Genomic DNA, 57,671 nt, shown 5'->3' with positions numbered 1-57,671 from the left:
GAGCCGCTTCACCGCCCCCACACCCATGATGGCGCTGGTCTTGGTGTGGGTGGTGGACACTGGGATACCGAACAGGCTGGAGAGCAGCAGGCAGGCCGCCGCCGCCAGGTCTGCGGCGAACCCCTGGTACTTCTCCAGGCGCACCATATCCATTCCCACCGACTTGATGATCTTTTCGCCCCCCACACTGGTGCCCAGGCCCATCACGGTGCTGCACATCAGCATCAGCCAGGCGGGGATGACCATCCCGGTGACGCTCTCCTGCCCACCGCAGAAGGCCATGCCCAGAAAGAGCACGCCGATGAATTTCTGCCCGTCCTGGGCCCCGTGCATGAAGCTCATGGCGGCGGCAGCAAAGATCTGTGCCCCCTGGAAGAAGCCGTTGGTCTTCCTTCGGTCCATCCCGGCGCACACCAGGATGACCAGGCGGCAGATGCCCCACCCGGCCAGGAAGCCCAGCGCCAGGCTCAGCACCAGGCCGTAGAGCACCTTGACCCACTCGCCCATGTTGATGCCGCCAATGCCGTTCTGGATGGCGATAGCCGCCCCTGTGAGGCCCGCGATCAGGCTGTGGCTCTCGCTGGTGGGGATGCCGAAGCGGGCCGCCCCCACGCTGTACACCACGATGGAGAACAGAGCCGCGCACAGGGCGATCAGGGCCTCATGGGTGTTGCCGCCGAAGTCCACCATATTGCTGATGGTGGAGGCTACCGAGCTGTTGATGTGGGTCATGATGAGCACACCCAGGAAGTTGAACACCGCGCTGGTCAGGATGGCTGCCCGGACGTTGATGCACCGGGTGGCGATGCAGGTGGCGATGGCGTTGGGGGCATCCGTCCATCCGTTGACGAAAATGACGCCCAGCGTCAGCAGGACTGTGACCAGCATGGCCGGGCTGGAAAAGACCTGCTGTACAAATGATGCAAATGACAGTTCCATACGATCTCCCGCGCTCCCTCCTGCCCGTGAGAGGCATAAAAATAACAGGACTTGCTGACCCGGTCCGGTGCGAAGTCCTGTCATCCTCCATCAGGGAGCATCCCCCTTGTTCTTCAAGTTGTCGTGGAACCACAGCACGGAGCATCTTCCGCCGGGAATGTCCATTCCCCTGTGGACCTCTAGGTTTAGCATAGCATTTTACACCAATTTCGTCAAGACTTTACCTTTTCCGTCCCAGTTCAAGATTTGTGCAGGCAGGGAGGCCGGCGTTCTGCCCGTCTCATCCCAGCCCCATCACCTCCATGCTGCGGCACATGTGGATGGCCATGGCATGCTCTGCGCCCTCTCCGTCCCGCTTTGCCAAAAATTCCAGCAGCAGGGCGTGGTCCCGCAGGGTGTCCTCTGCCAGCTGCTCGCCGTGCTCTCCGCTCTCCACTGCGGCGGCCACTGCCTGGTGGATCACCGGCAGCAGCCGGACCATGAATTCGTTGTGGGCAGCCCGCACGATGGCGGCATGAAAGTCCCGGTCCGCCTCCGTCCGGTCCTGTCCTGCCCGGATGCACCGCTCCACCGCCTCCCCTCTCTCCAGGATATCCCGCAGCTCCTCCTCCGTGGCCCGCTGGCAGGCCAGCCGGGCGGCCTTTGGCTCGAAGATGGACCGCAGCTCAAACAGGTCCCGCAGCTGGCCCTGAAGCCGCTCCAGCCCAGAGAAGCCGAAGTCCTCGATGTCCGCCACTTCCTCCGACACAAAGGTCCCCCGCCCCCGCCGGACCTCCAGCACTCCACGGGCGGCCAGCTCTCGGATGGCCTCCCGCAGGGTGGCGCGGCTCACCCCCAGCTGCTGGGAGAGCTCCACCTCGTTGGGGAGCTTGTCCCCGGGCCGCAGCGTGCCCTCCGCCACGATGCTGTTATACAGGCGTTCCGCCGTCTGCTGGGACAGATTCCGCTTCGACATGGTCTCTCTTCTCCTTTTCTCTGTGCCGGAGGCGCAGCTCCCTCTTGACATTTTCCCCTCTATCTTATACTATATAGTCAGACAATGCAAGAGAAATCAGACAACTTGAGTCTGGATCTGTGAGGAGGTCAATTCCCATGCGCAGCGATGTCATTAAAAAGGGGGCCCCCGCCGCCCCCAACCGCTCCCTGCTCTATGCCCTGGGCTATACCAAGGAGGAGCTGGAGCGGCCTCTCATCGGCGTGGTCTGTTCCTACAACGAGATCGTCCCCGGCCACATGAACCTGGATAAGATCGCCGAGGCGGTGAAGGCCGGCATCCGTGCCGCCGGAGGCACCCCGGTGGAGTTCCCCGCCATCGCCGTGTGCGACGGCATCGCCATGGGACATGTGGGCATGAAGTACTCCCTGGTCACCCGGGACCTGATCGCCGACTCCACCGAGGCCATGGCTATGGCCCACCAGTTTGACGGTCTGGTGATGATCCCCAACTGCGACAAGAACGTGCCCGGCCTGCTCATGGCGGCTGCCCGGGTGAACATCCCCACCATCTTCGTCTCCGGCGGCCCCATGATGGCGGGCACTATGAATGACGGCCGCCGCACCTGCCTGAGCCACATGTTCGAGGCGGTGGGCTCCTACTACGCCGGCAAGCTGGACGAGGCCGGCCTGGAGGAGTATGAAAACAACGCCTGCCCCACCTGCGGCTCCTGCTCCGGCATGTACACCGCCAACTCCATGAACTGCCTCACCGAGGCCATCGGCATGGGGCTGCGGGGCAACGGCACCATCCCCGCCGTGTGGTCCGCCCGCCTGCGGCTGGCCAAGCACGCCGGCATGCAGATCATGGAGCTGGTGGAGCGGGATATCCGCCCCCGGGACATCATGACCGAGGCCGCCTTCCACAACGCCGAGACCATCGACATGGCCCTGGGCTGCTCCACCAACACCATGCTCCACCTGCCTGCCATCGCCCATGAGTGCGGCATCGAGCTCTCCTTCGACATGGCCAATGAGATCTCTCAGAAGACCCCCAACCTGTGCCACCTGGCCCCGGCGGGCAACACCTATATGGAGGACCTGGAGCGGGCCGGCGGCGTCTACGCCGTCATGGCCGAGCTGTCCAAGGCGGGCCTGCTGGACACCGGCCTTATGACCTGCACCGGCAAGACGGTGGCAGAGAACCTGGCGGGCGTGGTCAACCGGGACCCGGAGATCATCCGCCCCATCGAGGCTCCCTATTCCAAGACCGGCGGCATCGCCGTGCTGAAGGGCAACCTGGCCCCCGACGGCTGCGTGGTGAAGCAGTCCGCCGTGGCCCCGGAGATGATGGTCCACGAGGGCCCTGCCCGGGTGTTCGACAGCGAGGAGGACGCCATCCAGGCCATCTATGCCGGCAAGATCGTGGCCGGCGACGTAGTGGTCATCCGCTACGAGGGCCCCAAGGGCGGTCCCGGCATGCGGGAGATGCTCAACCCCACCTCCGCCATCGCGGGCATGGGCCTGGATAAGGATGTGGCCCTCATCACCGACGGCCGCTTCTCCGGCGCCACCCGGGGGGCTTCCATCGGCCATGTGTCCCCCGAGGCGGCCTCTGGCGGACCCATCGGTCTGGTGGAAGAGGGTGACCTCATCGCCATCGACATCCCCGCCCACTCCATCACCCTGAAGGTGTCCGACGAGGAGCTGGAGGTCCGGCGGGCCAAGTGGGTCTGCCCCGAGCCCAAGATCAGGACCGGCTATCTGGCCCGGTACGCCAAAATGGTTTCCTCCGCCGACCGGGGGGCCATCCTGGAGTAAACAGCGCGATACAAATAGCCCGGACGCGGCCTCCGCCGTGTCCGGGCTATTTCTGCTCTGTGTCCCTTTGATATTCAGAAGAGGCCTGCGGTGATGCGCCCGCCCTCCGCCCCCGCACGGGAGGCGGCGTCCCGGTGGAACATGGTACAGACACGTTCCTGCAAGAATATGCTGTGCGGAGAGGGTCCCATACAGGGACGGCCTCAGCAGGCAGGCGGGCACATCACAGCAGGTCCCCATGGTAGGATATCCGTTTTCTCCCGTCTCATCCCCTCGGGCCGCTGTCTGGGGATAAAAATGGGCACAGTTTCCCTGAAATCCCATTATTTGTATTTTAACGTCCCACATAGCCCCCGGTTTCCCCCTTCTATGAAATCATTTTTAATAGAAAGAGGGATCGATCATGGCAAGCAGACACACTGAACATTATGGGTTGAGCCAGTGGGAGGCTTCGGACAAAGTGGAGCGGACCGACTTCAACGCGGACAACGCCGCGGTGGACGGGGCGCTCCACGCGCTGGCACAGTCCAAGGCGGAGACCGCCGCCCTCTCCCAGCTCTCCGGCCTTGTGGCCCAGAAGGCGGACCAGACCGCCTTGGAGGCGCTGGAGGGGCGGCTGGACAGTAAGGCGGATCAGGAGGGCCTGAGCGGCGTGGAGCGCCGCCTGTCAGCCGTGGAGGGCTCCATGCCCCGCACCGCCTTCGGCAGCTACACCGGAAACGGGACCAGCGGCCCGGAGTCCCCTGTCTCCCTCGCCTTTTCCTTCCCGCCCCAGCTTTTGGCGGTGCGCCGCTCCGGCTCCTCCGCCGACCGCTCCGGCCTGCTCCTCCTCCGGGGCGTCACCCAGGGAGGCGGCCTGGGGCACATCGACTTCTATGTCAATGTCACCTGGTCGGGAAATCAGGTCTCCTGGTACACCTCAAAGGACAACCCCTCCACCCAGATGAATTCTGAGGGCGTGGAGTATTTTTATTTTGCCATTGGGTGATAAGGCATGCGGACCCCTGCGCATTATGCACAGGGGTCCGCAGGTTTAAGTGAGATGACGCTTACTGAACTTCAATCTTGGTAATTTCAGTATTTGCGTTTGGCATGGTGAAGGTCACAGTGATCTCACCCTTAGCCTCAACAACCTCTGCGGAGGTCTGGATATAGAACTCATCGCTGCTGGAAGTCCAGACCAGACCGCTGGTGACCTGGGTATTCTTCGCAGAGTTCCACATGGTCTGGCCCTCGGGCAGGCCATCAATGGCATTCTGGAGTTCCTGAGCGCTCGCGTAAGTCTTCGGGCCGTCCCACTGAGCCGAGGCGGCAGTCTGACCAGCCTTGGTCACCTGGGCGGTAGCCTTAATGGCCCCGTCATTGATGGTGACAGTGACCTGAGCGTCGGTAGCCAGGTCAGCCCCGGTCTTCTGGGTGAGCTTGAGCGTCACGTCAGCGCCGGCCTGATACTTACCGTTCACATTCTCCACGTTATAAGTGGAATTGCTGACAGAGTCAGTACCAGTCAGATCATACTTATCGTAGACATAAGCCACAGTCAGTTTACCATCCTCACCCAGAACAATGGTCAGAGTCTGGCCAGCGACAGAAACGTCGTTCTTGGTCCCGGTGATGGTGGGCTTCGCCATGACCTTGTTCTCCGCAGTGGAGGCGCTGGTGGGCACCACGGTGGCGGTCAGAACACTGTCAAAGTCAGCAGAGATGGTGTCGCCATCCCAGTAGGCCTTGTTGTTGATGTTCAGATAGGCGCCGTCCAGATTCAGGGTCAGGGTCGCCTGAGTGGCGGCAACGGGCTGAACGTTATCAGCGGTAACCGTCTTGTCCTGGGTGACCTTGGTCAGAGTCACGGTGCGGGTCTCAGTGCCCTTGTTGTCAGTCCACTGATAGCCGGTCTTGGGAGTCATCTTCACGGTGACATCCAGGTTCTTCTCGGTCAGGACCAGGCTCTCATTGGTCTTGCTGTTGTTGTTCTCATCGGTGATGGTGTAGTCCACATTGGTGGCATTGTCCACCTTCACGGTGTAGGCAACGGGGGCGTCGGTGCCCTTGACCTCAGTGATGCACACGCCCATCAGCACCTTGCCGTCCAGGACATAGGTGACCTTGTCGTTACCGTCGTCCTTGATGCGGCCGATGGTGGACTTGGTCAGGTCATCGCCGTCGAAGCGGGCAACCACCACGTCCTCGTCATAGGCGTAGGTCGCATAGTTCTTGCCGGCGGCATCGCCGATGCCGATGACCTCGTCGTCCTCGCCCTCGGTGCCGATACCGGTCTTCACGGTCCAATCGGTGAAGTTCTTGTCATAGTCGGTGACAAAGCCGTCCTTGTTGTAGGTCAGGCCGCTGAGCACCTGGATCTCATCAGTCTTGATGGTCTTGAAGAAGTCATAGGCGTCGCCGTCGCGGACCTTCAGCTTGACGATCTCGCCGCCGACCATGGCCTGGTACTCATAGTACTTGGTGTTGGTCTCGTTGTCCTTCTGGGCCTTGGCGCCGGTGTCGCCCACCACGAAGATGACTTCGTCGTCGCCGTCCACGTTGGCGTTCTCGATGTAGACCACCTTGGCCACGCCGCCCTTGTCGAAGACAACGGCGTTGGTGTCCGCGTCACCCTTCACGTCGGGCACATTCTTGATGCCGGTGTAGACGGTGTAGTCGTCGCCGTCGTACAGCAGGAAGATAGTGCTGCTGTTGGCATAGTAGTCGTCGGCCGCAAAGATCTTCATGGCGGAGGTGCCGGACTTGATCTCCAGACCGGTGGCGTTGAAGGTATTCTCGTTCAGGTCGATGCGGTTGTCGCTTCTCTTGGTCAGAGTGTACAGGCCGTCGCTGTCCTTGGAGTAGGACACGATGTAGCCCTCCAGAGCCTCACGGGCCTCCTGAGTGCTATCATACTTGTCCGTGCTGTCGGAATCCAGGTCCACCTTCAGTTTGGTGGCGTCGGTGAGCAGCAGGGTGGCGCCGAAGTCGGCGTCATCGCCGTACTTGTCGTTGGCGGAGCCAACGCCCACCACGTAGGCGTAATCCTGAGCCACGGCGTCAGCGTCCAGATGGATCACATAGCCATAGGCGTCCAGATAGGCCACGGTCTCGGCGTCCACATCATCGGTGTCCAGCTTGTCGCTGGCATCCATGTTCTTGGAGTAGGAGTAGCTGGTGCCGTCCAGGGAGAAGTTGTCCTTGTCCTTCACCTTGGTGACAGTGCCTTCCACGGACTCAGCCTTGACAACAGACTGGATCTCGTCGTTGGCGTAGGTGTAGACGACCACGTCGTCCTCCGCAAAAGCGGTGGTAGCAAACTCGTCGTCGCTGGCGTCGGCGGGGCCGTCCACCAGGTCGGACAGGGTGATGGTGCCGTCCTTCTCATCGACCTTGTAGACCTCAGCCACATAGCTGTCGATGACGGAGACGGTAACTTCCTTCTCCTTGGAGTCAACATAGACCTGAGTCAGAACGCCGTTGCCGGTCACGTTCTCGCCAGCGGCCTCCTTCAGGAAGCAGTCAGTGCTGGTACGGTTGTCATACAGGTCGTTGCCGTCGAAGGAGTACTCATTGGCCTCGCCGTTGGTGTAAACGGTCCAGTCATAGTCCTGAGCGGCAGTGCGGCCCACATCGTTGTACAGGGTCTTGGAAGAGACCTTGGCAGTGTAGGTGTGGGTAGCGGTGTCGGCCATGCTGATGATGATGTCGTCGTCAGCGATGCCCTTGTAGCTGTCGGGGATGTTGCCCTCGTCGTCCAGAGACACGTTGGCCAGGGAGCCGGTGCCCCACACGGTGCTGGGACGGCCGAAGTCATCCTCGTCATTCATGTACACCAGGTCGAAGTTCTTGTAGCCCAGGGTCTGCTTGTAGTCGAACTTCACGCCGTTGGCCCAGGTGCTGCCGGTGTTGAAGTAGATGTTGAAGGTGTCGTTGTACTCAACGGTGACAGCCTTGGTCAGGGCGTTGAACACCAGCTCGGCCACGTTGTCGCGGGTCAGGCCGGCATTGGCGGTCAGCTTCAGATCGCCGTACATGCCCAGCTCAGTGCCCTTGGCGGTGGCGGCCAGCATCCAGTCGTTGCCGAAGTCAGTGGCGCTCTGGAAGTAGCCCAGAGTGCGGCACAGCATCAGCACGGCCTGCGCGGTGGTCACGGTGGCGCTGGGGTCGAACTTGCCGTCGCCCACACCGGCCACGATGCCCAGGCTGGCGCACAGGTTCACATAGCCCTCCGCCCAGTCGGGGACGTCGGTGAACACGCTGGTCTCCGCGAACTGGTTGACGTTCACACCGGCGCCATACAGCATGGTGCAGATGATGACCGCCATCTCGGCGCGGGTGACTACGTTCTCGGGACCAAAGGACCCGTTCTCGTAGCCGTCGAACACGCCGATCTCGGCGGTGACCGCCACGGCGTCCTGATTGACGATCTTATCCTTATCGGTAAAATCGTCGATGCCCTTAGCGCTGGTTCCGACCATCATCATGCCCAGGAGCATGGCGGAAGCCAGAGCAACGCTGAGAGCGCGCTTCAGGTTTCTCATTGGATATTCCTCCTTTTATATTTGGCAAATGAGAGCTATTTTCTTGAATTTTAGGGGTTTTACCAAAATCAGGAAAGTACAACTCCCCTTGCCTGTGTGTGTATGATATCTCAAAAGCTCGAAATCGTCAAGCGGCCGGAGCAAGATGTAACAAAACGGTAACATTGCGTCGGCTTTGTTACAGAGGGCCTTTGAGGGGGGCCGGCGCCCCCCAAAAAGAGGGTCCTTCCTTATATATTATCATGAGGCGGCGCAGGGTTGTACGCGGGGGTGCAACTTGGGGGAGGGAGCTGGGGGCAGGGGCGTTTTCGGTCTCTCCGCAGGGGCGCGCTTTGCGCCCCCGCCTCTGGCATATCCTGTGGGTGGGACGGGGGAAGGAGGACCCCTCATCCGTCACGGCATTCGCCGCGACACCTTCCCCCCTGTGGGGGGAAGGCTTTTGGGGCAGCTGGAAGCCTGCGGGAGATCTTGGGCCTCTGCGCAGGGGCGGGGCTTGTCCCCGCCTGTCTCTGGCATGCTCTGTGACTGGTACGGGGGGAGGAGGACCCCTCATCCGTCACGGCTCGCGCCGCGACACCTTCCCCCCTGTGGGGGGAAGGCTTTTGGGGCGGCTGGAAGCCTGCGGGAGATCTTGGGCCTCTGCGCAGGGGCGGGGCTTGCCCCCGCCTGTCTCTGGCATGTTCTGTGACTGGTACGGGGGGAGGAGGCCCCCTCATCCGCCGCGGCTCGCGCCGCCACACCTTCCCCCCACAGGGGGGAAGGCTTTTGGGGCGGCTGGAAGCCGCCCCGCATGAGTGCAGCTCCCCTGACAGAAAAGGAGGCGGCTTAAGCTATTAAACGGGCATTGACTTTCCTGGTAATTTCAGGTATAATGGATAGCACATTATGAGCTTGGAAGTGGCCTTTTGAAGTGACCAAACGGTCCGCCATTACAGCGTGGAGGGTAATTTATGTACTTGAATCAACGTACTCGTGATACCCTAGAAAGAATCATCGGAAAATCTGCCGACGATCTCAAGAAAATGGATCTGATTGAAGAAAAGAGTTTTGTGGAAGAAAAAACAGGAAAAAATTTGATTTTTTCTAAAAAAATGGATTCCAGAATGACCGGACGCGGAAATCCGCTTATTATTCGCCGCCGTATTTCTACTATGAGCGATATTGATCAAATGATAGCAAGGATGAAGTAATATGACTGGCAGCACCACAGTCGACAGCAATTTTCTCCTGGCACACAAAGAACAATTAGACGAAGTGTTCCAAGTCTATTTAGATGATATCAATCCGTTTATCGTTCAATTTGAAATATTAAAAAACGAATTTCCGATTGAGCTTCAAAATGAGATCCGCGCAATGTATGGGCATCTGGCCAGGGCCGCAATAGCTGCCACTCCAGAAGAAGCAGAGCGTAATCTTGCGAAAATCAAATCACATACCAAGCGTGCGCTCTTAGATTGCTACAAATACAGCTGCATCATTTTTTCTGATCAGTATGAGGAGTTTTTCCGTGATTATCATGGGGTGGATCTGACTTATTTGGAGGATGGAAACTTTCTGAGACGTGTCCATCAGTTGAGGGAGGCCGCTACGGAGCAGTTGAAAGCTGCCAAATGTGCGGAAACCTCCAACATTTCGGAGGATACCCTGTTTGAACTATATCAAGAGGCATATAATCAGTTCGCAGATATAGACCAAATCCTTGAAGAGGCGCGAAAGCACGCTGATTTCCTCAAACATAAGGCGTCTATGAAATCAATCGGCAGTGCAGTCAGCCTGGTCGTGGGACTCGCCAGCCTTGGGCTGGCCCTTCTTACTCTGGTCTTTTGAGCACAGTTTTATCTTTAGATATCAATCAATTTTTAAATGCGCTGCAGGGATTTCCCTGCAGCGCATTTTTTATTCCTTCTCGAACCGATAGCCCACCCCGCGGAGAGTGACGATCCGGTCGCTGTACGGGACGATGGCACAGCGGATATGCTGGATGTGGGTGTCCAGGGTGCGGGTGTCAGTGGAGAGCTCCCCGCCCCAGATGATGTCCAGCAGGCGCTTGCGGGAGAAGGCCACGTCCGGGTGGCTCATCAGCACGGTGAGCAGGTCGAACTCCCTGGGCGTCAGGTTGATCTGGCGGCCGTCCACCTCCACCCGCCGGGCAGTCAGGTCCAGCACCAGCCCGCCGCTGCGGAGCACCTCCGCCTCCTCCGAGGCCAGGGTGCTGCACCGCTTCAGGATAGCCGAGATCCGCAGGAGCAGCTCCCGCGCCGAAAAGGGCTTGGTCATATAGTCGTCCGCCCCCAGCTCCAGGCCATGGATGCGGTCCTCCGCCGTGTTTTTGCTGGACAGGATCAGCACCGGGATGGCGGAGAAGGTGCGGACCGCCTTCAACACCGTAAAGCCGTCCATCCCCGGCAGATTCACCGCCAGGACCATGAGATCAAATGCGTTCTGCTGCCGGGACAGGCTGAGGGCGGTCTCGCCGTCCCCCGCCTCTGTCACATCATAGCCCTCCATCCGGGCATGTTTTGCGATCCGGGCGCGCACACCCGTATCCCCGTCTACGACTAAGATCCGTTTCATCGGGCGACCTCCTCCGTGTCTTGTTGTCCCCCGCCCCTCCTCCGGCGGGGTTCAGCCGTACTGCTCCAGCACGGCCTTCAGCTTCCGGCGGTATTCCTCCGCCGCTTTTTGGGGCGCGATCAGTTCCACATTGTCCTCCAGCCCGAACAGCCAGCCGAAAAACTGCGGGCTGAGCACCAGAGGCAGCGTGACGGTGAAGTGGTCCTCGTCCTCCGGCACCAGGATCACGTCCTGGCCGAACCGGTCCCACACCACCCCCGCCATGTGGCTGCGGCAGCGCAGGGTGACGTTGGCCTCCTCCCCGCTGTACATGCCGAAGTGCTTCTGGCCATAGGCGGCCACATCAAAATCCGGGTAGCGGTCCTCCCCCTCCCGGGGCAGGCCGGTGACCACGATCTCCGCCATCTTGTCCACCCGGTAGTGGCGCATCTCCTGGTTGGAGATGTCGTAAGCCACCAGATAGTAATTCTCGCTGTTCCAGATCAGGCCGTAGGGAGAGACGGCGTAACGCCGCCCCTCCCGCCGAAAGACCTTGTTCCGGTGCATGTCGTAGTCAAAGTAGCGGAAGGTGATGCTCTTCCGGGCCGAGAGGGCCGTGTGGAGCTTGTCTACATTATAATATATGCTCTCGTTCATGGCCTTGACCCGGCCGCTGACGTACACCTGCCGCTGGAGCTGGCGGGCCTGGTGGCTGCTGGCCAGCCCCTCCAGCTTGCGGATCAGGGCGTCGCTCTTCTTCCGGGTGATGAAGCGGGAGGACTGCACCACGTCCACCAGCAGCTTCAGCTCCGGCAGCTCAAACTCCCGCCGGCCCACGAACCAGCCCGGGGACCGGCCCTTCCGGCTCTGCACGTCCAGGCCGAACAGCCGCAGGGCCTCCAGATCGTCGTAGACGCTCTTCCGCTCCGCCCGGATGCCCCGCAGGTCCAGTTCCCCGATCAGCTGGGGGACGGTGATGGGGTGCTCCTCGTCGGTGCGCTGGAGCAGGATCTGATACAGATACAGCAGTTTCAGCTTTTGATTGGGACTCTTCGCCATGGGTCATCCTCCTCATTCCGGTAATGCACTCAGCATACCGGAACCTGTGTCCCATATAACGGACTATTCACTCCCAGGCGGCCCACACCTCGGGACAGTAGCCCACCGTGGCCTGCCTGCCGTTTCGCACGATGGGGGTGCGCAGCATGGTCTGGTCCTCCCACAGCCGGTCCAGCTTGTCCTGGTCATAGGCCAGATGCTGGAAAAGAGGATAGTCTGGGTGCTTGGGGTCGGCCAGGGCCTCCAGCCCCACCGCGTTCTTCACGCTGGACAGCTCCCCCCGGCTCATGCCGTACTTCACCACATCCACAGACTGAAATCTCACCCGGCGCTCCTTGAACCAGCGCTCCGCCTTTTTGGTATCAAAGCATTTGGACCTGCCAAAAATCTGTATGTTCATTACGATATCCTCCGGAAGCGCGGGCCGCCTCGTCCCCTGCCCCCGCCGGGCAGGGCGGCCTGCATGGTCCCTGTGTCCTTCCTCAGGCTGTTAAATTATGTATATCTAAGTATAACATATTCCCTCCCAGGGCACAAGTCAAAACCGCTCCGGAACCGGTTTATTTCCCCGGCGGCTGGTCATACTAGGAGATGCTACAAATACAGGGCCGTTCCCGCTCCGCCCCGGCGGAGCCCGGCCGGAAGGGTGGAAACACATCGTGAAAGCTGTCATTATGGCGGGCGGAGAGGGGACCCGCCTGCGCCCCCTGTCCCTGGGCATGCCGAAGCCCATGGTCCCTCTGCTGGGCCGGCCGGTGATGGAACACATCATCGGCCTGCTCAAGCGCCACGGGATCGACGAGATCGCCGTCACCCTGTGCTACATGCCGGAGGCAGTGCAGTCCTATTTCGGGGACGGACAGAAGTGGGGGGTCCGCCTGCACTACTTCATCGAGGAGGCCCCGCTGGGCACCGCCGGCAGCGTGCGGGCCTGCGCCCCCTTCCTGGAGGGAGAGGACTTCCTGGTCATCAGCGGGGACAGCGTCTGCGACCTGGATCTCACTGCCGCCATGGAGTTCCATCAGGCCAAGCGGGCCCAGGCCACCCTGGTCCTCTTCCGTCATCCCGCGCCCCTGGAGTACGGGCTGGTCCTCACCGACGAGGAGCAGCGGGTGGTCCGCTTTGTGGAGAAGCCCTCCTGGGGGCAGGTGGTGACCGATCTGGTCAACACCGGCATCTATCTGCTCTCCCCCCAGGTGCTGGAGCAGATCCCTCCGGACAGGCCCTGGGATTTTGGAAAGGATGTGTTCCCAGCCCTGCTGGAGTCCGGCGGCGGCCTGTACGGCGTCCCCGGCGGCGGCTACTGGTGCGACATGGGGGACTGCGGGGCCTATCTGGACTGTGCGGCGGACGTCCTCTCTGGGAAGGTGAAGCTGGATATGGGCCTGCCTCAGCAGTCCCCCGGCGTCTGGAGCGCCCAGCCCATCCCAGAGGGTGTCACCGTGATCCCGCCCTGCTGGCTGGGCCCGGGGGCGGCGGTGGAGCCGGGCGCCCTGATCGGCCCCCATACCGTGCTGGAGCAGAACAGCTGGGTGGGACGCCGCAGCCTGGTCCAGCGGTCGGTGCTCCTCCCCGGCGCCCGGGCGGAGGAGCGGACCACCCTCTACGGAGCCATCCTCTGCAAGGGGGCCGCCGCCCGGCCGGAGGCCGTCCTCAACGAGGGGACCGTCCTTGGAGAGAGGGCCTTGGCGGAGGAGAAGGCCGTACTGCTGGAGGGGGTGCGCCTCTGGCCAGCCCGGGTTGCCCCTGCCGGGACGCGGCTGTCCCGCTCCATCACTTCCTCCGGCCGCCGGGAGCCTCTTCTGTTCGGGGACGGCGGGGTGATCCGGGGCGTACTGGGAGAAGATCTGGGCCCGGAGGCCCTGATGACCATCGGCGGCGTGCTGGGGTGCGAGGGCAAGGTGGGCCTTGGCTACTGGGGCGGGAACGGTGCCCGCATGCTGGCCCAAGCGGCCGCCAGCGGCATCGCCGCGGCCGGCGGGACCCCTCTGGCCCATGACCTGGAGTGCGCCGCCCAGGCCGCCTGGCTGGCGGAGCACCATCAGATCCCTGTCTCTCTCTTTTTGGAGCAGGAGGGGGACCGCATCTATCTCCATCTCTTCGGCCGCAGCGGCCTGCCTCTGGGCCGGGCCAGGGAGCGGAAGCTGGAACACGCCGTAGCCCAGGGGGACGCCCCCCGGGTCCCCGCCGGTCAGATCGGCGAGGTGGTCCGGGTCCATGCGGGCTGTGATGACTACGCCGCCGACGCGGCCAGGCGCAGCCGTCTCCACCGTTTCCCCATGCGCTCCATCACCGTGGCCGTCCCCGGATCCGCTCCCGCTAACCGGGCCATCCGGCAGGCCCTTTCCAGCCTGGGCTGCACGGTATTGGACCGCTGGCGGAAAGGGGTGCCCGCCTTCTCTGGGCTCCACGGCGGGCTCTACCTCTCCGCTCAGGACGAGTCTGGCACTCTTCTGGACCCAGGGCAGCTGCTCACCCTGGTCTGCCTGATCGAGATGGAGGACGGCGGGGGGCGGGTAGCGGTGCCCGATGGGGCCAGCGCCGCGGTGGACCTGGTGGCCGCAGGATTCCACGGCACCGCTCTGCGGCTGGGCCGGGACGGTGAGCAGGCCCTGTCCCTGTATGCCGCCCTGCCCTGGCTGCGGGACGCCGCCTTTGCTGCTGCCCGCATCTGTTCCAGGATGGGCTCCTCCGGTGAGAAGCTGGAGGCCTTGATGAGCAAGACACCCCGCTTCTCCTCCTGGAAGCGGGAGGTCCCCCTCCACGGGAACCGGGGCCTGCTGATGCAGACCCTGGCGGAGGGGAAGGCCGCTGCAGGCGGCGAGGGGGTCCGCATCCACACGGGGAACGGGTGGGTCTATCTGGTCCCCCTGTCCCGCCGGCCCGCCCTGCGTATCCTGGCGGAGAGTCCCGACCTGGAGGTAGCCGCTGAGCTGTGCGACTTCTACGCGGGCCGGGCCGCCCAGCTGGACCGGGAGCTGTCCCGGCAGCTCTCTCCTTCGGAGCAGAGGGAGGGCCCGGCCGGGGAGCAGCTGTAAGCCGAGGACCTGCCTGTCAGGAGAAAGAGGGAAAAATTTAGGCTGTACTTTTCGAGCCCCATGTGTTATACTGTATTTTGCTTATTTTTGGATTTATGCGCGTCAGGGTGGCAGGCGCCCCCTCCCCGCGCCTAAATATAACCCATGCAGGGCCCGCACGCAGGCGGTCACCCGTCCATGGGGACACACAGTACGGACGAGAGCGCAGCCGCCGGATGCCCCGGCGGGCCTCCCGGGAGCGGCGCGGCCCCTGGCCCCCGCTCCATCAGGCGAAGAGACACCCCGTTTCCCGGCGAGGCAGGGCCGGAAAGCAGGGGCGTCCTTCGCCCGGTTGTTTTGCGCCCAGCCGTACATAGACCAGAACTTGACAAATCAAAAACAAGGAGTATCGTATGGCTGAAAAACTGAAGATCATTTCTCTCGGCGGTCTCAACGAGATCGGCAAAAACCTCACCGTCTATGAATACGGCGGTGACATCGTGGTGGTAGACTGCGGCATGGGTTTCCCCGATGACGACATGTACGGCATCGACGTGGTCATCCCCGACGTCAGCTACCTGATCAAAAACCAGAACAAGGTCCGGGGGATTTTCATCACCCACGGACACGAGGACCATATCGGCGCGCTGCCCTATGTCCTCCGCTCCCTGAACGCCCCCATCTATGCCACCCGGATGAGCGCCGGCCTGATCCGCCTGAAGCTGGAGGAGCACCGGCTGCTGGACAAGACCAAGATCATCACCTGCGAGGCGGGCGACGTGATCAAGGCCGGCAAATTCACCGTGGAATTCATCCATGTGAACCACTCCATTGCCGACGCGGTGGCCTTTGCCATCAAGTGCCCGGTGGGAACCTGCGTCCACACCGGTGACTTCAAGATTGACGCCACCCCCATCCAGGGCGGCATGATCGACCTGGCCCGGCTGGGCCAGCTGGGCAACGAGGGGGTGCTGGCCCTGCTGGCCGACTCCACCAACGTGGAGCGTCCCGGCTATACCCGCAGTGAGCGCAGCGTGGGCAATTCCTTTGACGCACTTTTCAAGGGCTGTGAGGAGCGCATCATCGTCACTACCTTTGCAAGCAATGTGGACCGGCTCCAGCAGATCATCGATGTGGCCGCCCGCTATGGCCGCCGGGTAGCGGTCACTGGCCGCAGCATGGAGAACGCCATGAAGGTGTCCACCGAGCTGGGCTATATGAACATCCCAGATGGAGTGCTGATGGACCTGAACCAGATTAAGTCCCTGCCCAAGAACAGGGTGTGCATCATCACCACCGGCAGTCAAGGGGAGACCATGTCCGCCCTGTCCCGCATGGCCTTCTCCACCCACCGGCAGGTGGATATCCTCCCCGGGGATCGGATCATCATCTCTGCCTCCGCCATCCCGGGCAACGAGCACTCTATTGGCAACGTCATCAACGAGCTCTACCGCAAGGGGGCGGAGGTGCTCAACGAGCGGGAGCTGGCCCTCCACGTGTCGGGCCACGCCTGCCAGGAGGAGTTGAAGATCATCCACGCCCTGGTCAAGCCCAAGTTCTTCATCCCGGTCCACGGAGAGCAGCGCATGCTCCAGACCCACGCAAAGCTGGCCCGGGAGATGGGGATGGACTCCAATCATATCCTCATCAGCGACATCGGCCGGGTCATGGAACTGACCCAGAACAGCGCCCGTCTGGCGGGCACTGTCACTGCGGGCCAGGTCTTTGTGGACGGCTTGGGAGTGGGCGACGTGGGCAGCGTAGTGCTGCGGGACCGCCGCCATCTGGCCCAGGACGGCATGATCGTGGTGGTCATGTCCATGTCTGGGGAGGACGGCAGCCTGGTCTCCGGCCCCGACCTGATCACCCGAGGCTTCGTCTATGTGAAGGAGTCCGAGGGGCTGATGGAGGAGCTGCGCCAGGTGGCCCTGGAGGCCATCAACAGCGTGGACGCCCGCTATTCCACCGACTGGTCCGCCATCAAGGGTGCGGTCAAGGGGGACCTGTCCAACTACCTCTATAAGAAGACCAAGCGCTCCCCCATGATCCTGCCTGTTATTATGGAGGTCTGAGCCGGTCAACCCGGCGGTTGGGCCCTTTCCGTCCTGTTTTCCCCTGTGTGTCCCCGCCGGAGGCCGAAGGGGATATCTGGAAGAAGAGTAAACTGAGGCGCGGAGCATCTGCTCCGCGCCTCAGTTTTTCAGACATAAAACTGGTGTCCACCGATGGTGGTATAATAGGTGGCGTTGCTCACGATCCATCTGCCTGCCGACAGGGCAGGGGAGAAAAAATACAAGCTCTCGCCCACCACGTCGGTCCCCTCCAGGCAGAGCTTCGCCGCCACCAGGCTGGAGGAGGCCGGGGCGTCATAGATGGTCCCGTTGGACACCGGCTGGAACTGGACACCGTACTTTGTGTCAAAGACCACCCCCTCCACAGTGTCGGGGTACTGGCTGCTCTCCACCCGGTTCAGGATTACGTTGCCCACCGCGATCTGGCCCAGCAGGGGTTCCCCCCGGCTCTCTGCCGAGATGATCCTGGACAGCCAGTACAGGTCCTCCGCCGGGTAGCTGGCAGAGGCGGGCTGGGCCTGGTCAGTGGACAGCCAGGCGGCTCCCTCCACCTCGTCCCAGGTCAGCTGGAGACCGGCGGCCTCTGCCAGCACCTCCAAGGGCAGGGCGATCCTCCCATCCCGGACCTGTACCCCGTGCTCCACATACAGGGCTCTGCCGTTGACCTCCACGTAGAGGGCGCCGGGGGTGGCCGTCAGTTCCAGGTCCTCCGCTGTCAGCGCCGCCGCTGCCCCATTCCAGCTCAGCGTGTATCCGTCCGCCGCCTGGCACAGGGCGGCCAGCGTCACATAGGGCGTCCCCTCCTCCGTCCATGCGGCGGAGGGATCCACTATCCTGTCATCGATCTGGAGTTGGGCGGCTTCGGCGGCCGGTATCATCAGAGCGCCCGCCAGCAGGGCGGCCGCGGCCCATCGGAAAAACAGTCGTCTCATGCTCTCGTGCTCCTTTGCTCTATTTTGTAACCAAATTGTAACTTTTATGTGGTGCAAAGGCAAGCTGTAAGTTTTGGTGCTCCGTTTTCTTCCAGGCAGTCAGGCATAAAAGGGGCGGGCCGCAGATGCGGCCCGCCCCCCAAGTCTATCTCCCTTTACTGCTCCAGCACGCCCTGAGCCGCCTCCAGGTCACCGGCCACCAGCAGCAGCACAGTGTTCTCCCGCTGCTGGATGACGGCGCTCTCCAGCTTGGGCAGCTCCTGAGGACGGTAGTCCCGGTTGGAGTCTATCTGCTTCTGCACATAGTCTCCCAGCGCCTGGACGGCTGTCTGCGCTTGGTCCCCGCTGGTGAAGACCAGGACAGCCCCCTCCTCACAGGTGGCGCCCGCTGAGCGCAGCACCTTGGCGGCGGTCAGATCCTCCCGCTCCAGCCCGGAGTTTCCCAAGCCGTAGAGGGTAAAGGCAGTGTCGCCGTCCAGCTCCTCCAGTTCCTCAGAGAAGGCTCCAGCGTCCGCCAGCGCCTGGAGGGTGATCTCCGGGTCAAACCCAGCCTTCTCCTCCGCGCCGCCGCAGGCGGCCAGCGGCAGCAAAAGCAGAAACAGTACCGCCGCTATCCCAGCAAATCGTCTCATGTCTCAGTTCCCTCCGGATAAAGTGTTTCGAAGTCCACAGTATGGACTTTCAGATACTCCAGCCACTGCTTGCAGTAGTCGCTCTTCAGATGCACCCCGTCCTTGCTGGCCTCCTCGGGCAGTTCCCCGTTCTCATTGGCAAATTCGGAATACAGGTCCAGAAACACCACCTGCTTTTCCTCTGCCGCTTTCTGCATCAGGCCGTTGTACACCCGGAGGTGCTCGTTGGTCAGATAGCTGGGGCCGCCAGATGCCGCCACCACCGACTCGTTCAGAGGGATCAGGCCCTGGATGTAGATGACCGCGTCGGGCTGGCAAGCCCGGATAGCATCGATGGCGTCACAGTATGCCTGGTAAAAGCCCTCGTCGTTGTAGTAGCCCAGCTCATTGACGCCCAGGGACAGGTACACCTTTCCATATTCGCCCAGCTCCAGGGCCTCCAGCAGCGTATAGGCGGTCCCATCAATCGTGATCACCTTTTTCTCCGCCAGCTTGAAGATGGACAGGCCATTGGAGGTCAGGTTGGTCCCAGTCCCGATCCCACTGTAAAGCAGGAAGCCGTCCGTGCGGGAGTCCCCCACAAAAGCGGCGTCCTCAAAGTAGGTGTTGTCCACTGCCGGACTCTCCGGCGCGGGCTGGGAGAAGTCGTAGCTGCTCTCTCCGCTCTCTCCCACATGGGCAGGCTTGTCCTCCGGGCTGTTTGGGACGTTCTGCCCCTGTTCTGATCCGCCGGACAGGGTGGAGGGCTCTCCCTCCAGCACAGCTCCGGCAGGGCTCTCTCCAGGCACATTATGATCCGGCGCCCCGGAGGGGTCAGCCGCCGGGGTACCGGCCTCCGGCTGAGCGCTCTGGGCAGGCGGGTCAGCCGACTGTCCCTGGGCGGAGCTGCCTGCGCCGGGGCTGCCGCCGCACCCGGTCAGGCTGGCCGAGATAGCCGCTGCCATCAGGAAACAGAGAAAGGAAGGAAAACGCTTCATCAGATTACCTCCAAAAATTCCAGTCGCATGATTCTCTCTCTTTGCCCCGTCTCATGACCCGGCCGGCCGGTGGTACAGCCGAGGAAACACCGTCCGAAATACAGACGAGGCCAGCATGGCTCCCACCGCCAGGGCCGCCGCCATCCCAAAGGTGTGCAGCAACTCAGCCAGGAACCGGTCTGTATCTCCCGCCACGCAGTAGCTCATGGCGTAATAGATACCTCCCCCCGGAACCAGGGGGAGAAGTGCTACCAGCAGATAGCCGGTCACCGGGCAGCGGCGCAGCCGGGCCATGATCTCCGAAAAGACGCCGATGGCCACCGCAGCCAGGAACGCGGCCACGATGCTGCTGCCCGCCAGCAGATACACCAGCCAGCCCAGTCCTCCCCCGAAGCCGCAGATCAGCTTTCCTACGCCGTGGATGTTGAAGACCAGTGTAAAGCCTACGCAGGCCAGAAAGGCCCAGAGGCAGGGCAAGACATAGTCCAGAAAAATTCGCTCCATCCCGATCCACCTCCAACGGTCCTAAAGCATCTGGCCGATGGCCAGCCCCACCACCGTGCCCAGGGCAATGGCCGAAGCTACCAGGATGGCGTCCGCTGTCCGGCTCAGGCCCGAGATGATGTCCCCGGCCATGATCTCCCGCATGGCGTTGGTCAGCGCCACGCCGGGCACCAGCACCATCAGCACACCGATAGTCACAGTATCCACGTCGTATCCGAAGCCCAGGCGCACCAGCAGCAGGGAGAGCAGCGAGCCCACTGTGCTGCATACTACGGTGCGGAAGAAGCTGTTGCTCCCAATGAACCGCCCCCCATATAAAAGGCAGATCCCTACCGCCAAGCCGCACACGAAAGCACACAGGCCGTCCAGGAAATGACCTCCGAATAGAAGGGTGAAAAAAGCGGGGGCCAAACCATACCCCATCAGTACCTGATGGGACGAGTAGCGGGGATACCCTCTCTCCAGGGCGGAGACCAAGCTCTGGGCATCCTCCAGTGGTGGGACCTGGCTGCATAGATGCCGGCACAGGTCGTTGCACCGCTCCAGCAGCTCAATGTCTGTCCCATGGCCCGGGATGCGCCGCATCCGGGTGATAGGATGCCCCTGGGGCGTAGTCACGCTGACGATGATGCAGTTCGGGATGGCAAACACCTCCGGCCGCTCCAGGCCATAGGCATTCAGCACCCGATGCATGGATTCCTCCACCCGGTAGATCTCCGCCCCGCTGGCCATCAGCTGGTATCCCAGATCCGTGGTCAGATTGAGCAGTCTGTCATAGTCCATAGCCTCCCCCTCCTCCTGCAACAGAATACCGGGTTTCACTGCCGGATGCAAGCAACAATTTTGTTACAATCCCCGCGCCACGGGGCCATGCAGAGAGAAGGGGCCCTTCTACCTAGTTCAGACGGTCATGACGCCAGAAAAGTTTTCTGTTGGTCGATTTTTTCTTTTTAAACAGGCAGAAGCGGCTGAGATCTCCGCGCAGAGACCCCAGCCGCTTTTTCTTTTCAATGCTCCGTCGCTTCCGGATGGTGTCCATCCACAGACAGATAGGAGGGACCGCTCCCCTGTACCTTGGCGTACGCCTTTTTCCGGATCGCCAGGAACATGATGATGTGGACCGCTCCTGTGATTGCCCAGGTGATGGGATAAGAGATATACAGGTTCCCTGGAACCGGGTCCAGGGGGAACACGAACCAGACCCACAGCAGGCGCAGCACACAGGAGCCCAGCAGGGAGACCACCATGGGCACGATAGAATAGCCGATCCCTCTTAGGATGCCCACCATGGTATCCATAATACCACAGATGGCGTACAGCCGGCCGATATAGGACATCCGCACCAGCCCCTGCTGGATCACGTCCGGCTCCCCAGGTGCGTAGATGCCAAGGAGCTGAGAGCCGAAGAAAAAGGCCAGGTTACCCAGGATCAGGCCGGTCAGAATCACAAAGCCCTGGCAGTAGAGGGCCACCTTGTCCACGCGGTCGCATTTGCCGGCACCATAGTTCTGCCCGCTGAAGGTCAGGGCGCTCTGATAGAAAGCGTTCATGGCCGCGTAAACGAAGCCCTCGATATTCTGGGCTGCGGCGGACCCCGCCATTACCGTGTCGCCGAAGGAGTTGATGGAGGACTGGATCACCACATTGGACAGGGAGAAGATGACGCCCTGGAAGCCGGCGGGCAGGCCCACCTGAAAGATCCGGCCGATGACCCGCTTATTCAAGTGCATCCGGTGAAGGTTCAGGTGCAGCGCCCCGTGCTCCCGCATCAGGCAGCGCAGGATCAGCCAGGCAGAGACATACTGGGAAATGCTGGTGGCCATGGCGACACCTGCCACATCCAACCTGCAAACGATGACAAAGAACAGGTTCAGCACCACATTGAGCACACCTGCAGCCAGCAGGAAATAGAGCGGGCGCTGGGTGTCTCCCTTGGCGCGCAGGATGGCGCTGCCGAAGTTGTACACCATGGTGGCCGGCATGCCGATGAAGTAAATCCTCAGATACACCGAGGCCAGCCCGATCACATTTTCCGGGGAGGACATCCACTCCAGCATTTGGCGGGCCATAATGACGCCGAAGATCATCAAGACCACGCCGCTGATCATAGCCAGCAGGATTGAGGTGTGCACAGCGCGGTTGGCCTCGGCCTTCCGTCCGGCGCCCAGGTCCTGGGCGACCACCACATTGGCACCTACCGACAGACCTACAAACAGGTTGACCAGCAGATTGATCAGCGCGGTGTTGGAGCCCACAGCAGCCAGGGACGCCTTTCCGCAGAACTGGCCTACCACCACCACATCCGCCGCATTGAACAGGAGCTGCAGCAGGCTGGAGGCCATCAGCGGCAGCGCAAACAGCAGGATCTTGTTGGCAAGCGTCCCGTTGCACATATCGATTTCATAGCCCTTGCTCTGTCTTCTCATGGGTCGATCCGCCATTCCTTTCCATCTATCCCGAAAGCTTCAGACCTTCTCTGGTCACACTCTATCTCTACTATATAATCCTTAACACACTCCCGCCCACTTTTCAAGGCCCTTCTTCCCATTTCTCTGAAATTTCCTCTATTCGCCTGTCCGCCGCTAAGTTTTTCACAAAATTTCCGTTACTTTTACAAGGTTCCTACTCCGCTTCTCTCCTTGTCCCTCAAGCGCAGGAGATGCTCCGGCCTGCGGGACTCCCTATGTGCTATGCAATTTGAATTTTCGTCTACCAAAAGTCTACCAAAAAAGGGCGGCGGTGGCCTGGAGTTTCAGGGCCTTGCTGCCCCTTCTGTTTTCATGTGTCTACCAAATGTCTACCAGGGAAACTTTTTAGGCGTAATCCCAGAGATTTTTCCCTTGATCTCCTCCTTTCTATAACCAATTCCTCCTGTGTCAGAAGTGTTGTACAGGCATAGTGGGCCGAAATGTTCTAGAAAAGGCCCAGTTTGTCAGAAAACAGCGACTTTTGTCAATATAAAAAGGAGGAATATCCAATGAGAAACCTGAAGCGTGCTCTCAGCCTGGCTCTGGCTTCCGTTATGCTCCTGGGCATGATGGTCGTGGGCTCCAGCGCTAAGGGTATCGACGATTTCACCGACAAGGCCGAGATCGTCAATCAGGATGCCGTGGCGGTCACCTCTGCCATCGGCATGTTCGAGGGCTACGAGGACGGGTCCTTCGGCCCCGAGAACGTAGTCACCCGCGCCGAGATGGCGGTCATCATCTGCACCATGCTGTATGGTGCCGGTGTGAACGTCAACCAGTTCGCGGAGACCAATGTGTTCACCGACGTCCCCGCCTGGGCGGAGGGCTATGTGAACCTGTGCTCCAGCCTGGGCATCGTGGCCGGCGTGGGCGAGGGCAAGTTTGACCCCAACGCCACCGTGACCACCGCGCAGGCCGTGCTGATGCTGTGCCGCGCCCTGGGCTACTTCCAGAACGCCGCTGACTTTGGCGACAACTGGATGCTGGCCGCCACCGCCAAGGGCACTCAGCTGGGCCTGTACGGCGACCTGAAGCTGGCCGCCAACGAGGGTCTGACCCGCGACAACGTGGCTGAGCTGGTGTTCAACGCCCTGACCAAGGCCGTGCCTGTTCAGTACAATGAGCTGCTGGGCGTGTACTACAACGAGAACAAGGGTATCCTGTACTCCCTGACCTACTACTACACCGATACCCTGGGCTACAAGAACTTCGACCTGGTCTACAAGACCAACGAGAACACCGATTACGGCCGTCCCGGCACCACCTGGGGCATCGGCTCCTATCGGATGGACGGCAACCCCTCCGGCGAGGGCAACAAGGAAGGCGTTCTGAATGAGGACGGCTCCCTGATCCCCGAGCGGGTGAAGATGACCTCCGATGATGAGATCATCACTGTGGCCGACACCCCCGACTTCACCTACACCGCCAACACCAAGGAGAACGTGATCTACAAGGCCGTTGGCAAGAGCGTGGTGGACGATTACACCTGGAATGTCTATGTGGACGGCGATGAGCAGGCTGACCCTGCGATCCCTGCCAACGACAAGGACACCAACTACGCCTACACTGCCAAGGGCGCTACCACCGAGATCTATGTGGACGACGTGAACGACACCGTCACCGTGGTCATGATCAACCACTACATGGCCGAGGTCACCAAGGTCAAGGACGGCGAAAACACCGTCCGCGTGCTCAGCAACGCCACCATGACCAACCCCATCGACGAGCGCACCATCATCGCTGACGGCTTTGCCAAGGGCGACTATGTGGTGGTCACCGTGGACGTGAACGACGATGACGACTCCTTCATCGCCTCCATCGCTGATCCCGAGGCTGTCGAGGGCACCGTGACCCGCGTCAGCAAGGACTCCGACCCCGAGGGCAACCAGGGCAGCTATGTGAAGATGGACGATGGCAGCAAGCACACCTATTCCAAGTACACCGCGTCCGACCTGGACGACATCAATGAGGAGCATCCCACTCTGGACATCTCCTACCGTCTGTATCTGGACCCCAACGGCTATGTGATCGGCTTTAAGGCTCTGGAGGGCTACTACGACAACTACCTGTATGTGCAGGATGCTGACGTGTCCCTGAGCACCATCACCGCCAAGGTGGTCTTCACCGACGGCACCGCCAAGACCGTGGAGATCGATGACGAGTATGTCGCTCTGAGCTCCAGCAACACCAAGTTCGACACCAATAACGACGGCAAGATCCAGGATGCCGAGATCACCGCCGCTGTCAACCTGCTGGCCGGCAACGTCTTTGCCTACACTGAGGACAACGGCGTCTACACCCTGCGTCAGATCGTGAATATGAACGCTACCCGTCCCAGCACCAACCGCTACAAGGACACCCAGGACAAGGCTGAGGATACTGGCGCCGGGACTGTGACCATCAACAACGACGCCGCCTACATCAAGGCGAACGGCACCTCCTACATCGTGGACGAGCAGACTGCCTTTGTGGATGTGGACGAGAAGACTCTCTACACTGGCTTCGAGAACGTGCCTGACTACCGCAACGGCACCGGCACCGACTATGTGAAGTTCTGGGCCATCGACAGCACCGATGACGGCGTTCTGGACGCTGTGTTCATCTATGGCGGCGTGGCCTCCAACAGCAACAAGACTTACTTCTATGTGAAGGATGCCGGCGACTTCGAGACCTACGACAAGAACAAGACCTACAAGGAGCACAACGTCTACGTGGACGGCGAGCCCACTGCCATGGTCTTCACCCAGAGCGCCCACAACAGCGTCAACGCCAAGGGTGTCTACTGCGTTGAGACCACCAACGGCGACGGCATCGTCACCTCCGTGACCTACATCGGCACCAACACCAATGGCGTCCAGCAGGCTTACACCAACGATGGTGTCAACAATGACTTCTACACCGTGAAGGCCGTTGGCTCCCGCAGCTTCTCCCTGAACGACGCCAACCAGGAGCAGCTGACTGTGAACAACGAGACCGTCTATGTTCTGGCCACCTATGACCTGAAGGACAACAAGAGCACCTATAAGGCTCCCTCTGTGGGCGACGGTTCTCTGGATGACCTGAAGGAGGATGTGAAGAACGACGGCGACTACTTCACCTATGTCTATGTTGCCAAGACTTCCAACGATGGCAAGACCGCTGACCTGATCTTCATCGAGCAGTGGGAGAAGAAGCCCACCGTTTACTCCACTGTGAACTACAGCGCCGTGCCCGGCACCACCCTGACTGTGACCGCTAACGGCCAGCCCGTTGCCAGCGGTGACAAGGTCGCCAACGGCACTGCTCTGACCATCACTGCCACTGCTACCGATGCCGCCAACTACGATGTCACTGTGAAGGATCAGGCCGGGAACACTGTGACCAGCCCCTACACTGTGAACGGGAATGTCACCCTGACCACCGTCCTGACTGAGAAGGATAAGTCCGTGAAGGTGGATCTGGTGTTCAACCAGGATGCCATCGTGACCATCGACGGCAAGGAGTACCTGGCCGATCAGGAGATCAGCCTGCTCCCCGGCACCTATGACTTCGAGGCTGTGTATGCGGGCGGTGTTCCTGCCTATGCTCAGGCCGTCGCGGGCGACGCGAATGTCAGTGTGAAGACTTACGGTTCCGCTGAAAAGCTGATCGTTACCGCCGCCGGCACTCTGACCGTTGGCAAGGAGACTGTTGCACTGACCCTGCCTGCCAACGTGGAAGCCACCTTTGACGGAAATACCGTTAACGATGGTACCTCCGCTGGCGGTAACTTCCAGGTCCTGAAGAATGCCGTTGTTACTCTGGGCGGGACCGCTCTGGGCGAGTTCTACACTCTGGACAATGGTGCCAACTACAAGGCTAAGGGTGATACCTTTACCGCTGACGAAGACCTGACTGTTGACGCTGGTTACTACAGCGTGACTAAGGCCGCGAACGCCACCAACGCCGGTACCAACGGCGGTGTGTTCTCCATGAGTGTGGATAAGGAATACGCGAAGAACACTGAGACTGTCACCGTGACTGTTACCGTGGTCACTGCGTCCACTGACAACAGTGGAAACAGTGGTACCGATGGTGCTACCGTGACCCTGGGTGGCGGTACGATCACCCCCACTACTCTGGACTTCGGTGGTGCTGATGCCGCCGATACGGAGAAGACGGCGACGCTGACCATGGGCACCAGCAATGTCACTCTGACCATGTCTGCGGCTGATAAGGTCTAATTTCCCAAACACTGTTCGGGATCAAGGATCTGAACACAGACCCCCGGGCCAATCGGCCCGGGGGTCTCAGCTTGTGGAAAGAGCCCTCCTGCAAAAAATTCCATCATCTGCGGGCGACGGGGTAAAGTTTGATCCTGCTTGAAAAAGTGGCTCCGCCATTTTTCGACGGATTCAATTTCCGCGGACTAACGTCCCAGAAATATAGAGGAAAATTAGAGGTCATCTTTTCAACCCATACAGGGCGAATTCCGAGCCTGGAGCGCAGAGAGTGCCGTCCTTTGGGACAAACTGGACGCTGGAGAGGCTCTCCCAGTCGGCCCCCACCAGAGCCGCACTGTCTGAACCATTCATGACCGCCTTGGAACAGTACCAAACATGGCAGGGCAGACGGTCCGCGGCACCGGGGATAAAAAACCACTCCGCGAATCCCGCGGCAAAAAGAGAGTTGGTAAAGGAGAGATACAGGCCGTCTGTCCTGTTGATCCCCCCTGTGTCATACTGGCCCGAACTGACCTGGTTCATCCGCAGGATAACATTACCCAGAGCTGAGACGCCGCAGATGTGGAAATGGAGCCGCAGCTGGCGGAAACGGCTTTTGTCGATCTCCGGGAAGCTCAAACTGATCAGACTGCTTTCCTCTGTCACAGACCATTCCCCCAGCCTGACCCAGCAGTTTTCGCTCCGCAGGGCCGCCGTGTCTGCCTCGTGGGACTGGCTCAGGGCCCTGATCTGGGCGGCCAGCTCCGTCTTGTCAGCCTTTCCGCTCTCCAGGGCGGAGATGCGCCCCTCCGCCGCCGAGAGGGCGGTCTCGTCCGCCTTCTGGCTCACTACGGAGGACAGGTTGGTCACCGTGGATTTGTCAGCTTTTCGCCCCGCCTGCTCCGCCAGGGCGTGGAGCGCCCCGTCGATCTTGGCGTTGTCGGAGTTGAAGTCCACCCGCTCCACCTTGTCCGCGGCCTCCCACTGGGAGAGCCCATAATACTGAGTCTGTCCGCTTGCCATAAAAAATCCCTCCTGTCCTGACTGGGCCCGGCAGATCCGGACCCGCTCAAAACCGGAGGGAAAAGCTGTTTTGTGAGACGTTTCAATACAAATTATGGAAGTGAAGCGGAACTGTGCCCATTTCACCCGTGCAGGGCGGACTCCTGTTCCATGGCGGTGAAGAAGGGGACGCCGAGATGGCTGTAAAAGGCCAGATAGATGATGATATCCCTGGGTGCGTGGATGTCGCCGATCTCAGCGCCGATGTACTTGCCCACCAATCCCCTGGCGACCAGGATGTCCCAGCACTGGTTGGACAGACGCTCAATGCTTTTCGAGATGGTTTTTACCGACTGCGGCTCCCCGTTTTTGCCACAGAGCAGCACAGCCACCGGAGAATAAATGTCCCGTGTGAAGTGGAGCTCATCGATGGTCTGTCTGTGGGTGAACAGCAGCTCTGCGGCAATGTCCACAGCACGGGCCAAGGGGCGGGTGTCGATCCCGGCAGCCCCGAAAATAGAGCGGATAACAGTTTCTGTTTTCGTCATAAAGACCCATCCTTTTCCTGAAATATGCTTTTATCATAAAGTAAATCCCGGGAAACAGATGGTAAGAGACATAAAACGACAAAAATCCTCGCAATTTCGCCTCCCCAAAAGACACTTTCGGAAGAGAGTTGGGGCTATGGAGGAGCGCGGGATATGGAGAGCGACCCGGCAGAAAAATACCCCGTCGTTTGTCACGCCGTACTGGGGCGCCGCGCCCTGCCTGCGGCGGGGGGGGGCCACATGACGAAAGGGTCCCCTGAACTTTTCCATAGAAGCCGCCTTTTGGAACAGATAGGGCCGACGGCCTCACTGTTTGGACGGAACAAAAAAGCCCGGTGACGGAGCGCTCCCGCGCCTCCGTCACCGGGCCCTGTCAAAACAGTTACTTTTCGTCGCACACCTGGAAGATATAAAATTTCAGATAATAGGAGTCGTCTGCCGCCCACAGGATGGGATGGTCGGGCGACTGAGTGCGGTATTCCACCTGCCGCAGGCGCTTGTGGACGTTCCGCGCCGCCTGACCGATGGTCTGGGTGAACAGCTCATAGTCCATGAAGTGGGAGCAGGAGCAGGTGGCCAGAAAGCCCCCGTCCCGGACCAGCTTCATGGCCCGCAGGTTGATCTCCCGGTATCCCTTGACCGCCTTTTTCACCGAGCTGCGGGACTTTGTGAACGCAGGCGGGTCCAGGATCACCACATCGAATTGCTCCCCCTGCTGCTCCAGCTGGGGGAGCAGGTCGAACACATCCGCGCAGAGGAACTCCACCCGGTCCTCCAGCCCGTTGAGGGCCGCGTTCTCCCTGGCCTGGGCCACCCCAAGCTCGGAGGCGTCCACCCCAATGACGTGCTCCGCCCCGCAGATACCGGCGTTGAGGGCGAAGGAGCCCGTATGGGTGAAGCAGTCCAGCACCCGGGCGCCCCGGCAGAGCCGCCCCACCGCCTGGCGGTTATACTTCTGGTCCAGGAAGAAGCCGGTCTTCTGGCCGTCCTTCACATCCACGAAGTAGCGGACCCCGTTCTCCACGATCTCCACCTTGGTGTCAAAGGGAGCCCCCAGGAAGCCCTTGTACCGTTCCATCCCCTCCTGGAGGCGGACCTTGGCGTCGCTGCGCTCATAGACGCCCCGGATGGCGATGCCGTCCTGGGCCAGCAGCTCCTTCAGCAGCTCCACGATGGTGACCTTGAAGCGGTCGATGCCCAGAGCTAGGGACTCTACCACCAGCACGTCGGAGAACTTGTCCACCACCAGCCCCGGCAGGAAGTCCGCCTCCCCGAAAACCAGGCGGCAGCTGCTGGTGTCCACCACCTTTTTCCGGTACTCCCAGGCGTTTTTCAGCCGCATGAGGAAGAAATCCTCGTTGATCTCCGCGTCCGGGTCCCGGGTGAGCATCCGAACGGTAAGCTTGGAGCGCCGGTTCAGAAAGCCCTGGCCCAGCGGCCAACCGTTCTCGCCGCAGACCCGGACCAGGCCGCCGTCCTCCGCCCCCGGCGAGATATCCGCGATCTCATTGTCATAGACCCAGGGGCCGCCTTTCTGCAGGTTCCGTCCCTCTCCCTTTTTCAGTGTCACAACAGCGTCTGTCATAAAAGTTCCTCCTGCCCAGAGGGGGCATTTTCTGTTTTAAGGCATTGCTTCCGAGGCGCGCCGGTGTCCATCATTTCATTTTCCCGCGCAAAAGGTCTTTGCCTTTTACCACTCAAAATAGTCGCTCACTTGTGTTAAATGAAATACAAATACCCGGCGTAGCATACCATTTTCATCTGGCTGTACATTTTGGTGCATCTCTGTTAGGCGGTACTCTCCCACAAAATACATTGCTTTATCTTTCTTTTCAAAAACAAGAAGATGCTTTTTGTTGGTTCTATGGGACAAAACCTCGATATTTAGATGGTACATATGTTTATTTTCGTCAGGACTATCCTGATGTCCTCTCCGACCTATCCCGGTGTACATACAGTGGGAATAAGAACCGGTGGGATAAAAATAATGTCCCTTTTCAAGATAAGTGTTGCTATGCATAATCGTGAATAAAATTCGAAATACGTGAATAAATAGTCGCATCTGCACAAGTATACCCTTTGAAACAGGATATACTCTTTTCATTTGGCTTTGTGGTCAGAAGAAATATAAATTTCAAATCAAAGGATTGGGAGGTGCAGATACATTGCCACTAATTAGCTAAATATGATATACTTTCACAAAGAGCTATTGTGCATGGAGGAGTTCAAATGGATAATTTATTTGACTTGAACATTGAAAAAGTTCTTGAGCATTGGGGTGTTGAGCATGCAATTCGAGAAATAATTGCCAATGCTTTGGACGAAATGACTTTAACAGGGACGAAAGAAATCGAGATTTCTTATTCTGATGGTGTGTGTCATATTAGAGACTACGGACGCGGGTTGCAATACATACATTTTACTCAGAATGAAAACAAAGAAAAACTTGTTGCAACTAATTTGATTGGTAAATTTGGCGTGGGATTGAAAGACGCACTTGGCGTATTTTACAGAAACCATATCGGAGTTACAATTCATTCCAAATACTCAACTATATCTCTTACTATGGCTGAAAAGGCAGGATTTGACATACAAACTTTGCACGCAGTCTTTTCTGAACCCAAGTATCCTACAATGGTAGGCACAGATGTAGTGCTTACTGGTGTAAAACAAGCTGACCTGCAAAAAGCGAAATCTATGTTTTTGGTATTTAATAGTGATTTGGAACTTTTGGAAAAAACAAATTATGGCGAAGTATATACAAATAAAGGTGATGGTAAGTCTTTCATATATGCCAACGGTGTCCAAATAGCTTCAGAAGATAATTTCCTATTTAGCTACAATATTACAAGCATGAATGCGCAAATGAAGAAAGCTCTAAACCGTGAAAGATCAAATGTGGGGCGTACTGCTTATTCGGAAACAATAAAAAATATTTTGAAGAACTGCGTTTCTACCAAAGTCATGCGACCGCTCGTTGCCGACATAGGGAATGTAATGACTGGGGCAAATAAAGACGAAACAGGATGGGTTGATATTGCAGCCTATGCAGCAAAGACTCTAAATCAATCCGGAAATGTAGTTTTTATGACACCATCTGAGCGGGCACAACTTACAAATGATCAAGTCGAGATATTAGCGCACAGCGGAAGAGAACTCATCATGGTAACTGATGCAATATTCGGGAAAATATCAGATGTTGTTAATACATTTAAGACTGTATCCGATGAATATAGGCAGGGATACAAATACAGATTTATTGAGTACAAAAACTTAACAGGTGATGAAAAAGAAACTTTTGACCTTGTCACACCAATTACTGAACTCGTTAATAAGAAATACAGGAGAAAGATACCAAGCATTAAAATTTCCGAGACTATTCGTATGGATGAATTTGGCTTTGTAACTCATGGCGTATGGGATCCGGCAGAGAATGCTATAATCATCAAGAGAAGTATTTTGAAGTCTAAAGAAACATTTGCTGGCGTGCTTATGCACGAATTTGCACATTATGTATCTGGTTATGCAGATAACACACGAGATTTTGAAAATGTGCTTACAGAGATGCTTGGCTTTGTCTATAGCGAGTTAAGTATTAAGGGGGAGAAACCAAAGAAGGTTGGTTTGTTCAAAAGATGGTAAATAGTGGGTGCAGGAACCATTATGGTTCCTGCCTCTTATTATGTCTTCTGATGAATAAATCTACATTGAAGTTGGCTACCCAAGCAGTAGCAACAATTAACTTAAAAGGGAGAAAATAATCTGTATAGATCTCGCCATCGTTCATAAATAGAAGAATAGTATCTGTTTGAGCAGATACTGCGATCCCCTTTTGAGTATCACCGCCCAAAAGGACGCTGATTTCCTGACGAGTGTTGAACTTCTGTTTAAAAGAGAGCTTCATGCTTGTCCTCCCTACAAGTGTTAGCGATTCCTTCGTTCCATCCGCAGCACCGTCTCCACATGGGCGGTCCTGGGAAACAGATCCACCGGCTGGGCCTGGACGGCCCGGTAGCCCAGCTCCTCCAGCCGTTTCACATCCCGGGCCAGGGTGGCCGGGTCGCAGGAGACGTAGACGATGCGGTCCGGCGCCATGGAGGACAGCACCGCCGGCACCTCCGGGGCGAGCCCTTTGCGGGGCGGGTCCACGCAGATGACCTGGGGACGCACGCCCTGGCCGGCCAGGCGGGCCGCCACCTCCCCCGCGTCCCCGCAGAAGAATTCCGCGTTGGTGACACCGTTGCGCAGGGCGTTGGCCCTGGCGTCCTCGATGGCCTGGGGGACCACCTCCGCCCCGATGACATGCCCGGCCCGGCGGGCCAGGCACAGGGAGATGGTGCCGATGCCGCAGTACAGGTCCAGCACCGTCTCCTCCCCGGTGAGCCCGGCGAATTCCAGCGCCAGCTGGTACAGCCGCTCCGTCTGATCCCGGTTGATCTGGAAGAAGGAGGGAACGGACAGGCGGAAAGTGAGCCCGCACAGCTCCTCCTCCAGCCAGTCCCGGCCCCAGAGGGTGCGGTACGCATCGCCCAGGATCACATTGGTGTCCCGGAGATTCACATTGAGGACCAGCCCGGCCAGCTTGGGGACAGCGGCGCGCAGGGCACCGGACAGCTCTCCGGTGTGGGGCAGCTCCTTCCCGTTGGCCACTACGCAGCACAGGGCTTCCCCCGCCCGGTTGGTACGGATATACAGGTGCCGGATCAGCCCCCGGCCGGTGCACTCATCATAGGCGGGGATCTGAAAGTCCTCCATCCAGCCCTTGAAGGCCAGACGCAGGGCCGTATCCGCCTCCGGCTGGAGCAGGCAGTCCTCCGTGTCCACCACGTCATGGCTCCTGGGGCGGTAAAAGCCGATGGACAGCCCGCACTTTCCTCGGGAGACAGGGAACTGCACCTTGTTGCGGTAGCGCAGGGGGGACTCCGCCCCCAGCACCGGAGGCAGTTCCAGATGGACGCCGCCCACCCGCTCCAGGGCGTCCCGCACCCGCTGGCCCTTGGCCGCCAGCTCCTCCTCATAGGACATGTGGCGGTACTGGCACCCCCCGCACCGCCCGCTGTAAGGGCAGTCCGGCTCCTGCCGGACGGGGGAGGGGGAGATCAGGCGTGTCCCTTTGCCCCAGGCCACACCCTTGTTCACCTTGAGCAGCTGGACCTCCCAGTCCTCCCCCCGGATGGTCCCGGGAATGAAGACCACCCGGCCGTCCAGACGGGCCACCCCCATTCCTTCCGCGGTATAGCCCTCGATATGGAGGGGATGCACTGTGTTTTTTCTGACCTCGGCCATGGGATTCCCTCGCTTCAAAACCGTTTTTCTTATCATATCATGGCCGGATGGAGCCGTAAAGCCCATTTTGCCTCAGGACGGCAGAGAGAACAGGAGCGCCGCCCTTTCGGGCGGCGCTCCGCATAGGGCGCAGAGGGCGGCGGTCAGTCCCGAAGGGCCTGATACACCGCCAGGGAGACCTGGGAGATGGCGGCGATGCCCGCGCTGTCGTTCTCCAGATCCCCGGTGAACATGGCAATCAGGTAGCGGCGGCCGTCAGGCAGCTCAAAGATGCCCACGTCGTGCTGGATGCCCACCAGGTCGCCTGTCTTGTTGGCCACCAGGACCTGCCCTTCCGGGATGGCGGACTTGGAGCCGGAGTAGGAGGCAACTGCCGGCAGAAGGGCGGGCAGCTTGTTGCGGCACTGCTGAGATGCCATGATATCGAAGATGGTCTGGGAGATCTCCGGATTGACGAATTCGCCCCGGGAGATAGCAGAAAGCAGACGCCCAGTCTCCCCGGCGCACATGTAGTTGTTCTTTCCCTGCTGGATGGCTTCAAAATCCATCATTTTCCGCATCAGGGTAATATTCTGATAGCCCATCTCCCGGCAGAAGCTGTTGAACCGCTCCATTCCGATCACATCCATGATCTCATTGGTGGCGATGTTGTCGCTGAGTACGATCATCAGCTTGGCCAGATCCCGCAGGGAAGGGGTGTAATCGGTACCCAGCTCGCACAGGATGCCGGTCCCGCCCACCCGGTTGCGGGGGTCGATGGTGCGGGGGGCGTCCAGGTCCACCAGCCCCTGCTGTGCGTCCCGCATGAGAAGGGCCAGCATAGGGACCTTGATGACGCTGGCCGAGGGAAACACATGCTCCGGGTTGATGGTGAAGATCTCGCCGGACTGGCAGTCCTCCACATAGAGGCCCACCGTCCCGGCCAGTCCGGAGAGGATGCGATAGATTTCATTTTGAGGGATACGTTTCATGAGAATATGCCTCCTGTCCTATTTCCGAAAGCTAGTTACAGAATGAACGACGCCAGCACTGCGAGGATCACTGTGCCGGGTATAATGGCAAAGTACGAGAGCTTCATCATCGGCTTGATGTTGCTGGCATGGGCCAGTCCCATCTGTCCGATCATGTCCACGCCGGGATAGGCAAATGAGGTGATCTGATGACCGATGAGGACGATCATGCCCCACAGCTCCATGGAAATGCCCAGGGTCGGGAGGAAGGAGCTGAACAGGCTGTCGATCATCATGGCCTGGGCCACGGCGGCACCGTTGATGCCGAAGATGCCCACCAGCACAGTCAGCAGGGTGAAGCCCACCTTCCCGGTGGGGCCGATCAGAGGCTCCAGCAGCTGGAGAAGGGCATCAAAGGCACCGGACTGGGTGACAAAGTTCAGGAAGGGGTTAAAAATGAGGAACATGAAGAACAGCCACATCATTTTTCCGCAGCCCTCCATCATGCTGTCAAAGATGGTGCCAACGGGCATTCTGGCAAACAGACCTGTGATGATCGCAGCCACGATCATCACCAGGATCACGAAGGATGCGCCGCCATTGGTGGCGATCCCATAGATCACCATCAGAGCCATAGTGACCGCAAAGGCGATGGTGGCGCGGCGGGTGGCCGGGTCCATCTGGAAGTTCTCCGCAGCGGCCTCCCCGTCAGGGCCGAAGTTCTCCGTCCCCTGGGTCTCCTTCTGGACTTTGTTGGCGATGAGGAAGGTGCCCACCCACATGACGATGGATACGGGCAGTCCCGCACACAGCAAAAGGCGGGGATAGGAGAGCCCGGTGATGCTCATCAGGGTCACCATAGGCGGGGAGAAGGGGCTGAGGAACAGTCCGGTCTGACCGGCGCCCTGGAAGATGACGGCCAGCGCGGAGGGAGTGATGCCCACCGCAGCTACCAGCGGGATCACGATGGGGGCGATCACGGCGTTGGCACCTGCCAAAGTGCCCAGCAGGGTGACCAGCACCACGGAACAGACCATGGTGGCGATCATAGCCCGCTTCTGGGTACGGACGCCGATCTTCCGCATCAGCACATTGACGATGGCGGCGGCTACGCCTGTCTTTCTCAGCACCATGCCCAGTCCTGAGCCCAGCATGATGATGAATCCCACCAGGGCCAGGAAGGAGCCCATGGACTCGTAGATCACCGCGCCCAGGCCGTTCAGGGGCTGTTTCACCATGATTGCGCCCACAACAGCGCAGATGGACACGTTCACCAGAGGATGCATCCCTTTTTTAAATGCCAGGACGATGTACAGCAGCAGCGGAAACAGACCGCAGATAGGGGGAAGGTTGAAGATCATGGCAGCTTCTCCTTTCTTGATTCACACAGTTGTTTTTACCGGCACAGGCAGACAAGATATGCGGGGACAGGGATGGGGTCATCGCTCACATTTTCATGGCAACATTTCAACATACACCTCCCGGGGCCTGCCTCTGCCTGGAGCGTTTCCCAGGCCTATTTCTAAAAAAACAAAGGGACCCCCTTGGCTGCCAGCAGGCAATCAAACAGGTCCCTATTTATTCGGCTGTTGAAGGGGAGACCTCCAACACCATAAATAAAGAAAGATTCAGTTGTACCCGCCCCCCTGGCACTCCCTCAGGCGGGCAGCCACATCCCGTAGGATGACGGTGATAGCCCGGCGGGAGTCGCCGAAGTAGCGGCTCTGGACCCGGGAGATCATCTCCTCCAGGTCCGTGTGGAGGCTGAGACCAATGAGCAGGGACGCCAGAAAATCGCTGGTGATCTGGCAGACTGTGTCAAACTGGACATCATACACCAGGCCGCTGGAGGGGTCCACGATAAAAGAGCCGGCCAGGGCGCGGTGCACGCTGTGGATCGGGTTCTGGTTCGCCACCTTGGCCAGACCAACGACACAGATGGCCCCCGAAGGGAAATCGGACATATACCCTCCAGCCCCCTTGGCCCGCTGGGAAGCGGAACGGATCATATGCCTGAATTATAATAAAAAAGATCGCTCTTGTCAACAGAAATTGTGCAAAAAGCAAAATCCCGTTCCCGTTCTACTGTCGTTTTTTACCAATCAGACAGAGCAAGAGAGCGCCGGCCCTACTTTCGGAGCGGCAGGGAACGGGGGCTGCGAGCCCTCATCTTGGAGTACGCATCCTTCAGACAGACGATCAGCGCCCGCTGACCCGGGCCGAAATACTGCTGCTGGATGGACAGGATGATCTCGTCCAGCTCCTGGTAAAAGTTCCGCCCCACCAGGAGGGATGCGATGTAGTCACTGTTGATGCCCAGGATGATGTTGCACTCTGCGTCCAGGATGCGTCCGCTGTCCCGGTCCAGGATCAGGACCAGGAGGAGCAGCTCACTTTCCGCCGAATTCAGCGCCGTGTTCAGCGCCCTGGACATCCCGGCTGCCAAAATTGTATTGGGGCCATAGCGGGCCCTGCGGATCAGATCTGTCTGTTCCATCTGTGCTCTCCTTTTCCTCCTGATCGTCAAAGGCTGGTACACAGCAAGGCGGCATAAGCTGTGCGCCTATGCCGCCTTGCTCCAGATACGGGTCCACTGCTTTTGTGTGGGTTCTTACTGCTGCTCGCTGTGATACTCCTTGCAGGTGCACTTTTTCCACTTCAGGCCGCTGCCGCAGGGGCAGGGGTCGTTGCGGCCGATCTTGACCGCCTTTTTTACCGGCTGCTTTTTGACCGTGCCGTCGCTGGCGCCTGACTCGCTGGTGATCTTGGCCACCCGTTCCCGTTTGATCTCCGGGGCGGGGGCATCAGGCGCCTTGCGCTGGATGCGCACCAGGAACAGGCGGCGCAGGGTCTCCTCCTGGATGGCAGCGATCATCTGCTCGAACATCTCGTAGCCTTCCTTTTTGTAGGCTACAACGGGGTCAGTCTGGGCGTAGGCCCGCAGTCCGATGCCCTGCTTGAGGTCATTCATGGCGTCGATCTGGTCCATCCAGTACTCGTCCACCACCCGCAGCATGATGACCCGCTCCAGCTCCCGCATCAGGGGCGGTGTGAATTCCTGCTCCTTGCGTTGATAGACAGCCTGGGCCTTCTCCATGACCAGATCTACCAGCCCGTCCGCAGTGTAGCCTTGCAGCTCCTCGTCTGTGAGCCGCAGTTCGTCCGGCAAAAGGAACATGGTGTGGAAGAGAGCGGTGGCCTCCCGGAACTCCTCCGCAGTCATATGCTTCTGCTCTCCCATGTGGCCGCGGATGGCGTTCTCAATGGTGCTGCGCAGCATGGACTGGATGGACTGCTGGAGGTCCTCGCCGTCCAGCACTTGGCGGCGCTGCTTGTAGATGACCTCCCGCTGGGTGTTCATCACGTCATCGTACTGGAGCACGTTTTTCCGGGTCTGGAAATTGCGGGACTCCACCTGCTTCTGTGCGTTTTCAATGGCGTTGGACAGCATTTTGGCGTCGATGGGGGTGTCCTCGTCCACCCCCAGCTTCTCCATCATGCCCATGACTCGCTCAGAGCCGAACAGGCGCATGATGTCATCCTCCAGTGAGAGGAAGAAGCGGGTCTCACCAGGGTCGCCCTGACGGCCGGCGCGGCCCCGCAGCTGGTTGTCGATGCGGCGGGACTCGTGGCGCTCGGTGCCCAGGATGAACAGGCCGCCTACAGTGCGGACCTTGTCCGCCTCCGCCCGGATCTCGTCTTTATACTTGGCCTCCGCCTCGGTGAACATCTTCCGGGCGTTGAGGATATCCTCGTTGTCCGTTTCCGCGAATCCGGTGGCCTCCGCGATAAGCTCGTCGGTCATGCCCGCTTTGCGCAGGTCAGCCTTAGCGAGGAACTCGGCGTTGCCGCCCAGCATGATGTCGGTGCCGCGGCCGGCCATGTTGGTGGCCACGGTGACGGCGCCGAACTTGCCCGCCTGGGCGACGATCTCGGCCTCCTTCTCGTGGTTCTTGGCGTTCAGGACGCTGTGGGCGATGCCCTTGCGCCGGAGCATCTCGGACAGGTGCTCCGACTTCTCGATGGACACCGTGCCCACCAGGACGGGCTGGCCCTTCTGATGGCACTCCTCGATCTGCTGCACAATGGCCCGCAGCTTGCCCGCCTCGGTCTTGTAGACTACGTCAGGCCGGTCAATCCGGGCCAGGGGTTTGTTGGTGGGGATCTCTACAATGTCCAGCTCATAGATAGTGCCGAATTCCTCCTGCTCGGTCATGGCGGTGCCCGTCATACCGGAGAGCTTGTCATAGAGGCGGAAATAGTTCTGGAAGGTGATGGTAGCCAGGGTCTTGGACTCGTTGGCAACCTCCACGTGCTCCTTGGCCTCGATAGCCTGGTGGAGCCCCTCGTTATACCGGCGGCCGAACATGAGGCGCCCGGTGAACTCGTCCACGATGATGACCTGTCCGTCCTTCACCACGTAGTCAATGTCCCTCTTCATCACGCCGTGGGCCTTGATGGCCTGGTTGATGTGGTGGGAGAGGGTGGTATTCTCCGGGTCGGCCAGGTTCTCGATGTTGAAGGCCTGCTCAGCCTTGGCGATGCCCCGGGCGGTAAGGGTGGCGGTGCGGGCCTTCTCGTCCACCACGTAGTCAGCGTCCAGGTTGACGTCCTCTTCCTCCTTGTTGTCCACCTTGGCGATGCGCTGGCACTTCAGGCGGGAGACGAACTGGTCCACGATGGTGTAGAGCTGGGTGGACTTCTCCCCCTGGCCGGAGATGATAAGGGGGGTGCGGGCCTCGTCGATGAGGATGGAGTCCACCTCATCCACGATGGCAAAGGAGTGGCCGCGCTGGACCAGCTCGCTGGAGTAGATGGCCATGTTGTCCCGCAGGTAGTCGAAGCCGAACTCATTGTTGGTGCCGTAGGTGATATCCGCCTGATAGGCGGCCTTCTTGGCCGGGCCCATGACCCCGTGGATGACCAGGCCCACGGTCAGGCCCATGAAGCGGTACACCTTGCCCATCCACTCGCTGTCGCGCTTTGCCAGGTAGTCGTTGACGGTGACGATGTGGACGCCCTTTCCGGCCAGGGCGTTGAGGTAAGCGGGCAGGGTGGCCACCAGGGTCTTGCCTTCACCGGTCTTCATCTCAGCGATGCGGCCCTGGTGAAGGATGATGCCGCCGATGAGCTGGACCCGGTAGGGGCGCATGCCCAGCACCCGCCAGGCCGCCTCCCGGCAGGCAGCAAAGGCCTCGGGCAGGATATCGTCCAACGTCTCACCGTTCTGGAGACGCTCCTTAAATTCGGGGGTCTTGGCCTGCAGCTGCTGGTCTGTCAGGGCCTTGTACTCCTCCTCCAGAGATTCGATCTTATCCACCAGCGGCGTGATGGCCTTGACTTCGCGCTGGGAGGAGGTCCCGAAGATTTTAGTAAATAGACTCATTGGAAAACACCTCGGATGTTGATGTTGATCCTCGATCATTGTGGAAAAAGGGCGTCCTGATGGATCGTAGCATCTCAGTATATCATACCTTTCTCCCGGAAAAAAGGCCAAACTGTAAACTTTGTCTGCGAAAATGCCCAATATCCGGGGGAGTGCCGGGGGAAAATCCGCCGGATATGTATAAATGTACGCCAGTGGTTGACATTTGACCGCGGCTGTGTTAAGGTATTGCTCGAAAACAAAATAGGACAGACGAAGCGCGCAGGAAAACAGCTATGGCTTGCCGAAGGAGTAACACTCTCAGGTGTCCCTGCCGGGACGAGGACTGCGCGTGGATGTGACTCTGGAGAAGCTCGACGATCGGGTGCCGAAGGTGCAAGACGGAAGCGGGGACGCTTTCGCCAATCTCTCAGGCAAAAGGACAGAGACGATGAACTGCCTTGCCGCAGTCCAGGAACGGACCGCGGCGAGGGAGTTTTTCCTCGCCCTATGCGACGGACCGCGGAGCCTGCTCCCCGGTCCATTTTTTGTCCCAAAGGAGAGAGAAAACACTATGTTGGAATCCTTAGAAGCCACGCTCTATCCCATCGTTGTAAACATCAACAACTACCTGTCCAGCTACATCCTGGTCTTCCTACTCATTGCGGTGGGCCTGTGGTACTCCATCCGGACCCGCTTCGTTCAGGTGCGCTGCTTCGGCGAGGGCATGCGGAAGGTATTCGGCAACCTGACCCTGCGGGGCAAAAAGCATGCCAGCGGCATGAGCTCCTTCCAGGCCCTGGCCACCGCCATCGCCGCTCAGGTGGGCACCGGCAACATCGTGGGCTCCGCCGGAGCCATCCTCACCGGCGGACCGGGGGCCATCTTCTGGATGTGGATCATCGCCTTCTTCGGCATGGCCACCATCTACGCTGAGGCCACTCTGGCCATCAAGACCCGCAAGGTAGACCAGGAGGGCAATATTCACGGCGGACCGGTGTACTACATCACCACCGCCTTCCAGGGCGCTTTCGGCAAGTTCCTGGCTGGTTTCTTCGCCGTGGCCATCACCCTGGCCCTGGGCTTCATGGGCTGCATGGTCCAGTCCAACTCCATCGGCTCCACATTCCAGACCGCTTTCGGCGTCCCATCCTGGGTGGTGGGCATCGTGCTGGTGGTCATCTGCGCCATCATCTTCCTGGGCGGCGTACAGCGTCTGGCCTCTGTCACGGAGAAGATCGTCCCTGTCATGGCGGCCATCTTCCTGCTGGGCGGCCTGGTGGTGCTTATCGCCCGTATCCAGTACCTCCCTGCCACCATTGCCATGATCTTCCAGTACGCCTTCCAGCCACAGGCCATCATCGGCGGCGGCTTCGGCGCCGCCCTGAAGACCGCTATCAGCCAGGGCGCCAAGCGGGGCCTGTTCTCCAACGAGGCCGGCATGGGCTCCACCCCCCACGCCCACGCCCAGGCCAATGTGACCGACCCCCACGATCAGGGCGTGGTGGCCATGGTCGGCGTGTTCATCGACACCTTCGTGGTCCTCACCCTGAACGCACTGGTCATCATTTCCACCCTTTACACCGCCGACGGCCCTCTGGCTGGCGGCTACGTGGGCGGGGTGACTGAGGTTCTGGACAAGACCAACCTGGCGCAGACCGCCTTCGGCACTGTGATGGGGGCCGGGCTGGGCGCCAAGTTCGTGGCCATCTGCCTGTTTTTCTTCGCCTTCTCCACCGTGCTGGGGTGGAACCTGTTTGGTAAGATCAACGTGATCTACCTGTTTGGAAAGAAGTCCCCCAAGCTGTGCACCACTATTTATACCGTGGTCGCCCTCATCTTCATTTTCCTGGGCACCACGATGTCCAACGACCTGGTGTGGGAGCTGACCGATATGTTCAACAACCTGATGGTCATCCCCAACGCCATCGCCCTGTTTGCCCTGACCAGCGTGGTAGTCAGGGTGGCCCGGCGGGAGGACCCGGACAGCACCCCCCTGCGCCGGTGAGCCGGCGGCCGCAAGATACAGGAACTCCTTCCCCCGGCCCAGCTGATTTGTGGAAAAAGTAGAAACGGGGACCCGCCTCTTGACAGGAGGCGGGTCTCTGCTGTATTGTGGATGTGGATCATATGACTGACGGAAGTGGAGTGAAACCACAGGGAGTATGATCGTCACCATGCCGACCGTCTGGGCGCTGAAGGGGCCCGGAGGGGCGGCTTTTTTGCGCCCTTTTTTGCCCCGCCATCACAGAAAAGCAAGGAGGAAACAGGATGACGGGATATATCCACTCCATGGAGAGCATGGGGCTGGTGGACGGTCCAGGGGTGCGCGCAGTGGTCTTTCTCCAGGGCTGCCCCCTGCGGTGCCGCTACTGTCACAACCCCGACACCCAGTGCGGGGGCGGCCGGCCGGTGGAGGACGGCACGCTGGTCCGCAGGCTGCTGCGCTTCCGCAGTTACTTTGACCGCTCCGGCGGGGGCGTGACCTTCTCCGGCGGCGAGCCTCTGGCCCAGCCGGACTTTCTGCTGGCGTGCCTCAGGCGGCTGAAGGCGGAGGGTGTCCATACCTGTCTGGACACCTCGGGAGCCGGAAGGGGAATTTATGGGGAGATCCTGGCCCACACCGACCTGGTGCTCTATGATGTGAAGCACCATGAGCCGGCGGGCTACAAGGCAGTCACCGGCGGGGACATGGCCGCCACCCTGGACTTTGTAGAAGCAGTGCGCCGGGCGGGCACCCCCATGTGGGTCCGCCACGTGGTGGTCCCCGGCCTCACCGACAGCCGGGCCCACCTGGAGGGACTGCGGGCCTATGTGGACACCCTGCCCCATGTGGAGCGTGTAGAGCTGCTGCCCTTCCACAAGCTGGGGGCCCACAAGTATGAGGCTCTGGAACGGACCGACCCTCTGGCAGGTACACCCCCAATGGACCGGGATCTGTGCCGGCGGCTGGAGCGGGAATTTTTTGCTCCCTACACCACAACTGCGGAGAAAGGAAGAGCGGTATGAAGATGGAAAATCAGGCATGGAAGGGCTTTCATGGCGGCGAGTGGCAGCGCAGCATCGATGTGCGCTCCTTTATTCAGAAGAACTGGACCCCCTACGAGGGGGACGGCAGCTTTCTTACCGGCCCCACACGGCGCACCCGGGCGGTGTGGGAGCGGTGTGAGGACCTGCTGCGCCAGGAGCTGCGGAAGGGCGTGCTGGATGTGGAGACCCACATCGTCTCCGGAATCGACAGCTTTGCCCCCGGCTATATCGACCGGGAGAACGAGGTCATCGTGGGCCTTCAGACCGACGCGCCCCTCAAGCGCATCGTCAACCTGTACGGCGGAACCCGGATGGCCCGGTCCGCCCTGGAGCAGTACGGCTATCGCCTGGACCCGGAGATCGAGGACCACTTCTCCCAGTACCGCAAGACCCACAACGAGGGGGTCTTTGACGCTTACCCGGAGCGCACCCGGAAGGCCCGCCACGCCGGCCTGCTCACCGGCCTGCCGGACGCCTACGGCCGGGGGAGGATCATCGGGGACTACCGCCGGGTTGCCCTGTACGGCATCGACCGGTTGGTGGAGGAAAAAAGACGGGACCTGGACGCCCTGGACGGCCCCATGGACGAGGAGCGCATCCGCCTGCGGGAGGAGGTCTCGGAGCAGATCCGGGCCCTGGAGGAGATGAAAAAGATGGCCGCACGGTATGGGGTGGACCTGTCCCGCCCCTCCGCCACTGCCCGGGAGGCGGTGCAGGCGGTCTACCTGGCCTATCTGGCAGGGATCAAGGAGAACAACGGGGCCGCCACCTCCCTGGGCCGCACCTCCACCTTCCTGGACATCTACCTCCAGCGGGACCTGGAGGCAGGGGTCATCACCGAGGAGGAGGCCCAGGAGCTGATCGACCAGTTCATCATCAAGCTGCGGCTGGTCCGCCACCTGCGTACGCCGGAGTACAACGAGCTCTTCGGCGGGGACCCCACCTGGGTCACCGAGGCCATCGGCGGCATGTCTATTGACGGGCGCACCCTGGTGACCCGAACCTCCTTCCGCTATCTCCACACCCTGGGCAACCTGGGCAGCGCCCCGGAGCCCAACCTCACCGTGCTGTGGTCGGAGCACCTCCCCGCCCCCTTCAAGGCCTTCTGTGCCAAAATGTCCATCCTCACCGACTCCATCCAATACGAAAATGACGACGTGATGCGCCCGGTGTATGGGGATGACTACGCCATCTCCTGCTGTGTGTCCGCCATGGCGGTGGGCAAACAGATGCAGTTCTTCGGCGCCCGGTGCAACATCGCCAAATGCCTGCTGTACGCCATCAACGGCGGCGTAGACGAGCGCACCGGTGAGACGGTGGTCCCCGGCATCCGTCCCATCCTGGACGAGGTGCTCTCCTATGAAGCGGTCCGGGCCAACTATGAGCAGGTGCTCTCCTATGCCGCGGAGCTGTATGCGGACACGGTGAACATCATCCACTACATGCACGACAAATACGCCTATGAAGCCAGCCAGATGGCCCTCCATGACACTCAGGTGGAGCGGCTCACCGCCTTCGGCATTGCCGGCCTCTCCGTGGCCGCCGACTCCCTTTCCGCCATCCGCTATGCCTCCGTCCGGCCGGTACGGAATGAGGCCGGGGTGGCGGTGGAATTTGAGACGGAGGGGGATTTCCCAAAATACGGAAACGACGACGACCGGGCGGATGACGAGGCGGTGTTCGTGGTGCGGACCTTCATCCGGGAACTGAAAAAACACCCCCTCTACCGGGGAGCGAAGCACACCCTGTCCGCCTTGACCATCACCTCCAACGTGATGTACGGGAAAAAGACAGGCTCCACCCCCGATGGGCGCAAGCTGGGAGAGCCCCTGGCCCCCGGTGCCAACCCCATGCACGGCCGGGACGAGAACGGGGCCCTGGCCAGCCTGAACTCGGTGGCCAAGATCCCCTATCGGAACGTGTGCCAGGACGGGGTCTCCAACACCTTCTCCATCGTTCCCCACGCCCTGGGGAGGGACCAGGGGGAGCGGGAGGCCAATCTGGTGGCCATTCTGGACGGCTACTTCTGCCAGGGGGCCCACCACCTGAACGTGAACGTGATGGACCGGGCCACCCTGGAGGACGCCATGGAACACCCGGAGAAATATCCCAGTCTCACCATCCGTGTCTCGGGCTACGCGGTCAACTTCAACCGCCTGTCCCGAGAGCAGCAGGAGGAGGTCATCAAGCGCACCTTCCACTGCGCCCTGTGAGCCAGAGAGCCCCGGCGGTGACACCGCCGGGGCTCAAGTACTTTTGAGCGGCCGCACAGGCCGGCCGCCGGAAAGATGCTTTGCAGAGGTCCATAGGAGGCGACCGCCCCACAGGGGCACAGGGGCCTGCAGGGTGATATTCCTTCCGGCCCCTGTGCAGGGCGCCCGCTTCCGGCTGCGGGGCAGGTCCCGGGCAGCAGCACGCCGGAGCGCCCCATTGGGAAAAGCGCCCGCCCCGCCAGGAAAACGTGCCCTCTTTTCTCCCTTGTAACGGGTTGTCAGACGGAGAATTTTAGGATACAATAAAGTGCTAAGGTCTTTACATCTCGGCAAAGGAGGGGCACACCTATGGAGGTCACCCTGCGCACCTGTCAGAGCGTCCCGTTTTACGCCTGTGGCGGCTTTGATCCATCCGTCTGCGCCCATGGCTTCTCCACCCGGCTGGGCGGCGTCTCTCCCGCTCCCTGGGACAGCCTGAACCTGGGTGCTAACCGGGGGGACGCCCCGGAACGGGTGGCGGAGAATTTCCGCCGCTTCTGCTCTGCGGCGGGGGCCGACCCCGCCGCCCTGGTGAAGAACCATCAGGTCCACGGGGATCTGGTGCGGCCCGTCACCCGGAGAGATGTGATGTCCAGCTCCGCTGAGCCCGGCGTGTATGAGGCGGACGGCCTTATCACGGACGAGCCCGGCCTGTGCCTGACCATCTTTTCCGCCGACTGCATCCCCGTGCTGCTGCTGGACCCGGTGCGCCGCTGCGCTGCTGCTGTCCACGCCGGCTGGCGGGGGACCGCCCTGGGCATCGCAGCCCGGGCCGCCCTCCGGATGCGGGAGGACTACGGCTGCCGCCCGGAACATATCCGGGCCGCCATCGGGCCTGGGATCTCCCCCTGCTGCTTTTTGACCCGCGACGACGTGCCTGGTGCCCTCCGGGATGGGCTGGGCAGTCAGGCGGAGACCTGCATACGCCCGGCGGAGGACGGGCGCTGGCACGTGGACCTGAAGGGGGCCAACGCCCTCTGGCTCCGCCGTGCGGGGCTCTCACCGGAGCACATCGCCCTCTGCCCGGACTGCACCGCCTGCCGCACCGACCGCTTCTGGTCTCATCGGGTGATGGGGGAGCGGCGGGGCAGCATGGCCGCCATTATCCAACTTTTATGACTGTGAGGTTCCCCATGGGTCGTCGGCGTATTTTCCTGCTGCTTCTCAGCGCGGCGCTGGCCCTGTCCCTTGCCGGCTGCGGCCAGGCGGAGCCCCCTTCCGCCTCCGGCACGGACTTCTCCTCTGCGGCGAAGGAGGAGCAGGCCATCCCCGCCTCTATCCCCTTTACCCTCGCCTTTTACCCCGAGTACACGCTCCACCCCGCCCGGGCGGCCAACCGGGCAAATCTGACTCTGGGCTCCCTGCTCTATGAGGGGCTCTTCTCGGTGGACGCCTCTTTTCAGGCCCAGCCCCTGCTGTGCAGCGGTTACACCGTCAGCGAGGACGGGCTGACCTGGACCTTCACCCTGAGGGAGGGGATCACCTTTTCCGATGGCACCCCCCTGACGGGGACGGTTGCCGCCCAGGCCCTCCGGGACGCTATGGCGCCGGACTCCCACTACGCCCAGCGGCTGGGGGGCGTGCGATCGGTGGCCGCCGGAGAGGGGACGGTGACCGTCACTCTTTCCACCCCCAACGGGGCGCTGCCGGTTCTGCTGGACATCCCCATTGCCCTGGGAGACGGGGACCGCCCCCTGGGGACCGGCCCCTATGTGCTGACGGAGGAGGCAACAGGGGAGACCGTCCTCACTGCCCGCTCCGGCTGGTGGCAGGGCAGGTCCCTCCCATTCCAGACCATCCATTTAGCCTCGGTGGGGCAGGCGGACGACCTGATCTCCTCCTTTGACGCCGGGGACATCACCCTGCTGGATGCCGACCTCACTGGCACCAACAGCCTGGGCTACTCCGGCAGTTATGAGGCATGGGATTACAGCACCACCAATCTGATCTATCTGGGCTTCAACACCCAGCGGGGACCTTTCCGCTCCGCCCAGCTGCGGCGTGCCCTGTCCCGGGGCATCGACCGGCGGTCCATTGCGGAGATCTCCTTTGCCCACCACGCCGTCCCCACAGCGCTACCCATCCACCCTGACAGCCCGCTGTACCACCAACTGCTGTCAGACTCCGCGGACTACTCCCCCGACGATCTGGTGAAGGGTCTGGAAGGGCAGCAGCTGGGCAGCGACGGGCTGGTCTTTCTGGTGAACAGCGAGAACAGCAGCAAGGTGGCCGCCGCCCAGCGCATCGTGGACCAGCTCTCAGGGGCCGGAGTGTCCATCTCTCTGGAGCGCCTTTCCTGGACCGAATATCTGGCCGCCCTGGAGCGGGGGGACTTTGATCTGTATCTGGCGGAGGTGCGCCTCACCGCCGACTTCGATCTGACTCAGCTGGTGGGAACGAGGGGCGGCCTGAATTACGGCGGCTGGTCCGACCCGGCCACCGACGGCCTGCTATCCGCCTTCCGGGCCGCGGGCGCGGAGCTGCGCTCCTCTGCCGCCGCCTCACTGTGCTCCCACCTGATCCAGAACGCCCCCATCGTCCCCATCTGCTTCAAAAACGGCTCCGTGCTGACCCAATGGGGACGGCTAAGCGGACTGGACCCAGTGCGGGACAACGTGTTCCATGGGCTGGAGAACTGGGTCCTGGACCCCTGACCGCCCGCTCCAGCGTGGGAGGTCCACCGCCTTTCCCATCCTGAACTATCCACAAAGGTTTCCCTTGCGCGCCCCCGCTCCCCCGGGGGCGGGACACACAGACGGATCGAAACATAAAAAATAATATATATCTGGAGGAATGGACATGAGCGTACTGCGCTGTTATTCACAGAAAAAGACCGGATTCGATGTGGAGGCCCAGGGGCTGCTGGGTGCTCTGCGGGACCAGCTGGGCATCCGCGGCCTGGAGTCTGTGGTCATTCTGAACCGCTACGACGCCGACCAGATCGACCCCGCGATCTATGAGCAGGCCAAGGGCATCGTCTTCTCCGAGCCCCAGGTGGATGCGGTGTATGACGAGACTTTCCCCGTCCCCGAGTATCCCCACCGCATCCTGGCGGTGGAGGCCCTGCCGGGGCAGTTCGACCAGCGGGCCGACTCCGCCGCCCAGTGCATCCAGCTCATGGCCGGGGTGGACCGCCCCCTGATCGCCTACGCCAAGGTGTACCTGCTGGGCGGCCGGCTCACTGAGGAGGAGCTGGACAAGATCCGCCGCTACCTCATCAACCCGGTAGAGAGCCGGGAGGCCTCCATGGACAAGCCGGCCACCCTGGTCCGCACCCACGAGGCCCCCGACCATGTGGCCGTGATCCAGGGCTTTACCACCCTGGACGAGCCCGGACTGGCCGGCCTGCTCTTCCAGCTGGGGCTGGCCATGGACCTGGACGACCTGAAGTTCCTCCAGGCCTATTTCCGGGATGAGGAGAAGCGGGACCCCACCATCACGGAGGTCCGTGTGGTGGATACCTACTGGTCTGACCACTGCCGCCACACCACCTTTTCCACCCACATCGACCGGGTGGAGATCCTGGACCCCGCGGTGGACTCCGCCTACCGCCGCTACCTCACCGCCCGAGCGGAGGTGTACGGACCGGAGAAGGCCGCGGCCCGGCCCCAGACCCTGATGGACCTGGCCACCATCGGAGCCAAGGTGCTGAAAAAGCGGGGCTTGCTCCAGAACCTGGACCAGTCGGAGGAGATCAACGCCTGTTCCATCCACGTCACCGCCACGGTGGACGGGGAGGCGCAGGACTGGTTGCTCATGTTCAAGAACGAGACCCACAACCACCCCACCGAGATCGAACCCTTCGGCGGCGCGGCCACCTGCATCGGCGGCTGCATCCGGGACCCGCTTTCCGGCCGGGCCTATGTGTATCAGGCTCTGCGCCTGACCGGGTGCGGCGACCCCCGCGCCCCCTATGACCGGACCATGGAGGGCAAGCTGCCCCAGCGCAAGCTGGCCACCACCGCCGCCGCCGGCTACTCTTCCTACGGCAACCAGATCGGCCTGGCCACCGGCCATGTGGCCGAGGTGTACCACGACGGCTATGTGGCCAAGCACCTGGAGGTGGGCGCCGTGGTGGGCGCCGCGCCGGCCTCCAACGTGGTGCGGGAGCGTCCTGCCCCCGGGGACGTGGTCGTCCTGCTGGGCGGCCGCACCGGCCGGGACGGCATCGGCGGAGCCACCGGCTCCTCCAAGAGCCACAACAAGGCTTCCCTCACCACCATGGCCAGCGAGGTCCAGAAGGGCAACGCCCCCGAGGAGCGGAAGATCCAGCGCCTCTTCCGGGACAGCCAGGTCACCCGCATGATCAAGCGGTGCAACGACTTCGGCGCCGGCGGCGTCTCCGTGGCCATCGGCGAGCTGGCCGCCGGCCTGCGCATCGACTTGGACGCGGTACGCAAGAAGTATGACGGCCTGGACGGCACCGAACTGGCCATCTCTGAGAGCCAGGAGCGCATGGCAGTGGTGGTGGCCCCGGAGGACGCGGACCGCTTCATCGCCGCCGCTCAGGCGGAAAACCTGGAGGCATACCCCGTGGCGGTGGTCACGGAGAGCCCCAGGATGGTGATGACCTGGAAGGGCCAGACCATCGCCGACCTGTCCCGGGCTTTCCTGGACACCAACGGGGCGGACAAGCACACCTCTGTCACCGTACCCGACCGCTCCGCCGCCCAGCGGCAGCCCTCCCCCCGGTTCCGGGACCTGCGGGACATGGCCTCCAGCCTGAAGTGCGCCTCCCGCCGGGGACTGACCGAGCGGTTTGACGGCTCCATCGGCGCCGCCTCCGTGCTCATGCCCTTCGGCGGGAGCACCCAGCGCACCCCGGCCCAGTCTATGGCCGCCCTGCTGCCCGTGCTGCCCGGCCAGAGCACCGACCTGTGCTCCGTGATGGCCTGGGGCTTCGACCCAGACACCATGGTCCGCGACCCCTTCACCGGTGCGGCTGCCTCAGTGGTGGACTCTATGGCCAAGCTGGTGGCCGCCGGCTGTGACCGCCGCCAGGCCTACCTCACTTTCCAGGAGTATTTTGAGAAGCTTCGGGACGAGCCCCTGCGCTGGGGCAAGCCCTTCTCTGCCCTGCTGGGGGCCCTGGACGCCCAGCTGGGGCTGGATGTGGCTGCCATCGGCGGCAAGGATTCCATGTCTGGCTCCTTCCTGGATCTGGACGTGCCCCCCACGCTGATCTCCTTCGCCATCGCCCCCGCCAAGGCCGGGGAAGTGCTCACGCCCGAATTCAAGGGGGCGGGGCACCCGGTGTATCTGCTGCCCGGCTTCCCCTCCTATGGGGAGCTGAAGACTGCCTGGGACTCCTTCCACCAGTTGTGCCGCCAGGGCAAGGTGAAGGCCGCCTGGGCGGTGGAGGCCGGCGGCGTGGCCGAGGCGGTGATGAAGATGTCCTTCGGCAACTCCATCGGCTTCCAGGCCGATGTGGATGCCGCCGCTCCCTGGTACGGCCCCTGCTCCGGCGCCATCGTGTTTGAGCTGGAAGGGGAGGAGTTCCTCCCCGGCATGGCCTGGCGCATCGGCACCACCACCCAGGAGCCAGTCATTACCATCGGGGAGGACACCGCCTCCGTTGCCGAGCTGCTGGAGCGGAACGAAGGGGTGCTGGAGCAGGTGTATCCCACCCGGGCGGGAAAGACGGAAAAAGTGGAGGCCATCTCCTGCGGGGAGCGAGCCCCCATCGTCTGCCAGAGCCGGACGGCCCGGCCCCGGGCGGTCATCCCTGTCTTCCCCGGCACCAACTGCGAATATGACACCGCCCAGGCATGCCTGCGGGCGGGCATCCAGCCCGAGATCGTGGTGGTCCGCAACCTGTCCACCGACCTGCTGGCCCAGTCCGCTCAGGCCCTTGAAGAGGCCATCCGCCGCAGCCAGATGGTGGTCCTGCCCGGCGGCTTCTCCGGCGGCGACGAGCCCGACGGCTCCGGAAAGTTCATCGCCTCCTTCCTGCGCAACCCCCGGCTGACCGATGCGATCCATGACCTGCTTCGGGACCGGGACGGCCTGATGCTGGGCATCTGCAACGGCTTCCAGGCCCTCATCAAGCTGGGGCTGGTCCCATACGGGGAGATCCGCCCCATGGACGATCAGTGCCCCACTCTGACCTACAACCTGATCGGCCGGCACCAGAGCCGGTACGTCACCACCCGGGTGGCCTCGGTCCGTTCCCCCTGGATGCTGAAGTCCCAGGTGGGCGACCTGCACGCCATCCCCATCTCCCACGGCGAGGGCCGCTTTGTGGCCTCCGACGAGATGGTCCGCCGTCTGATCCAGAACGGCCAGGTGGCCACCCAGTATGTGGACGGGGCGGGCGTCCCCTCCCTGGACATCGACGTCAACCCCAACGGCTCCATCATGTCCATCGAGGGCATCTTCTCCCCGGACGGCCGGGTGTTCGGCAAGATGGGGCACTCGGAGCGGTACGGCGACTTTGTGGGCCGGAACATTCCCGGAGATAAGCACCAGCCGCTGTTCGAGTCCGGCGCGGAATATTTCAAGTAAAATGTCAAAAAACACTCCCCCGAACGCAGTAAGCCTTCGGGGGAGTGTTTTGTATCCAGGGAGCTGTCGGCGCGCGGTTCCATTTAACACCAGTTTACATGGGGTACAGGGTCATAGCGATCAGGGTGCCCACGATCCCGCGGACCACGCCGGGAATGAGTCCGACTTTCAGGCAGGTCTTAGCGCTGTATCCGCCAGCATTCATCGCCATAGGGACCACAGCAGTGGCCATGGGGGTGACCAGAGAGGACATGGTGGACAGCGCCACCAGGATGATGGGACCGCGGGGGTCACAGCCGATAGAACTGCATGTAATGACCACCAGGGGGATCAGCACCGTGCTCACGGCCCGGTTGTACAGCAGGGAGGTCATCAGGAAGCCCACCACATAGAAAGTGAAGCCGACAATATAGCCGTTGGTAATCCCATCCAGCATCTTGGAGAACACATCGGCCAGCATTTCGGCGGCACCGGTCTGGGCCAGAGCCGTTCCAAATGCGGACACGCCCACATATAGCAGGACGGTGCTCATGTTCATGTTTTCAATGGCTTCCCGCTCTGTCAGCACCCCGGAGGCCACCAGAACGATGGCGCCGATCAGCGTCACCTGCCAGGAGGTATAGCCCAGCATCAGGCCGAGAATGACGGCCACGAACACACCGTAGCCCAGGAACTCCCGCACCGGACTGAGGGGAGCCTGCTCCTGGAGCTTGCGCCCGCCGATGGCCGTAATGGGCCGCTCCGGCTGATCGGGGAGGAAGCGAGGAACAACAAAAATGGCCAGCAGGATAGTGACGATCCCCACCGGCAGGAAGACCGCCGTCTCGTTCCACATGTTCAGCTGGGTAGAGGTCCACCCATAGGACTCCATGTACCCGTTCTGCGTCACATACCAGGCGGCATAGGGGCCGATGGGCTCGATGATGAAGCTGGTGGAAACGGCCGCGATGGCAATGGGGTACATCATTTTGGAGGGACTGATGTTCATTCTGTCGCACATGTTCTGGACCAGCGGGTGGACCAGCGCGAAGATGGCCACGATACTGGGCACGAACTGTCCAATGATGCAGGTGATCACCACATAGGACGCCAGTACCTTGGTGAAGGAGCCCTCCGTGACCTTGTACAGCAACCTGGTGACATTATTGATCATCTGGGTCCGGGTCAGTCCCGCGGCCACTACGAACATGGAGGCCATGGTGATGACCGTGTTGCTGCCAAATGTGGCAATGGCCGCACTGCTGTCCAGGCATCCGAAGAGCACCAGGGCCACCATGGCCGCCAGCGCGGTAAAGGACATGGGGATCTTGTTCGTGAAGAACAGAACAAGCATCACCACAAACAGCGCGATACAGATTACAATAGGTGACATTCTTTTTTCCTCCTCTGCTTTTCTCCGTCTCAGGCTATGCCCGCCCCTCCCTACCAAGCGGGCCACTTTTCCGTGCGCCGGCCAGAGCCGTTCAGTCGATCCTAGGCTTTACCTCCGGCGGTATGGGGGACGCGTATTTCTGACCACCTGTGCGTTGGCAGAATTCCTCCTGGGCCCGGCGTATGATCTCGGGGTCCTCCAGCGCGTCAATGGCCGACCCGGCCATGACCTTGGCGGCATAAAGCATCCCCTTTTTTGCCATAGCAGATTTCCCTACAGCTACCATCTGCCAGGAGTGCATGGGCACTCCTGCTGGCATGGTGGCGGCATTGATCTGCGCTACCGGGCAGTTCCAGCTTACATCGCCCACATCGGAGGAGACAAAGCCCTGACGTTCTCTGGCCAGCGGGAGCACGATCCTATGGACCAGGGAATCGGCATCCGCCGCCACTCTGGCACGCTCCTCCGGGTCGGTAATCTCAGCGGCCACAGTATCGAAATAAGAGTGTACTGGGCCCAATGTCTCCCGAATGCGCCGGGCCAGTTCCAGGTCCTCCTCCTCCAGCTGGACAGGGGCGACCTCCACCAAGTTTCGCTGCATCAGCTGGTTGAGCTCCGTGTTAATGAGCATGTTGGAGCATGATTTGATAAATGTGATCTCCACCTCTGTCCCTGTCATCATTGCCGCTCCTCTGGCAATTTGATTGACCCGCTGGTAGAGCTCCTTTACCTGAGGCAGCTGGACTGCTCTCAGCAGATACAGTGCCTGGGCGTGGGACTGCACTACACCGGGGGCATTGCCCCCTGTATCAGTGATGGCATAGTGGATGCGGGTGTCTGTGGGGACGTGTTCTCGCAGGAACTGCACTCCCACATTCATCAGCTCCAGGGCGTCCAAGGCGCTCCTTCCCAGCTCGGGAGACATGGCTGCGTGGGCCGACACTCCCTGGAAGCGGTAGCTGATCTGGTAGTTGGCCATGGTGCTCTCCGTAGAGACGCTATTTACTTCCCCGGGATGCCAGCTGAAAGCGATGTCCACTCCATTAAACACGCCATCCCGCGCCATGAATCCTTTCCCGGACCCGTTTTCTTCCGCCGGGCATCCGAAGAATTTGACGGTGCCGGGGAGGCCGGAGTCCTGCAGGTAGTGCTTCAGGGCGATGGCGGCGGCCAGCGAGCCGACCCCCAGCAGATTGTGCCCGCACCCGTGTCCGGGGCCGTTCTCTTCCACCGGCCGCTTTTCGTCCGCTCCGGCCGCCTGGCTGAGACCGGGCAGCGCGTCAAATTCTCCCAAAAATCCGATCACCGGCCCGCCCTGGCCATAGGTCCCGGAAAAGGCGGTGGGGATGCCGGCCAGCTCCCGCTCCACCTGAAAGCCCTCCTGCTCCAGCGTCTTGCCATAGAGCTCAGCGGCATAGCGCTCGTGGAACCCGGTCTCCGGGTGGTCCCACAGCGTGTCGCTCATGGGCCAAAGCAGCGCCTTTTTTTCCTCAATGACCTCCAGCGCCCGCTCCTTTTTTGTCGCCATTTACTCGTTCTCCTTCCTACTGCTCCTGTCTCGGAATTATTGGAAATTAAATATATAATTACAGACATGTTTCGGAAATTATGGTGTAACTATACTATTTCCATGCCCAGACTGTCAATAGAAAAGGACAGCATTTTTTAATTTCCCCGTTTATTACAAATATTTTGTTCTTGATTTAGTCAGATCACCAGCTTTATCTTGCATATCTGGCCGTTCTTTTGGACATCTTGATTTGACGACACGCAGAAAAGATTTTCGTCTTATTTTGCGTCATACGCTTGTCTGCGCGGAGCGGTTCCGATATAATATGAGCTGAGGTGATCGGTCCCAATGAACTCTGTCGGCATTTTTACCACCACACGCTCCCTCCAGCACATCATGGACATCGATCAGGAGATCCGCACCTTCTGCAATGTCACCTACCTGCCCTATACCACTCTGGAGCACCTGCTCTATCTCTATGAGCAAAACGCGGAGCAGTTCGATGCCCTGATATTCAGCGGTTCCTACCCTTATAATGTCATCCGAAAGCGATTTCCCAGTGTGGAAGAGATCCCCCATTCCTACTTCAATATCTCTGACCGAGACTACTATCAGCTGATCGCCCACCTGGCGGTCCAAAATCCGGAGCTTGATTTCTCACGCATTTACTTCGACCGGCCGGAGATCCCAGTAGATTTCCACTCTATCTTTCTCAGGGACGGTGTCCCTCTCTTGGGCACCGCCCCCATCGACTGGAGCACAGTGGACGCCGCGGACTGGTATCAGCCTCTCAAACTGTACTACAAAGAGATTTGGGACAGCGGAAAGGTGGACCTGCTGGTGACCCGTTTCGGCAGTATGGAGGACTACTTCCGTCAGCACAATATCCGCCACAGGTTCCTTTTCCCCTCTCCCGGTTCTATGCTGGAGACCTTCCGCGGTCTGGTCATGCAGCTGCGCACCCAGTCTATGCATGATTCCGCCGCCTGCCTGGGGCTGATCCGTTCCATCATGCCCCTGTCCAAGGAACAGTGGGCCGCACTGGGGGACCGTCTTCAGGCCTGCAATAAACAATTCGGCACCCCCTTCCTCATCTATGAGCACGGGGAGCACTATGAGATCACCACCAATATTTCAGTCCTGAAAGACCTCACGCAGCAGTACACCATCTGTCCTGTGACTGCCTTTCTGGAGGCGGGACTGGATTTTCCCATCTGTACCGCCTGGGGCTGTGCCGGCAACGTAGTGGATGCCCACCGAAACGCCCAGCGGGCGCTGAAAGAGGCGCTGCTGTGCAAGGGGTCCGCCGCCTTTATCGTGATGGAGGACAACACCATCATCGGCCCGCTCTCCAGCGTCCGCCGCATTTCCTATACTGATGCGCCCGATGAAAAGCGGCTGGAGCTCAGCCGCCGTCTCTCCATCTCCCCCCTCTATTTGAGTAAGATCGTCTCCGTCCTTACCCAGAAAGGAAACGACACTCTCTCTGCGGAGGAGCTATCCTTCTATCTGGATATCACCCCTCGCAGTGCTCTCCGGATCCTATCCAAGCTGGAGGCCGGCGGCTACGCCTCTGTACAGTTCCGGCGGCAGCTCAACTTGAGAGGCCGCCCGGCCAAGATCTATCAGATCCACATCCAGGACCTGACCTGACACCCCCAAACCTGTCTCATCCGCAGGAGGTACTACGCCTATGAAAAAGATCCCTACATACAGCGGGACTCTGCGCAGCCATTTGCTGGCCGTCCCCCACTGTATTTCAGAATGCAGCGGCATCCGCATCTTTGGCCGCCGCATCAAATCCCTGGTGTTCACCACCGATGTAGCCATCATCAAGAACGTCAACGGAGACGCCATCATCGCGGTCTATCCCTTTACCCCCCAGCCCTCCATCGCCCAGGCCATCATCAGTGTGGCCGACGTCCCGGTGTTCGTGGGCGTGGGAGGCGGGATGACCAGCGGCTCCCGCTCCGTCCGGCAGGCGGAGTACGCAGAGCACCAGGGGGCCTTCGGCGTTGTGGTCAACGCCCCCATCACAGACGAGACCATCACCCAGATCAAGCATGTGGTGGACATCCCGGTCATCGCCACCATCATCTCTTCTGAGATGGATGTCGCCGGGCGTGTCCGGGCCGGAGCCGATATTCTGAATATCTCAGGGGCCGCACGCACCCCTGAGATCGTGGCCAAGATTCGAAAAGATTTCCCAGACATCCCCATCATTGCCACCGGGGGCCCCACAGAGGAGGACATCCTCCGCACCATCCAGGCCGGAGCCAACGCCATTACTTATACCCCTCCCTCCACCGGTGAGCTGTTTTCCGTGCGGATGCACCAGTACCGCGCCCAGTTCCATCCGGAATAAAAGGTATGACCGCCGCCGCTTTTAAGCTGTTTTTAATGCTGGCTTTCTCCCCCTTTCAGAATCAAATGGTAGGATAGCGTCAGTAGGAAGGAGGAAATTCAAAATGATTACCCTATTCACGCTGTCTCTGCTCTGCCTGGCTGTGATCCTGGTCCTGGGCGTGGTGCTGACCATCCTCAGTGTGCCGTTCCTAGTCATCCTGGGCCTGCTGCCCTGGCTTCTGCGCATCGCCGCCGCGGTCCTGCTGATCCGCGGACTGCTGGACCATCCCTTCCGTTGGGAAAATCTGATCCCTGCCGCTGTCGCCTTTGGGCTTTCTGTTCTTCTGCACTGACCTAAAGAGCAGGGGCGGAGCCCCCTTCGTCCCCGCTCTTTTCCCACCGGAAAAAATAACAGATTTTCTTGCAAAAAAATGTTGACAAATCGGAACACTTCGGTTATACTAACTCTTGCCCTGTTCGAGACGGGCAGACATGGCGGCATAGCTCAGTTGGCTAGAGCATGCGGTTCATACCCGCAGTGTCCCCGGTTCAAATCCAGGTGCCGCTACCATTACAATCTAACAGAGCATTGGCTCTGAGCCATATACGGCCCGGTGGTCAAGCGGCTAAGACACCGCCCTTTCACGGCGGTAACACGGGTTCGATTCCCGTCCGGGTCACCACCTTTTTTTGAGCCGTCCATATGGAGGCATAGCTCAGCCGGTAGAGCGTCCGCCTCACACGCGGAAGGTCACAGATTCGAGTTCTGTTGTCTCCACCAAGAGGAAGAGTGCCACACCAATAGGTGTGGCACTCTTCTTATATTGTTCTGAGACGGGAACGATTTCCCTGTCCCTGTGAAACAAAATGCAGGATCTGCGCAGCAATTTTC

Annotated in this window: 41 protein-coding genes, 3 tRNA genes and 3 riboswitches (1 of these 47 cut by a window edge); of the genes, 20 read left to right on the top strand and 24 right to left on the bottom strand. The window is 60.5% G+C overall.

The window, feature by feature from the left end; all coding sequences use genetic code 11:
* Together L9O85_RS01570 and L9O85_RS01565 are read right to left on the bottom strand one after the other, a co-directional pair.
* A protein-coding gene (locus L9O85_RS01570; protein ID WP_050622885.1) for an inorganic phosphate transporter crosses the window boundary here: on the bottom strand, positions 1-939 show its 5' portion. The gene continues 114 nt to the left of window position 1, outside the view; 939 of the gene's 1,053 nt are visible here — the first part of the coding sequence; the start codon lies at positions 937-939; its stop codon lies beyond the left edge, outside the window.
* A 280-nt stretch (positions 940-1,219) separates the two neighbouring features.
* The gene (locus L9O85_RS01565; protein WP_108980004.1) at positions 1,220-1,894 is read right to left on the bottom strand and encodes a FadR/GntR family transcriptional regulator; all 675 of its coding nucleotides are present in this window, start codon (positions 1,892-1,894) and stop codon (positions 1,220-1,222) included.
* Between the two features lie 137 nt (positions 1,895-2,031).
* Between L9O85_RS01565 and ilvD the strand changes: the two genes are divergently transcribed.
* Both ilvD and L9O85_RS01555 read left to right on the top strand, forming a co-directional pair.
* A complete protein-coding gene (gene ilvD / locus L9O85_RS01560; protein ID WP_276757904.1) occupies positions 2,032-3,693 on the top strand; it encodes a dihydroxy-acid dehydratase in 1,662 nt (553 codons plus the stop codon).
* Between the two features lie 403 nt (positions 3,694-4,096).
* The gene (locus L9O85_RS01555; RefSeq protein ID WP_147576980.1) at positions 4,097-4,681 is read left to right on the top strand and encodes a hypothetical protein; all 585 of its coding nucleotides are present in this window, start codon (positions 4,097-4,099) and stop codon (positions 4,679-4,681) included.
* Positions 4,682-4,742: 61 nt separating this feature from the next.
* Here L9O85_RS01555 and L9O85_RS01550 read toward each other — a convergent pair whose 3' ends face one another.
* Complete coding sequence (locus L9O85_RS01550; RefSeq protein ID WP_301579310.1) at positions 4,743-8,219, bottom strand: S-layer homology domain-containing protein; 3,477 nt, start codon at positions 8,217-8,219, stop codon at positions 4,743-4,745.
* Between the two features lie 950 nt (positions 8,220-9,169).
* Between L9O85_RS01550 and L9O85_RS01545 the strand changes: the two genes are divergently transcribed.
* Both L9O85_RS01545 and L9O85_RS01540 read left to right on the top strand, forming a co-directional pair.
* Positions 9,170-9,409 carry a hypothetical protein gene (locus L9O85_RS01545; RefSeq protein ID WP_108980008.1) on the top strand — a complete coding sequence of 80 codons (240 nt, stop codon included), beginning with the start codon at positions 9,170-9,172 and terminating at the stop codon, positions 9,407-9,409.
* Position 9,410: 1 nt separating this feature from the next.
* Positions 9,411-10,046 carry a hypothetical protein gene (locus tag L9O85_RS01540; protein ID WP_108980009.1) on the top strand — a complete coding sequence of 212 codons (636 nt, stop codon included), beginning with the start codon at positions 9,411-9,413 and terminating at the stop codon, positions 10,044-10,046.
* Between the two features lie 69 nt (positions 10,047-10,115).
* Here L9O85_RS01540 and L9O85_RS01535 read toward each other — a convergent pair whose 3' ends face one another.
* The 3 genes from L9O85_RS01535 to L9O85_RS01525 form a co-directional block, all read right to left on the bottom strand.
* Positions 10,116-10,793 (bottom strand): response regulator transcription factor, encoded by a 678-nt coding sequence (locus L9O85_RS01535; protein ID WP_050622890.1) that lies wholly within the window; start codon positions 10,791-10,793, stop codon positions 10,116-10,118.
* 51 nt (positions 10,794-10,844) lie between these two features.
* Positions 10,845-11,831 carry a helix-turn-helix transcriptional regulator gene (locus tag L9O85_RS01530; protein ID WP_301579298.1) on the bottom strand — a complete coding sequence of 329 codons (987 nt, stop codon included), beginning with the start codon at positions 11,829-11,831 and terminating at the stop codon, positions 10,845-10,847.
* Between the two features lie 67 nt (positions 11,832-11,898).
* A complete protein-coding gene (locus tag L9O85_RS01525; RefSeq protein WP_050622892.1) occupies positions 11,899-12,231 on the bottom strand; it encodes an arsenate reductase family protein in 333 nt (110 codons plus the stop codon).
* 259 nt (positions 12,232-12,490) lie between these two features.
* Here L9O85_RS01525 and L9O85_RS01520 point away from each other — a divergent pair, with 259 nt between their 5' ends.
* Entirely contained in the window at positions 12,491-14,869 is a 2,379-nt protein-coding gene (locus L9O85_RS01520) for a sugar phosphate nucleotidyltransferase (RefSeq protein ID WP_301579297.1), read from the top strand.
* A gap of 392 nt (positions 14,870-15,261) precedes the next feature.
* On the top strand, positions 15,262-16,920 hold the full coding sequence (locus L9O85_RS01515; protein ID WP_050622894.1) for a ribonuclease J: 1,659 nt from the start codon (positions 15,262-15,264) through the stop codon (positions 16,918-16,920).
* Between the two features lie 128 nt (positions 16,921-17,048).
* Here L9O85_RS01515 and L9O85_RS01510 read toward each other — a convergent pair whose 3' ends face one another.
* From L9O85_RS01510 to L9O85_RS01485, 6 genes are all read right to left on the bottom strand, one after another.
* On the bottom strand, positions 17,049-17,852 hold the full coding sequence (locus L9O85_RS01510) for a cell wall hydrolase (RefSeq protein WP_276758675.1): 804 nt from the start codon (positions 17,850-17,852) through the stop codon (positions 17,049-17,051).
* Between the two features lie 155 nt (positions 17,853-18,007).
* Complete coding sequence (locus tag L9O85_RS01505) at positions 18,008-18,484, bottom strand: DUF4358 domain-containing protein (RefSeq protein ID WP_276758676.1); 477 nt, start codon at positions 18,482-18,484, stop codon at positions 18,008-18,010.
* Positions 18,481-19,461: a GDSL-type esterase/lipase family protein gene (locus L9O85_RS01500; protein WP_301579294.1), complete on the bottom strand. Its 981-nt coding sequence runs from the start codon at positions 19,459-19,461 to the stop codon at positions 18,481-18,483. The genes L9O85_RS01505 and L9O85_RS01500 overlap by 4 nt, the downstream gene beginning before the upstream one ends.
* Positions 19,462-19,512: 51 nt before the next feature.
* Positions 19,513-19,965: a threonine/serine exporter family protein gene (locus L9O85_RS01495; protein WP_050622898.1), complete on the bottom strand. Its 453-nt coding sequence runs from the start codon at positions 19,963-19,965 to the stop codon at positions 19,513-19,515.
* A gap of 21 nt (positions 19,966-19,986) precedes the next feature.
* Positions 19,987-20,748: a threonine/serine exporter family protein gene (locus L9O85_RS01490; RefSeq protein ID WP_108980013.1), complete on the bottom strand. Its 762-nt coding sequence runs from the start codon at positions 20,746-20,748 to the stop codon at positions 19,987-19,989.
* A 224-nt stretch (positions 20,749-20,972) separates the two neighbouring features.
* Positions 20,973-22,391, bottom strand: coding sequence for an MATE family efflux transporter (locus L9O85_RS01485; RefSeq protein ID WP_276758679.1), 1,419 nt, complete (start codon positions 22,389-22,391; stop codon positions 20,973-20,975).
* Positions 22,392-22,942: 551 nt separating this feature from the next.
* Between L9O85_RS01485 and L9O85_RS01480 the strand changes: the two genes are divergently transcribed.
* Positions 22,943-26,635 (top strand): S-layer homology domain-containing protein, encoded by a 3,693-nt coding sequence (locus L9O85_RS01480; RefSeq protein WP_301579292.1) that lies wholly within the window; start codon positions 22,943-22,945, stop codon positions 26,633-26,635.
* A gap of 219 nt (positions 26,636-26,854) precedes the next feature.
* On the opposite strand, the gene L9O85_RS01475 is transcribed toward L9O85_RS01480, so the two are convergent.
* The 3 genes from L9O85_RS01475 to L9O85_RS01465 form a co-directional block, all read right to left on the bottom strand.
* Positions 26,855-27,637, bottom strand: coding sequence for a hypothetical protein (locus L9O85_RS01475; protein ID WP_301579290.1), 783 nt, complete (start codon positions 27,635-27,637; stop codon positions 26,855-26,857).
* A gap of 122 nt (positions 27,638-27,759) precedes the next feature.
* Positions 27,760-28,164, bottom strand: a complete 405-nt coding sequence (locus L9O85_RS01470; protein WP_301579289.1) for a hypothetical protein — start codon at positions 28,162-28,164, stop codon at positions 27,760-27,762.
* A 382-nt stretch (positions 28,165-28,546) separates the two neighbouring features.
* Positions 28,547-29,749 (bottom strand): class I SAM-dependent rRNA methyltransferase, encoded by a 1,203-nt coding sequence (locus L9O85_RS01465; RefSeq protein ID WP_108980408.1) that lies wholly within the window; start codon positions 29,747-29,749, stop codon positions 28,547-28,549.
* A gap of 644 nt (positions 29,750-30,393) precedes the next feature.
* Here L9O85_RS01465 and L9O85_RS01460 point away from each other — a divergent pair.
* Complete coding sequence (locus tag L9O85_RS01460; RefSeq protein ID WP_301579288.1) at positions 30,394-31,806, top strand: ATP-binding protein; 1,413 nt, start codon at positions 30,394-30,396, stop codon at positions 31,804-31,806.
* 19 nt (positions 31,807-31,825) lie between these two features.
* Here the strand turns inward: L9O85_RS01460 and L9O85_RS01455 are convergent, their stop codons facing one another.
* The 7 genes from L9O85_RS01455 to secA all read right to left on the bottom strand — a co-directional run bounded on the left by L9O85_RS01455 (position 31,826) and on the right by secA (position 39,786).
* Positions 31,826-32,068, bottom strand: a complete 243-nt coding sequence (locus L9O85_RS01455; RefSeq protein ID WP_301579287.1) for a hypothetical protein — start codon at positions 32,066-32,068, stop codon at positions 31,826-31,828.
* A 20-nt stretch (positions 32,069-32,088) separates the two neighbouring features.
* A complete protein-coding gene (gene rlmD, locus L9O85_RS01450; RefSeq protein WP_301579286.1) occupies positions 32,089-33,450 on the bottom strand; it encodes a 23S rRNA (uracil(1939)-C(5))-methyltransferase RlmD in 1,362 nt (453 codons plus the stop codon).
* A 143-nt stretch (positions 33,451-33,593) separates the two neighbouring features.
* Positions 33,594-34,421 (bottom strand): serine hydrolase, encoded by an 828-nt coding sequence (locus tag L9O85_RS01445; protein ID WP_050622801.1) that lies wholly within the window; start codon positions 34,419-34,421, stop codon positions 33,594-33,596.
* A gap of 35 nt (positions 34,422-34,456) precedes the next feature.
* Entirely contained in the window at positions 34,457-35,761 is a 1,305-nt protein-coding gene (locus tag L9O85_RS01440; protein WP_050622802.1) for a Na+/H+ antiporter NhaC family protein, read from the bottom strand.
* Between the two features lie 267 nt (positions 35,762-36,028).
* Positions 36,029-36,364 (bottom strand): DUF3870 domain-containing protein, encoded by a 336-nt coding sequence (locus tag L9O85_RS01435; RefSeq protein ID WP_050622803.1) that lies wholly within the window; start codon positions 36,362-36,364, stop codon positions 36,029-36,031.
* A 164-nt stretch (positions 36,365-36,528) separates the two neighbouring features.
* Positions 36,529-36,897, bottom strand: coding sequence for a DUF3870 domain-containing protein (locus L9O85_RS01430; protein ID WP_050622804.1), 369 nt, complete (start codon positions 36,895-36,897; stop codon positions 36,529-36,531).
* A 114-nt stretch (positions 36,898-37,011) separates the two neighbouring features.
* On the bottom strand, positions 37,012-39,786 hold the full coding sequence (gene secA / locus L9O85_RS01425) for a preprotein translocase subunit SecA (RefSeq protein WP_050622805.1): 2,775 nt from the start codon (positions 39,784-39,786) through the stop codon (positions 37,012-37,014).
* Positions 39,787-40,038: 252 nt separating this feature from the next.
* A riboswitch (glycine riboswitch) is annotated at positions 40,039-40,124 on the top strand.
* A riboswitch (glycine riboswitch) is annotated at positions 40,125-40,221 on the top strand.
* A 118-nt stretch (positions 40,222-40,339) separates the two neighbouring features.
* Here secA and L9O85_RS01420 point away from each other — a divergent pair.
* The 6 genes from L9O85_RS01420 to L9O85_RS01395 all read left to right on the top strand — a co-directional run bounded on the left by L9O85_RS01420 (position 40,340) and on the right by L9O85_RS01395 (position 51,551).
* A complete protein-coding gene (locus L9O85_RS01420; protein ID WP_276758619.1) occupies positions 40,340-41,773 on the top strand; it encodes an alanine/glycine:cation symporter family protein in 1,434 nt (477 codons plus the stop codon).
* Positions 41,774-41,885: 112 nt separating this feature from the next.
* A riboswitch (ZMP/ZTP riboswitch) is annotated at positions 41,886-41,966 on the top strand.
* Positions 41,967-42,036: 70 nt separating this feature from the next.
* A complete protein-coding gene (gene pflA, locus L9O85_RS01415; RefSeq protein ID WP_276853790.1) occupies positions 42,037-42,774 on the top strand; it encodes a pyruvate formate-lyase-activating protein in 738 nt (245 codons plus the stop codon).
* A gap of 2 nt (positions 42,775-42,776) precedes the next feature.
* A complete protein-coding gene (pflB, locus tag L9O85_RS01410) occupies positions 42,777-45,008 on the top strand; it encodes a formate C-acetyltransferase (RefSeq protein WP_108981554.1) in 2,232 nt (743 codons plus the stop codon).
* Between the two features lie 348 nt (positions 45,009-45,356).
* Positions 45,357-46,166: a peptidoglycan editing factor PgeF gene (gene pgeF, locus L9O85_RS01405; RefSeq protein WP_050622808.1), complete on the top strand. Its 810-nt coding sequence runs from the start codon at positions 45,357-45,359 to the stop codon at positions 46,164-46,166.
* A 14-nt stretch (positions 46,167-46,180) separates the two neighbouring features.
* Entirely contained in the window at positions 46,181-47,701 is a 1,521-nt protein-coding gene (locus L9O85_RS01400; RefSeq protein ID WP_050622809.1) for an ABC transporter substrate-binding protein, read from the top strand.
* 145 nt (positions 47,702-47,846) lie between these two features.
* Positions 47,847-51,551 carry a phosphoribosylformylglycinamidine synthase gene (locus L9O85_RS01395; RefSeq protein WP_430688774.1) on the top strand — a complete coding sequence of 1,235 codons (3,705 nt, stop codon included), beginning with the start codon at positions 47,847-47,849 and terminating at the stop codon, positions 51,549-51,551.
* 94 nt (positions 51,552-51,645) lie between these two features.
* On the opposite strand, the gene L9O85_RS01390 is transcribed toward L9O85_RS01395, so the two are convergent.
* Both L9O85_RS01390 and L9O85_RS01385 read right to left on the bottom strand, forming a co-directional pair.
* Positions 51,646-52,923: an SLC13 family permease gene (locus L9O85_RS01390; protein ID WP_050622811.1), complete on the bottom strand. Its 1,278-nt coding sequence runs from the start codon at positions 52,921-52,923 to the stop codon at positions 51,646-51,648.
* Positions 52,924-53,014: 91 nt separating this feature from the next.
* Entirely contained in the window at positions 53,015-54,451 is a 1,437-nt protein-coding gene (locus L9O85_RS01385) for a M20 family metallopeptidase (RefSeq protein WP_050622812.1), read from the bottom strand.
* A gap of 330 nt (positions 54,452-54,781) precedes the next feature.
* On the opposite strand from L9O85_RS01385, the gene L9O85_RS01380 reads away from it, so the two are divergent.
* From L9O85_RS01380 to L9O85_RS01355, 6 genes are all read left to right on the top strand, one after another.
* The gene (locus L9O85_RS01380; protein WP_108980417.1) at positions 54,782-56,086 is read left to right on the top strand and encodes a hypothetical protein; all 1,305 of its coding nucleotides are present in this window, start codon (positions 54,782-54,784) and stop codon (positions 56,084-56,086) included.
* A 40-nt stretch (positions 56,087-56,126) separates the two neighbouring features.
* The gene (locus tag L9O85_RS01375) at positions 56,127-56,798 is read left to right on the top strand and encodes a hydrolase (protein WP_050622814.1); all 672 of its coding nucleotides are present in this window, start codon (positions 56,127-56,129) and stop codon (positions 56,796-56,798) included.
* Positions 56,799-56,901: 103 nt separating this feature from the next.
* Positions 56,902-57,132 (top strand): hypothetical protein, encoded by a 231-nt coding sequence (locus L9O85_RS01370; protein WP_050622815.1) that lies wholly within the window; start codon positions 56,902-56,904, stop codon positions 57,130-57,132.
* A 141-nt stretch (positions 57,133-57,273) separates the two neighbouring features.
* Positions 57,274-57,350: transfer RNA gene (locus L9O85_RS01365), tRNA-Met, on the top strand.
* Positions 57,351-57,387: 37 nt separating this feature from the next.
* Positions 57,388-57,462: transfer RNA gene (locus L9O85_RS01360), tRNA-Glu, on the top strand.
* Positions 57,463-57,484: 22 nt separating this feature from the next.
* Positions 57,485-57,560: transfer RNA gene (locus tag L9O85_RS01355), tRNA-Val, on the top strand.
* The last annotated feature ends 111 nt before the right edge of the window (positions 57,561-57,671 follow it).

The organism is Lawsonibacter asaccharolyticus, assembly GCF_022453915.1.
Taxonomy (GTDB): domain Bacteria; phylum Bacillota; class Clostridia; order Oscillospirales; family Oscillospiraceae; genus Lawsonibacter; species Lawsonibacter asaccharolyticus.
Note: the sequence above shows the minus strand (reverse complement) of the source record. Positions and strands in the feature narration are given on the sequence as shown.

Coding starts and splice junctions, on each gene's coding strand:
- L9O85_RS01565 (WP_108980004.1), bottom strand. CDS start 1,894: ATGTCGAAGCGGAATCTGTCCCAGCAGACGGCGGAACGCCTGTATAAC.
- ilvD (WP_276757904.1), top strand. CDS start 2,032: ATGCGCAGCGATGTCATTAAAAAGGGGGCCCCCGCCGCCCCCAACCGC.
- L9O85_RS01555 (WP_147576980.1), top strand. CDS start 4,097: ATGGCAAGCAGACACACTGAACATTATGGGTTGAGCCAGTGGGAGGCT.
- L9O85_RS01550 (WP_301579310.1), bottom strand. CDS start 8,219: ATGAGAAACCTGAAGCGCGCTCTCAGCGTTGCTCTGGCTTCCGCCATG.
- L9O85_RS01545 (WP_108980008.1), top strand. CDS start 9,170: ATGTACTTGAATCAACGTACTCGTGATACCCTAGAAAGAATCATCGGA.
- L9O85_RS01540 (WP_108980009.1), top strand. CDS start 9,411: ATGACTGGCAGCACCACAGTCGACAGCAATTTTCTCCTGGCACACAAA.
- L9O85_RS01535 (WP_050622890.1), bottom strand. CDS start 10,793: ATGAAACGGATCTTAGTCGTAGACGGGGATACGGGTGTGCGCGCCCGG.
- L9O85_RS01530 (WP_301579298.1), bottom strand. CDS start 11,831: ATGGCGAAGAGTCCCAATCAAAAGCTGAAACTGCTGTATCTGTATCAG.
- L9O85_RS01525 (WP_050622892.1), bottom strand. CDS start 12,231: ATGAACATACAGATTTTTGGCAGGTCCAAATGCTTTGATACCAAAAAG.
- L9O85_RS01515 (WP_050622894.1), top strand. CDS start 15,262: ATGGCTGAAAAACTGAAGATCATTTCTCTCGGCGGTCTCAACGAGATC.
- L9O85_RS01510 (WP_276758675.1), bottom strand. CDS start 17,852: ATGAGACGACTGTTTTTCCGATGGGCCGCGGCCGCCCTGCTGGCGGGC.
- L9O85_RS01505 (WP_276758676.1), bottom strand. CDS start 18,484: ATGAGACGATTTGCTGGGATAGCGGCGGTACTGTTTCTGCTTTTGCTG.
- L9O85_RS01500 (WP_301579294.1), bottom strand. CDS start 19,461: ATGAAGCGTTTTCCTTCCTTTCTCTGTTTCCTGATGGCAGCGGCTATC.
- L9O85_RS01495 (WP_050622898.1), bottom strand. CDS start 19,965: ATGGAGCGAATTTTTCTGGACTATGTCTTGCCCTGCCTCTGGGCCTTT.
- L9O85_RS01490 (WP_108980013.1), bottom strand. CDS start 20,748: ATGGACTATGACAGACTGCTCAATCTGACCACGGATCTGGGATACCAG.
- L9O85_RS01485 (WP_276758679.1), bottom strand. CDS start 22,391: ATGAGAAGACAGAGCAAGGGCTATGAAATCGATATGTGCAACGGGACG.
- L9O85_RS01480 (WP_301579292.1), top strand. CDS start 22,943: ATGAGAAACCTGAAGCGTGCTCTCAGCCTGGCTCTGGCTTCCGTTATG.
- L9O85_RS01475 (WP_301579290.1), bottom strand. CDS start 27,637: ATGGCAAGCGGACAGACTCAGTATTATGGGCTCTCCCAGTGGGAGGCC.
- L9O85_RS01470 (WP_301579289.1), bottom strand. CDS start 28,164: ATGACGAAAACAGAAACTGTTATCCGCTCTATTTTCGGGGCTGCCGGG.
- L9O85_RS01465 (WP_108980408.1), bottom strand. CDS start 29,749: ATGACAGACGCTGTTGTGACACTGAAAAAGGGAGAGGGACGGAACCTG.
- L9O85_RS01460 (WP_301579288.1), top strand. CDS start 30,394: ATGGATAATTTATTTGACTTGAACATTGAAAAAGTTCTTGAGCATTGG.
- L9O85_RS01455 (WP_301579287.1), bottom strand. CDS start 32,068: ATGAAGCTCTCTTTTAAACAGAAGTTCAACACTCGTCAGGAAATCAGC.
- rlmD (WP_301579286.1), bottom strand. CDS start 33,450: ATGGCCGAGGTCAGAAAAAACACAGTGCATCCCCTCCATATCGAGGGC.
- L9O85_RS01445 (WP_050622801.1), bottom strand. CDS start 34,421: ATGAAACGTATCCCTCAAAATGAAATCTATCGCATCCTCTCCGGACTG.
- L9O85_RS01440 (WP_050622802.1), bottom strand. CDS start 35,761: ATGATCTTCAACCTTCCCCCTATCTGCGGTCTGTTTCCGCTGCTGCTG.
- L9O85_RS01435 (WP_050622803.1), bottom strand. CDS start 36,364: ATGTCCGATTTCCCTTCGGGGGCCATCTGTGTCGTTGGTCTGGCCAAG.
- L9O85_RS01430 (WP_050622804.1), bottom strand. CDS start 36,897: ATGGAACAGACAGATCTGATCCGCAGGGCCCGCTATGGCCCCAATACA.
- secA (WP_050622805.1), bottom strand. CDS start 39,786: ATGAGTCTATTTACTAAAATCTTCGGGACCTCCTCCCAGCGCGAAGTC.
- L9O85_RS01420 (WP_276758619.1), top strand. CDS start 40,340: ATGTTGGAATCCTTAGAAGCCACGCTCTATCCCATCGTTGTAAACATC.
- pflA (WP_276853790.1), top strand. CDS start 42,037: ATGACGGGATATATCCACTCCATGGAGAGCATGGGGCTGGTGGACGGT.
- pflB (WP_108981554.1), top strand. CDS start 42,777: ATGGAAAATCAGGCATGGAAGGGCTTTCATGGCGGCGAGTGGCAGCGC.
- pgeF (WP_050622808.1), top strand. CDS start 45,357: ATGGAGGTCACCCTGCGCACCTGTCAGAGCGTCCCGTTTTACGCCTGT.
- L9O85_RS01400 (WP_050622809.1), top strand. CDS start 46,181: ATGGGTCGTCGGCGTATTTTCCTGCTGCTTCTCAGCGCGGCGCTGGCC.
- L9O85_RS01395 (WP_430688774.1), top strand. CDS start 47,847: ATGAGCGTACTGCGCTGTTATTCACAGAAAAAGACCGGATTCGATGTG.
- L9O85_RS01390 (WP_050622811.1), bottom strand. CDS start 52,923: ATGTCACCTATTGTAATCTGTATCGCGCTGTTTGTGGTGATGCTTGTT.
- L9O85_RS01385 (WP_050622812.1), bottom strand. CDS start 54,451: ATGGCGACAAAAAAGGAGCGGGCGCTGGAGGTCATTGAGGAAAAAAAG.
- L9O85_RS01380 (WP_108980417.1), top strand. CDS start 54,782: ATGAACTCTGTCGGCATTTTTACCACCACACGCTCCCTCCAGCACATC.
- L9O85_RS01375 (WP_050622814.1), top strand. CDS start 56,127: ATGAAAAAGATCCCTACATACAGCGGGACTCTGCGCAGCCATTTGCTG.
- L9O85_RS01370 (WP_050622815.1), top strand. CDS start 56,902: ATGATTACCCTATTCACGCTGTCTCTGCTCTGCCTGGCTGTGATCCTG.